This is a genomic window from Nitrobacter sp. CN101, from assembly GCF_055390255.1.
Genome location: NZ_AP038833.1, coordinates 1,515,920 through 1,573,590 on the forward strand (window position 1 = coordinate 1,515,920; position 57,671 = coordinate 1,573,590).

43 protein-coding genes and 5 pseudogenes (2 of these 48 running past the window's edge) are annotated in these 57,671 nt (G+C 57.0%); 25 read left to right on the plus strand and 23 right to left on the minus strand.

The window, feature by feature from the left end; translation table 11 throughout:
• The 3 genes and pseudogenes from ACZ5IL_RS07475 to istB all read right to left on the minus strand — a co-directional run.
• Positions 1–558: the beginning of a 6-phosphofructokinase gene (locus ACZ5IL_RS07475; RefSeq protein WP_464596087.1), read on the minus strand. 630 nt of this gene lie to the left of the window's left edge; only the first 558 of its 1,188 coding nucleotides appear in the window; the start codon lies at positions 556–558; its stop codon lies beyond the left edge, outside the window.
• 186 nt (positions 559–744) lie between these two features.
• Entirely contained in the window at positions 745–1,173 is a 429-nt protein-coding gene (locus tag ACZ5IL_RS07480) for a TVP38/TMEM64 family protein (RefSeq protein WP_464596088.1), read from the minus strand.
• A gap of 1,355 nt (positions 1,174–2,528) precedes the next feature.
• A pseudogene (gene istB, locus ACZ5IL_RS07485) lies at positions 2,529–3,125 on the minus strand (IS21-like element helper ATPase IstB); the annotation flags it as partial.
• Between the two features lie 585 nt (positions 3,126–3,710).
• Here istB and pseB point away from each other — a divergent pair.
• Together pseB and pseC are read left to right on the plus strand one after the other, a co-directional pair.
• The gene (gene pseB / locus ACZ5IL_RS07490) at positions 3,711–4,712 is read left to right on the plus strand and encodes a UDP-N-acetylglucosamine 4,6-dehydratase (inverting) (RefSeq protein ID WP_464596089.1); all 1,002 of its coding nucleotides are present in this window, start codon (positions 3,711–3,713) and stop codon (positions 4,710–4,712) included.
• Positions 4,709–5,866: a UDP-4-amino-4,6-dideoxy-N-acetyl-beta-L-altrosamine transaminase gene (gene pseC / locus ACZ5IL_RS07495; RefSeq protein WP_464596090.1), complete on the plus strand. Its 1,158-nt coding sequence runs from the start codon at positions 4,709–4,711 to the stop codon at positions 5,864–5,866. The genes pseB and pseC overlap by 4 nt, the downstream gene beginning before the upstream one ends.
• A gap of 744 nt (positions 5,867–6,610) precedes the next feature.
• Here pseC and minE read toward each other — a convergent pair.
• The 6 genes from minE to ACZ5IL_RS07525 all read right to left on the minus strand — a co-directional run bounded on the left by minE (position 6,611) and on the right by ACZ5IL_RS07525 (position 12,973).
• Positions 6,611–6,892 carry a cell division topological specificity factor MinE gene (gene minE, locus ACZ5IL_RS07500; protein WP_464596091.1) on the minus strand — a complete coding sequence of 94 codons (282 nt, stop codon included), beginning with the start codon at positions 6,890–6,892 and terminating at the stop codon, positions 6,611–6,613.
• Positions 6,889–7,707, minus strand: coding sequence for a septum site-determining protein MinD (gene minD, locus ACZ5IL_RS07505; RefSeq protein ID WP_464596092.1), 819 nt, complete (start codon positions 7,705–7,707; stop codon positions 6,889–6,891). Before minD ends, minE begins: the two co-directional genes overlap by 4 nt.
• 18 nt (positions 7,708–7,725) lie before the next feature.
• Positions 7,726–8,430: a septum site-determining protein MinC gene (gene minC, locus ACZ5IL_RS07510; protein ID WP_464596093.1), complete on the minus strand. Its 705-nt coding sequence runs from the start codon at positions 8,428–8,430 to the stop codon at positions 7,726–7,728.
• Between the two features lie 337 nt (positions 8,431–8,767).
• Entirely contained in the window at positions 8,768–9,682 is a 915-nt protein-coding gene (locus ACZ5IL_RS07515; RefSeq protein WP_464596094.1) for a formylglycine-generating enzyme family protein, read from the minus strand.
• Positions 9,683–9,787: 105 nt separating this feature from the next.
• Entirely contained in the window at positions 9,788–10,945 is a 1,158-nt protein-coding gene (locus ACZ5IL_RS07520; RefSeq protein WP_464596861.1) for an MFS transporter, read from the minus strand.
• Between the two features lie 780 nt (positions 10,946–11,725).
• Entirely contained in the window at positions 11,726–12,973 is a 1,248-nt protein-coding gene (locus ACZ5IL_RS07525) for an O-antigen ligase family protein (RefSeq protein WP_464596096.1), read from the minus strand.
• Between the two features lie 514 nt (positions 12,974–13,487).
• Between ACZ5IL_RS07525 and ACZ5IL_RS07530 the strand changes: the two are divergent.
• From ACZ5IL_RS07530 to ACZ5IL_RS07595, 14 genes and pseudogenes are all read left to right on the plus strand, one after another.
• Positions 13,488–14,353, plus strand: a pseudogene (locus ACZ5IL_RS07530) (IS3 family transposase); the annotation flags it as partial.
• 497 nt (positions 14,354–14,850) lie between these two features.
• Positions 14,851–15,729, plus strand: a complete 879-nt coding sequence (locus ACZ5IL_RS07535) for a hypothetical protein (RefSeq protein ID WP_464596097.1) — start codon at positions 14,851–14,853, stop codon at positions 15,727–15,729.
• Between the two features lie 383 nt (positions 15,730–16,112).
• A complete protein-coding gene (asnB, locus tag ACZ5IL_RS07540; RefSeq protein WP_464596862.1) occupies positions 16,113–17,930 on the plus strand; it encodes an asparagine synthase (glutamine-hydrolyzing) in 1,818 nt (605 codons plus the stop codon).
• Between the two features lies 1 nt (position 17,931).
• Positions 17,932–18,693 (plus strand): class I SAM-dependent methyltransferase, encoded by a 762-nt coding sequence (locus ACZ5IL_RS07545; RefSeq protein WP_464596098.1) that lies wholly within the window; start codon positions 17,932–17,934, stop codon positions 18,691–18,693.
• Positions 18,690–19,514, plus strand: a complete 825-nt coding sequence (locus ACZ5IL_RS07550; RefSeq protein WP_464596100.1) for a class I SAM-dependent methyltransferase — start codon at positions 18,690–18,692, stop codon at positions 19,512–19,514. Before ACZ5IL_RS07545 ends, ACZ5IL_RS07550 begins: the two co-directional genes overlap by 4 nt.
• Positions 19,511–20,284, plus strand: coding sequence for a class I SAM-dependent methyltransferase (locus ACZ5IL_RS07555; RefSeq protein WP_464596102.1), 774 nt, complete (start codon positions 19,511–19,513; stop codon positions 20,282–20,284). The genes ACZ5IL_RS07550 and ACZ5IL_RS07555 overlap by 4 nt, the downstream gene beginning before the upstream one ends.
• 28 nt (positions 20,285–20,312) lie before the next feature.
• The gene (locus ACZ5IL_RS07560; protein ID WP_464596103.1) at positions 20,313–20,753 is read left to right on the plus strand and encodes a GtrA family protein; all 441 of its coding nucleotides are present in this window, start codon (positions 20,313–20,315) and stop codon (positions 20,751–20,753) included.
• A gap of 334 nt (positions 20,754–21,087) precedes the next feature.
• Positions 21,088–21,894: a class I SAM-dependent methyltransferase gene (locus tag ACZ5IL_RS07565; protein ID WP_464596104.1), complete on the plus strand. Its 807-nt coding sequence runs from the start codon at positions 21,088–21,090 to the stop codon at positions 21,892–21,894.
• A 669-nt stretch (positions 21,895–22,563) separates the two neighbouring features.
• Positions 22,564–23,772, plus strand: coding sequence for a glycosyltransferase (locus ACZ5IL_RS07570; RefSeq protein WP_464596105.1), 1,209 nt, complete (start codon positions 22,564–22,566; stop codon positions 23,770–23,772).
• Between the two features lie 33 nt (positions 23,773–23,805).
• Complete coding sequence (gene asnB / locus ACZ5IL_RS07575; RefSeq protein ID WP_464596106.1) at positions 23,806–25,851, plus strand: asparagine synthase (glutamine-hydrolyzing); 2,046 nt, start codon at positions 23,806–23,808, stop codon at positions 25,849–25,851.
• Positions 25,838–27,865, plus strand: coding sequence for a heparinase II/III domain-containing protein (locus tag ACZ5IL_RS07580; protein ID WP_464596107.1), 2,028 nt, complete (start codon positions 25,838–25,840; stop codon positions 27,863–27,865). Before asnB (ACZ5IL_RS07575) ends, ACZ5IL_RS07580 begins: the two co-directional genes overlap by 14 nt.
• On the plus strand, positions 27,853–29,070 hold the full coding sequence (locus ACZ5IL_RS07585; protein ID WP_464596108.1) for an oligosaccharide flippase family protein: 1,218 nt from the start codon (positions 27,853–27,855) through the stop codon (positions 29,068–29,070). Before ACZ5IL_RS07580 ends, ACZ5IL_RS07585 begins: the two co-directional genes overlap by 13 nt.
• A gap of 138 nt (positions 29,071–29,208) precedes the next feature.
• Positions 29,209–30,039, plus strand: coding sequence for a class I SAM-dependent methyltransferase (locus tag ACZ5IL_RS07590; RefSeq protein WP_464596109.1), 831 nt, complete (start codon positions 29,209–29,211; stop codon positions 30,037–30,039).
• Between the two features lie 112 nt (positions 30,040–30,151).
• A complete protein-coding gene (locus ACZ5IL_RS07595) occupies positions 30,152–30,964 on the plus strand; it encodes an NAD-dependent epimerase/dehydratase family protein (RefSeq protein WP_464596110.1) in 813 nt (270 codons plus the stop codon).
• A gap of 30 nt (positions 30,965–30,994) precedes the next feature.
• On the opposite strand, the gene ACZ5IL_RS07600 is transcribed toward ACZ5IL_RS07595, so the two are convergent.
• Positions 30,995–32,359 (minus strand): hypothetical protein, encoded by a 1,365-nt coding sequence (locus ACZ5IL_RS07600; RefSeq protein WP_464596112.1) that lies wholly within the window; start codon positions 32,357–32,359, stop codon positions 30,995–30,997.
• Positions 32,360–32,379: 20 nt separating this feature from the next.
• The gene (locus ACZ5IL_RS07605) at positions 32,380–33,195 is read right to left on the minus strand and encodes a class I SAM-dependent methyltransferase (protein WP_464596113.1); all 816 of its coding nucleotides are present in this window, start codon (positions 33,193–33,195) and stop codon (positions 32,380–32,382) included.
• Between the two features lie 455 nt (positions 33,196–33,650).
• On the opposite strand from ACZ5IL_RS07605, the gene ACZ5IL_RS07610 reads away from it, so the two are divergent.
• Together ACZ5IL_RS07610 and ACZ5IL_RS07615 are read left to right on the plus strand one after the other, a co-directional pair.
• Complete coding sequence (locus tag ACZ5IL_RS07610; RefSeq protein WP_464596114.1) at positions 33,651–35,123, plus strand: heparinase II/III family protein; 1,473 nt, start codon at positions 33,651–33,653, stop codon at positions 35,121–35,123.
• A 67-nt stretch (positions 35,124–35,190) separates the two neighbouring features.
• On the plus strand, positions 35,191–36,354 hold the full coding sequence (locus tag ACZ5IL_RS07615) for a glycosyltransferase family 4 protein (RefSeq protein WP_464596115.1): 1,164 nt from the start codon (positions 35,191–35,193) through the stop codon (positions 36,352–36,354).
• A gap of 323 nt (positions 36,355–36,677) precedes the next feature.
• On the opposite strand, the gene ACZ5IL_RS07620 is transcribed toward ACZ5IL_RS07615, so the two are convergent.
• Both ACZ5IL_RS07620 and ACZ5IL_RS07625 read right to left on the minus strand, forming a co-directional pair.
• Positions 36,678–37,688, minus strand: a complete 1,011-nt coding sequence (locus tag ACZ5IL_RS07620; protein ID WP_464596116.1) for a glycosyltransferase family 2 protein — start codon at positions 37,686–37,688, stop codon at positions 36,678–36,680.
• Positions 37,689–37,833: 145 nt separating this feature from the next.
• Positions 37,834–39,531: a glycosyltransferase family protein gene (locus ACZ5IL_RS07625; RefSeq protein ID WP_464596117.1), complete on the minus strand. Its 1,698-nt coding sequence runs from the start codon at positions 39,529–39,531 to the stop codon at positions 37,834–37,836.
• 1,264 nt (positions 39,532–40,795) lie between these two features.
• Between ACZ5IL_RS07625 and wecB the strand changes: the two genes are divergently transcribed.
• Genes wecB through ACZ5IL_RS07640 form a run of 3 tightly spaced genes read left to right on the plus strand, consistent with a single transcriptional unit; the run spans position 40,796 to position 45,302 of the window.
• The gene (wecB, locus tag ACZ5IL_RS07630) at positions 40,796–41,917 is read left to right on the plus strand and encodes a non-hydrolyzing UDP-N-acetylglucosamine 2-epimerase (protein WP_464596118.1); all 1,122 of its coding nucleotides are present in this window, start codon (positions 40,796–40,798) and stop codon (positions 41,915–41,917) included.
• Complete coding sequence (wecC, locus tag ACZ5IL_RS07635) at positions 41,914–43,179, plus strand: UDP-N-acetyl-D-mannosamine dehydrogenase (protein WP_464596119.1); 1,266 nt, start codon at positions 41,914–41,916, stop codon at positions 43,177–43,179. Before wecB ends, wecC begins: the two co-directional genes overlap by 4 nt.
• Positions 43,176–45,302 (plus strand): bi-domain-containing oxidoreductase, encoded by a 2,127-nt coding sequence (locus ACZ5IL_RS07640; protein ID WP_464596120.1) that lies wholly within the window; start codon positions 43,176–43,178, stop codon positions 45,300–45,302. The genes wecC and ACZ5IL_RS07640 overlap by 4 nt, the downstream gene beginning before the upstream one ends.
• Before the next feature lie 54 nt (positions 45,303–45,356).
• Here ACZ5IL_RS07640 and ACZ5IL_RS07645 read toward each other — a convergent pair whose 3' ends face one another.
• From ACZ5IL_RS07645 to ACZ5IL_RS07670, 6 genes and pseudogenes are all read right to left on the minus strand, one after another.
• Positions 45,357–45,623, minus strand: coding sequence for a hypothetical protein (locus ACZ5IL_RS07645; RefSeq protein WP_464596121.1), 267 nt, complete (start codon positions 45,621–45,623; stop codon positions 45,357–45,359).
• A 553-nt stretch (positions 45,624–46,176) separates the two neighbouring features.
• The gene (locus ACZ5IL_RS07650; RefSeq protein WP_464596122.1) at positions 46,177–46,347 is read right to left on the minus strand and encodes a transposase domain-containing protein; all 171 of its coding nucleotides are present in this window, start codon (positions 46,345–46,347) and stop codon (positions 46,177–46,179) included.
• Positions 46,310–46,782 (minus strand): annotated as a pseudogene (locus ACZ5IL_RS07655) (transposase domain-containing protein); the annotation flags it as partial. The gene ACZ5IL_RS07650 and the pseudogene ACZ5IL_RS07655, both read right to left, overlap by 38 nt.
• Before the next feature lie 70 nt (positions 46,783–46,852).
• On the minus strand, positions 46,853–47,209 hold the full coding sequence (tnpB, locus tag ACZ5IL_RS07660; RefSeq protein ID WP_464596123.1) for an IS66 family insertion sequence element accessory protein TnpB: 357 nt from the start codon (positions 47,207–47,209) through the stop codon (positions 46,853–46,855).
• A 10-nt stretch (positions 47,210–47,219) separates the two neighbouring features.
• Positions 47,220–47,390, minus strand: coding sequence for a hypothetical protein (locus tag ACZ5IL_RS07665; RefSeq protein WP_464596124.1), 171 nt, complete (start codon positions 47,388–47,390; stop codon positions 47,220–47,222).
• A 141-nt stretch (positions 47,391–47,531) separates the two neighbouring features.
• Positions 47,532–49,475 carry an acyltransferase family protein gene (locus ACZ5IL_RS07670; RefSeq protein ID WP_464596125.1) on the minus strand — a complete coding sequence of 648 codons (1,944 nt, stop codon included), beginning with the start codon at positions 49,473–49,475 and terminating at the stop codon, positions 47,532–47,534.
• 287 nt (positions 49,476–49,762) lie between these two features.
• Here ACZ5IL_RS07670 and ACZ5IL_RS07675 point away from each other — a divergent pair.
• Positions 49,763–50,931 (plus strand): IS3 family transposase gene (locus ACZ5IL_RS07675; protein ID WP_464592339.1). Its coding sequence is split into 2 segments (ribosomal slippage): positions 49,763–50,027 and positions 50,027–50,931, totalling 1,170 coding nucleotides; the frame shifts between segments, so codons are not numbered across the junction.
• A 75-nt stretch (positions 50,932–51,006) separates the two neighbouring features.
• Here ACZ5IL_RS07675 and ACZ5IL_RS07680 read toward each other — a convergent pair.
• Both ACZ5IL_RS07680 and ACZ5IL_RS07685 read right to left on the minus strand, forming a co-directional pair.
• Complete coding sequence (locus tag ACZ5IL_RS07680) at positions 51,007–52,806, minus strand: hypothetical protein (protein ID WP_464596126.1); 1,800 nt, start codon at positions 52,804–52,806, stop codon at positions 51,007–51,009.
• 311 nt (positions 52,807–53,117) lie between these two features.
• Complete coding sequence (locus ACZ5IL_RS07685) at positions 53,118–53,867, minus strand: uroporphyrinogen-III synthase (protein WP_464596127.1); 750 nt, start codon at positions 53,865–53,867, stop codon at positions 53,118–53,120.
• A gap of 107 nt (positions 53,868–53,974) precedes the next feature.
• Here ACZ5IL_RS07685 and ACZ5IL_RS07690 point away from each other — a divergent pair.
• Positions 53,975–54,655, plus strand: a pseudogene (locus ACZ5IL_RS07690) (polysaccharide biosynthesis protein); the annotation flags it as partial.
• A 13-nt stretch (positions 54,656–54,668) separates the two neighbouring features.
• Here the strand turns inward: ACZ5IL_RS07690 and ACZ5IL_RS07695 are convergent.
• Positions 54,669–55,614, minus strand: a protein-coding gene (locus tag ACZ5IL_RS07695) for an IS630 family transposase (RefSeq protein ID WP_464596128.1) whose coding sequence is annotated in 2 segments (ribosomal slippage) — positions 54,669–55,275 and positions 55,274–55,614 — 948 coding nt in all. Because the reading frame shifts where the segments join, the coding sequence is not laid out codon by codon here.
• 209 nt (positions 55,615–55,823) lie between these two features.
• Here ACZ5IL_RS07695 and ACZ5IL_RS07700 point away from each other — a divergent pair.
• Positions 55,824–56,018, plus strand: a complete 195-nt coding sequence (locus tag ACZ5IL_RS07700; RefSeq protein ID WP_464596129.1) for a hypothetical protein — start codon at positions 55,824–55,826, stop codon at positions 56,016–56,018.
• Here the strand turns inward: ACZ5IL_RS07700 and ACZ5IL_RS07705 are convergent.
• Positions 55,996–56,940: an MraY family glycosyltransferase gene (locus tag ACZ5IL_RS07705; RefSeq protein ID WP_464596863.1), complete on the minus strand. Its 945-nt coding sequence runs from the start codon at positions 56,938–56,940 to the stop codon at positions 55,996–55,998. The genes ACZ5IL_RS07700 and ACZ5IL_RS07705 overlap by 23 nt on opposite strands.
• A gap of 363 nt (positions 56,941–57,303) precedes the next feature.
• Between ACZ5IL_RS07705 and ACZ5IL_RS07710 the strand changes: the two are divergent.
• A pseudogene (locus tag ACZ5IL_RS07710) lies at positions 57,304–57,671 on the plus strand (mannose-1-phosphate guanylyltransferase/mannose-6-phosphate isomerase); it runs 935 nt beyond the window's last position.

Consider the following 57,671-nt stretch of genomic DNA (forward strand, 5'->3'; position numbering starts at 1 on the left):
GTCGCTCGCTCGCGTGATCGCCGTGGAGAAGCCAATGCAGTACTCGGTGTTGCGAACGTCGTTGTCAATGGTCTTTGGGATGGCGATGATCTTGACGCCGACTTCGTCGAGCTTGGCCGCATAACTGAGCGTGTCGTCTCCGCCAATGGCAATGAGGTGCTCTATGCCAAGTCCTGACAAGTTTGCGAGCACCTGGCCGGTCAGGTCCCAGGTCTTAGTTTCGCTGTCGCCGTTGGTATTTGTGGTAACTGGTACGTCCGCGCTAACCAGATGGTCGGGTAGCTTTTTCATTTTGGACGGATTGGTGCGGCTCGAGTGCAGCACAGTGCCGCCGTGGCGGTCGATGGTGCGTGTGTTGTCGCGGTTCAGCGGGATTAGGTAGCGAGACCTGCTGGTCGGGTCCTCCAGGTTCAGATGAGTCAGGGCCTCCCAACCACGGCGGAGACCCACGACCTCCATATCGTCCTCACTGCCGCGATAGGCGACGGTCTTGATGATTGTGTTTAAACCGGGGACGTCGCCGCCTCCTGTGAGAATGCCAATGCGCTTTCTCGCCAAGACCACCTCCTATGGTACCTGTCGCTGATCAACGGGCTTTGTCACTCTCTGCCAACCGCGTCTCGCTGAGGAAAGTTCCGCAGTAACCGCGATCGCGCGGGAGATCCGCGGGCATCGCTTGCCCTGATGCATTTGCGGCTCACCACGGCCATGTGTTTGTGCTTGAGCGGCAACTGAATAGCGTCTTTAAGCCAGCGGAGTTCGCCGCGACAGCAAGCCTCTGACCCGCCAGGCTATCAGGGCAACAGTTGCGATGATCAGCGCCATCGCGGTTAGCGATACGCCCAGATTTTCGTCGAGAAGCGAGGCTCGGCCAGTCGCACCCAAAAGGGTATACAGAAACACTTGCGGCGCGGTGAAAATGAACGTGGAGATCGAGTAACTTGAGAGATCAATCCTCGTCAGCCCGAACAGGTAGTTTTGGATGGCGCCCGGAATTGGCACACCCAGACGCATCAGCGCGACAATCCGCCAGCCTTCCTCGTCTACTGCTTGTGCAATGACGCCGAAATTCGGCTTCCGCTCAAGTATTTTTCGAAACCGATTCGATGCGACATAGCGAGAGGTCAGGAAAGCGAGGATGGAGCCGACGGTTCCGCTTAGTAGGATGATCACGGCGGCCTTCCACCCAAAGGCTGCGCCAGCCGCGCAAATGAGCGGTGTACGCGGAAGAATGATGAAGGACATCGCCAAAAAAACGAAGCAGATCGCAATTACCGAAACCGGCGTGAGACTGCCAAAATTTTGAAACCAAGTGCTGAAAGCGGCTAAGAGGGGCGAATTCATTCGTTCAAGAACTGCATGCTCAGGATTAGAAGGCCGGCGATTGCCGGTAAGGGGCCGCGGATCTGTTGGCGTTCATGCTAACGCGATCCGACAGCTATAAACCGTCTAAGGATGCGGGACTATATATCTCTCGCCAGTTTCCGCTTCCTCAATTCTGGCGCTTTTTGCCCTTGGCGATCGGTGGCGGAGTGTCGCCATGCACAACCCTGCAGAAGTTGATCCGCAAAATACCGGAACGACCAATGGACGCGGAATACATTCTGCAGCCCGATGACAAATTAACGGAATAACCCCGCTGCGGCGGATTTTTTTACTGGAAGGTCGAAACCCCGTGCCACAGCAGCGGTATCAGATTTTCTCAGCGACGACCGTCAAACGCGTTCGGTTGGATACCCGCCGCCTCCTCGCAAGCCACCTCCAGCTCGGAATAGGGCAGCATCACGGCGCCCAGCGCCCCTCAGCGGTTAATGCGCCGGGCCAAACTAGCGGAAAAAGAGCCCTCTGGCGTTGGATCACACATGCTCTGGCTTCATGCGGTAGCCGGGATGAATAACTGTTCTTGTTGGCGCTCGGGTGGTGACGAGTGTGAACGCAGTTATTGGCCGGATTTCCGAACGTGAAATCGTTGATGCACTTTTTCGCTCCGACCAGAACGTCCTACGTGATGCCTGCAGCATCTCGCGTTGACGGCTCGGACATCGTCTCATACGCGTGCCCGGGTTTCCTGACGGTGAAATCGCTTGGGCGGTATGCTCGGTTGCGCCCGAAGAGAAAGCCAGGCTGAGTCGGGTTAGTTTACGTTGGTTGAGCGTCCAGCCTCTGTTTGAGTTCATCGATCACTTCTTGATCGTCGGTCTGGACGCGAAGATATCCGTTCCAGGTTACTGGACCGTATTTAGTGTGTTCGCTCGCGATCTGATTTTTCAACGATAGGAACAACTCCCTATGGCGAGGAGGAATGAGAAGGCATCATGGCAATCGTCTCGCCGTTGAGGAGCCGCGCCGCGTGAACTGGCTTGAGGAGATTGATGCTGTCAATGACCGTGGAATCGGGACCCTGTATTTTCACGCAAGAGAAACCCCTGTTTAGGGGGTGGTGAGGGTACGCCGGTTAGCGGCCGATCAGGCAAAGCTGGTCAGGGTAGCACAGCCTGATCGGGCGCGCCCTGATTAGCTTTTCGGCTTTAGCTTTGAGAGCGGCTCTTGAAGCGCCAGAATTCGTTTCCGGTCTCGACGATCTCACAATGATGGGTGAGCCGGTCGAGCAGTGCGGTGGTCATCTTAGCATCGCCGAAGACGGTGGGCCATTCGCCGAATGCCAGGTTGGTGGTGATGATCACGCTGGTGCGCTCGTAGAGCTTCGAGACCAGATGGAAGAGCAACTGCCCGCCGGCCTGAGCGAGGGGGAGATAACCGAGTTCGTCAAGCACGACGAAGTCGAGCCGCGTCAGATGGTCGGCAATGCGGCCTTGCCGGCCGGCGCGGGTCTCGGTCTCGAGCCTGTTGACCAGATCGACGACATTGTAGAAGCGGCCGCGAGCGCCGTTTCGGATCAGCGCCCGGGCAATGGCGATAGCCAGATGGGATTTGCCGGTGCCGCCGACCAGGACGACATTGCGCTGATCGGCAACGAAGGCTCCGCCAGCGAGATCGCGGATCAAGCTATCGTTGACCGGCGTGCCGGTGAAGTCGAAGTCGTTGATGTCCTTGGCCAGCGGCAGCTTGGCGACGGTGAGCTGGTATTTGATGGAGCGGGCCTGTTTCTCCGATGTCTCTGTCTGCCACCGGCCGGAACTCCGGGATCGCTTCCTGTCAACGCATCATCTAGAATAGCGGATGATTTGCGGAGCTTAGAAACCATGCCGCCGGCCGCGCCCACACCCATTACGTAATTCCAGCCTTCGACGTAGTCGGAGAGGTGTGAATTGAAGAGGGAGCCCAAGATGTTCTGGCTGCCTCGATGATTCCCGGCTAGGAGATCCAACGCCTTTCCGCTCTTCTTGCTGATTCCTCCGGTCATGCTCGTCACCTCGATACCCATATCGATCGCAGGCCGGCGCCTGCGCGAGCGACGATGGCGCTGGCCTTCCCCTATGCAGCATTGCGTCGCGCGGACGAGGTCGGTGCATCGATGTTGTTCGGAATTGTGAGTATCGTGCTTGCTACTGGGCGCACGCGCCGATTGCCTCTCATGGAGCGCCAGCTTTGCCGTCGTAGCGGGCGATGATCTTTAGTACTGGGCACAGTTGTGTTCCAATTTTTGGCTAACCACGACCACTCGCCACTTCGTTGATTTTGTCTGACGGTCCTGTCATTAACATTGCGCGGGCTTCGGTTGCGCGATTTCCAGGTAAAGTGAGGGGCCAGTGTTCAACGGCAAATCCGTATTTGTTTCCGGCGGCACGGGCTCTTTCGGACGCAAATTCGCGAACATATTACTCGAGCGCTACGACTTGGCGCGCCTCGTTTTCTATTCACGCGATGAGCTCAAGCAATTCGAGATGCAGCAGGAAATAAACGCGCCCTGCATTCGCTGGCTGATCGGCGATGTACGTGATGGCGCGCGTTTGATCGAAGCGACGCGTGGTATTGACTATCTCGTTCATGCTGCCGCTATGAAGCAGGTGACAGCATCTGAATATAATCCAATGGAGTGTATCCGCACCAACATTCATGGCGCGGAGAACATTGTGGCAGCCGCGCTTGCCAACGACGTTGAGCAGGTGGTCGCGCTTTCAAGCGACAAAGCGGCTAATCCGATCAACCTGTATGGCGCTACCAAGCTTGCATCGGATAAACTGTTCATTGCTGCCAACAATATGGCAGGCAAACGACGTACCGCCTTTTCGGTCGTGCGCTACGGTAACGTTGCCGGCTCGCGCGGATCGGTCGTCCCATTTTTCGAAAAACTGATAGCGCAAGGCGCGACGTCATTGCCGATTACCGACGCCGCCATGACTCGTTTCTGGATCTCGTTGCGGGAAAGCGTCGACTTCGTTCTGAAGTGCTTCCAACGTATGCATGGCGGCGAGATCTTTGTACCGAAGTTGCCGTCGATCCGGATCGTCGACCTTGCAACGGCAATGGCGCCGCACCTGCCACAGAACCTGATTGGTATCCGGCCGGGCGAAAAGCTGCACGAGATATTGTGCCCCGCGGATAATAGCCATTTGACGCTTGAGTTCAGGGATCATTATGTCATGCGGCCGTCGATCAAGTTCCACGATCGCGGCTATGATTATTTGGAGAACCGTCTCGGTGAGACTGGTGCTTTTGTAGCGCGGGGTTTCGAGTACAACTCCGGTACAAACCCCGTCCGTTACTCTGTGGAACAAATCCGGGAATTCTATGAACGGACCAAGACATGATTCCCTATGGTCGTCAGGACATCTCTAGCGTCGATGTCGAGGCGGTCGTCGAAGTCCTTCGGTCAGACTTCCTAACCCAAGGGCCGATGGTCCCTAGGTTCGAGGAGACGTTGGCGCGGGCAGTCGACGCGCCCGAAGCGGTAGCCTTTTCATCAGCAACTGCGGCGCTGCACGTCGCTTGTCTTGCGCTCGGGCTCGGGCCATCGGATCGACTCTGGACGGTGCCGAACACCTTTGTGGCCTCCGCCAACTGCGGTCTCTACTGCGGAGCGATCGTCGATTTCGTCGATATCAATGCTAGGACCCGAAACATGGACGTCGAGGCACTGGCCGCCAAGCTCGAAGCGGCCGAACGCAACGGCACCTTGCCGAAGGTTGTCGTTCCAGTGGACTTCGCCGGTACGTCCGCAGATCTTGCCTCCATCCGCCGGTTGGCGGACCGATACGGCTTCCGTATCCTTGAAGATGCGAGCCATGCTGTTGGCGGATACTACCAGAATAGGCCCGTCGGTTCGAGCGAACTCGCTGACGTTACCGTTTTTTCCTTCCATCCCGTCAAGATTGTGACAACAGGAGAAGGCGGTGCGGCGACCACGCGTTCTGCCGAGATCGCCCATCGCATGCGCCTGCTGCGCAACCATGGCATTTCGCGCGATCCCGCTGATATGACCGCCGTTCCCGAAGGCCCTTGGTACTACGAGCAGGTGATGCTCGGCTTCAACTACCGTATGAGCGACATTCAGGCGGCGCTCGGCGTGAGGCAATTTGATCGTCTCGCCGAATTCGTTGCTCGGCGGCACACGATCGCGGCGCGTTATCACGAAGGGCTTGCCGGTCTTCCCGTGATTCGCCAGTTCGTGCCGGAGGGCACTCTCTCGGCGTTGCATCTATATGTCATTGAACTGGATGAAACCGTAAGGCGTACTCGCGCCGAAGTTTTTGCAGCGATGCGCTCTTCAGGTATCGGCGTCAACGTCCATTACATCCCGGTCCATCTACAACCATGGTACCGGGCCTTGGGATTCTCCCGTGGCGATTTTCCGACTGCCGAAAAATACTACGATTTCGCACTAACGTTGCCTATTCATCCAAACTTGAGCGCTGAACAGCAAGATTACGTTATGGAGCGGTTATCCCACGCGCTCGGAACTTGAGGATCTAAAAAATTTGGACCGCGAAAACGGAGAGCTGGGAGTTTAGCGAAAGCATGCGCCTGTTTGCTTGCTGGTGGTTCCGTCGTTAGGCGGCCTAAATTAAAGGAGAACCGCGCCCAAATGCGGCCGGGCGAGACTGGCGCTGCCACCCAAATCAAGGTGTAGGCGGCTAAGGATGAAAGCGTCACTCGTGTGATGAAGCACCATCGCGTGTGCCAATTGCCGGTGCTATTTGGCAGCTAGCCAGTATCGTCAGCATCGGCGATGTGGTCAAGTATCGACTGAAGGAACTGGAGCTTGAGAGGAATGTCCTCCGTGATGCCTACAGCATCTCGCGTTGACGGCTCGGGCATCGTCTCATACGCGTGCCCGGGTTTCGTGATGGTGAAATCGCTTGGGCGGTATGCTCGCTCGCGCCCGAAGAGAAAGCCAGGCTGAGTCGGGTTAAGTTTACGTTGGTTGAGCGTCCAGCTTCTGTCTGAGTTCATCGATCAATTCTTGATCATCGGTCTGGACGCGAAGATATCCGTTCCAAGTTATTGGACCGTATTTAGTGTGTTCGCTCGCGATCTGTTTTTTCAACGACGGGAATAACTCCCTATGGCGAGGCGGAATGAGAAGGTTCATGTCGTATCTCCACGTATGAGAATGGTTCCTGATGTAGACTGCTGAGATTGTTCTGCCCACTTCACGGGGCTGCGCAAACGGACGCCTCCAAGGGATTCCTTCGAGGACTGAACCTGGTCAGCTGGCGACCGCGATCCGCTTGTCGAAGCCATTCGGAAGTTCAATGTCAACCTCGAGGGTAGACACGGTTTCCCCTCTGTCCATTCGGACAACCACCTTTTCGGGGTTCAGCGCGACGTGTCGCGAGACTACGGCGAGAATCTCATCTCGCAAAACCCCAAGTAAATCGGGCTGCCTGCGTAACCCACGCTCGTGCGCCAAGAGAATTTGTAACCTTTCCCGAGCAACCGGCGCCGAACCGGTGCGGCGGCGAATGAACTGCAGAAGGTTTAGGCTCATGCTGCCCTCCGTCCAAGTAGCCGGTCCATAAAGCGTCTGCGTTGCTCAGTCGGTACCATCATAGCGATCGTCTCGCCGTTGAGGCGCCGCGCTGCATCTGTGTAGGCCCGCGCGGGCATACTCGCAGCGTCATTCAACGTGACCGGAGAGCCGACGTTCGACGCTCGCAGGACATCTTGGCTTTCAGGAATAATCCCAAGAAGCGGAATCGCGAGGATCTCAAGAATGTCGTCGATGCTGAGCATTTCGCCGCGTGCCGCTCGCCCCATGTCATAGCGGGTGATCAAGACGTGCTTCTTCATCTGTTCGCCCGCCTCCGCTTTGACCGTCTTGGAATCAAGCATGCCGATGATGCGGTCGGCATCGCGAACAGACGAGACTTCAGGGTTGGTAACGACAATGGCTTCATCTGCGTAGCGCATCGCCAGCGTTGCACCACGTTCGATGCCGGCGGGACTGTCGCAAATCACCCAATCGAACTTCGTTCGCAAATCGGCGATAATGTTGCGAACGCCGTCGTCCGTCAGGGCATCCTTATCCCTTGTCTGCGACGCAGGAAGCAACCAGAGGCTTTCGAGTCGCTTGTCGCGGATGAGGGCTTGCGAGAGCTTTGCAACACCCTGCGCCACATTGACGAGGTCGAAGACAACACGGCGCTCCGCTCCCATGATAAGATCCAGGTTACGGAGACCGACGTCGAAATCGACGACGACGACTTTCTCTCCCTCTCGCGCAAGCGCTGCACCAAGCGCGGCCGTGGACGTTGTTTTGCCAACGCCCCCCTTGCCTGATGTCACGACCAAGACTTTGGCCATCATGGCCTCCTTTGTATGTTAATTGAGCGGCGTTATTCTTATGATGTCGCCGTCCAGCCACGCCTGCGCGGGCCGACGACGCATCGTTTCACCGATATCTTCTGCTGTCTGGTAGTAGCCGTCGATGGCAACAAGTTCTGCCTCGATCTTCTGGCAATAGATTCGCGCGGCCGAATTTCCGTTAATGCCGGCCATCGCCCGTCCTCGGAGCGTCCCGTAAATGTGGATGGAGCCTCCGGCGACGATCTCCGCGCCGGAGCCAACAGAGCCCAGCACAGTGATGTCGCCTTCGGTAAACACGATGCGCTGCCCTGATCGAACAGGACACTGGAGCAGCAGCGACGGGGTCGGCGGCGGTGGCGGCTGGTCATCCACTTTCTTGGGCTCGACCTGCTGCTCGACCACACAACCACGTCCGCCGCTCAATACGGGCGGCAAGCCTGCATCCAACCCTGTGGGCTCCACGCCTTCGAGACCAAGAACGCGGATGCCGCGGCTTTCAAGGTTTGAAACCAAGTGCGCGATACCGTGCGAGCTCAGATCGACTGCGGAAAGATCGAGTACTATCGGACGTCCGGCGAAGAAGCCGGATGAACGGGTTAGGGTCGCGTCGATCTCCCCAAGCCAGTCCACGATCGGCATGAACGGCGAGAAGACAAACGCGATGTAAGACCGGCCACGGAACCGCATCACCTGGCGTTGTGGCTCGACTTTTGAGTCCATGAATGACGGCTTTCCGTGCGTGAATGGTTTACCATTGTTTAATTTTTAGATTGAGCACCGTTGGTTAATGACCAGTTAACGAGCCCTGTTTTGGTGGCACAATGTTAAGGAACTCGTATTGGGGCCAAAACATTTTTGCTTGATGCGCTGGAACGGGGATTCCGTTGCGCAGGACCTACCGCGACTTCGAAGTCCATGGTGCGCTCACAGGTGCGGCCGCTTCTGCAGTAGACAAGGTCAAGGAAATGGCTGGGCGAGGCCGCCAAGAGCGTTGGCTACGGCAAAGTTACAGTTCGGTCTCGTAACCAGAAACTGACAGCCGCAGCGAGAAAGAAATTTAAGGTGCAAGCGTCCGAGCGACCCGAAAACCAAGATACCTGAGCCGATAGTCGGAGGTGAACCAATAACGGCTCGCCGAGCGGAGGAAGGCAGGAGCGAGGAGAAAGGATCCGCCGCGCACGACACGATGATAACAATCGCCGCCCCCAAGCCAAGCCGAGCCATCCGTCGGCGAACCGTTGTATGTGTCGTGGTAGCAATCCTCCGTCCACTCCCGGACATTGCCTACCATGTCGTAGAGACCGAACCCGTTAGGCGCAAACGATCCTACCGGCGCGGTTTGCTTGGCATCCCATTGACTGCCACAGGAGTGACAGTTGGCGTTGTTCGTGCCCACGGTGTCGCCCCAAGGATAGACCGTCTGTGTCCCAGCGCGCATCGCATACTCGTATTCGGACCCAGAGAGCAGCCGATACGAGTTGCGGGTCTTCTTCGATAACCACGTGATGTAAGCTTGGGCATCGTCCCAGGAAACGTTGATCACCGGGCGGCGGCCACGGCCCCAGCCTTCATCGGAGGGCTTGTAGCCGCTGCAGCCGCCCTCGGCGACGCAGGCATCCCATTCGCCGAAGGTCACCTCAAATTGGCCAACCGCAAACGGTCGAGCAATCGTGACCAGATGTTGAGGGCCTTCCTCGGCGGAATGCCCCGGCTCGCTTGTCGGCGACCCCATCTCGAAGCTTCCGGCCGGCACCACCACCATCTCCGGGCAATTCGCACAATCCTTAAACACGTCCTTCGCCTTCAACGGCTGCTCCTGCGTCGACGGTTGCGCTACCTCCTGAGCGGACGCCGGCGTCATCTGGACGATGATTGCGGCGCTAAGCGCGCATAGCCTCACCAACGATGTCAGACCTGGCGCAGCGCGCCACCAAGAGCCGATGAGTTCCTGGCGCTCAGCGATGAAAAACATGACATACATCCGTCAGCGATGGCAGGAGGCGGAGTGAAGACAGAGAAAAGGTCATGAGCTCCGGAATGTCCTCATTAAGCGTCATTCCCGGCGAGCTTCGGTCGTTCACGCGCCGCTTACTGTTTGAATCTTCTGAGCCGCACTCGGTTGTTTCAAGGACGGTTTTGTGTCCCTGAAGCCAACCCTCGAAAACACGATGTAGAATGCGGCGACGTTCATTAATGCCCAGATCGCAAAGCCCAGGGTGTATTCGCCCAAAAGTTGCTTGCTAGTGGCCAGGATCATCGTCATGGCGAAGCCACAGGCGGCGCCGGCGGCCTTGGCGAGCCCGCTGACCGCACCGACATGCACAAAGTACATTGGGATCAGCTTGATGACGGCCGCGGCGGCGGCACCGGACAGCAGCGCAAGCCCATACATGGCAAACAGCTGGATCGGCAGCGAGATCTGTAAGGCCATGAGCACGGCCAGAACGACCATAATACCGAACAACCAGCTCAAGATTCGAAACGGATCCGACCGGTCGGCCAGCCAACCACCCAGAGGCCGGGTAGCCGCGACACAGACCACCAATGGCGGAGTATAAACCATGGACGCCCGGATGGCATCCACATGCCATTGGTCAAGCAAATAGACCGACATGGCCGACGCGAAGAAGGTAAGGGTGCCAAACGAGACCCAGTAAAGGTACGTCACCAGCCACACCACCGCGCCTGAACGGTACACGGCGAAGATTTCACGCAGCGACGTTTTCTTGAGCTTCCTGTTCGGCGGATCGGACGTAAAGAACCAATAGACCAAGGCCATCAAGAATGTAGCACTAGCGAAGATTGGGAATATCAGGCGCCAGCCATCGGGGCCGGTCAGAACACGGGTAATCAGAAAAGTAACGGTCACCATGCCGACGGTAATGCCGACATTGCCCATACCAAAGAGACCAAGGGCTGTCCCCTGCTTCGATTTTGGGTACCAAGATGAAACATGAGCGTTGCCGACGACGAAGCTCGCGCCTCCCAGTCCGAGCAGCGTGCCCACAATCAGAAAGGTGTAATAGCCCTGGGCAAAGTACCCGAAAAGAAGAGGAAGGGTGAGAGTCAGAAGCAGAAGCGTGAAAACGCTCCGACCGCCGAACTTGTCACTCAAGATCCCGAGCGGAATGCTGACCGCCGCCGCGAAAAAAGGCTCCATCGCTGTCAGGACAAGCACCTGGGTTGCGCTGAAATCGTACCACTTGATTAAAAAAGGGGCGAGCGCGGCAAACATTCCCCAAACCGCGAAACCCAGCGCAAATGCCAGGGACGAAATCCACAAAACCCTGGAGTTGCCTGAGGGCTGGAGCGTCACATCAGCCGCGATAACCGGATTTTTCACGACATCTCCCAACAAAGAGAACGCGCTTGCGCGAGCATCAAGTTCCGGTTCCGGCCACGCATTGTGACGGTCAAGCAACGCTTCCCGACGAGTCACAGACGGCTTTTAGTCTTTCTAAGTAAACTAGTTTACAGAGTATCTCTTAGCGACCTTCGCGTCTATTTATTTCCGAAGGGCAACGATCAACCTTCACGCCTAGTCCATCACACCAACGTTTCCGCACAGTCGGCGAGTCTCGTCGGTGAGGTGGAGCCTAATCCGATTTCAGTCTGCTGTGCAGACCAAAGCGGATCCGCCGTCCGCTGGGTCCACGCCCTCAATCAATCACAGGGCCCAAACCGGTCATTTGTGGTCGGGAAGGCGATATGTAGGTTCTGGAAATAGGAGCATTAAAAAAAGGGCCGCTAAGCGTCGCCGCGCACCTGGTGGGGGATGGCTTCGATTTTGATGATGCCGTGGCGCTTCGGCCCGCCAAATTTGTCGCAGCGCCCTTGGGCCAGCCCGGACGTGCATCAAATTGGGGTCGGTAGAGGAGAAAAGGGCCCTGCGATGATGTTTGGCAATTATTCCGGCGCGTGCGCCGCCGGTTTCGCGACGGTCCGGGTGCGTTCCCGCTTCATTCCCACGTGACCATAAGCCGGTCGGGATCTCGGACCGGCTCGTGACGCCACATCACGTGATCGAGGCGGCATTTGGCGAAGGCTTGCGAAACTTCGAAATTATGCCGGCGGCAACACCGACGCCCATCACATAAATCCAGCCTTCGACATAATCGGAAATGTGCGAGTTGAAGAGCGAATCAAAGACGTTCTGACTCACCACGATCATCCCGAGCCAGGAAATCCAATGCATTTCTGTAAACATCATAAAATGCACGATCCACATCGCCCACAACAGGATGACCCCGACCACACCCCACTCCATCGCGAAATAGAGCGTCTGGTTGTGCGGATTGGCGACGATCTGTTCGTCGGTCACTGTTTTGCCTATGGCGTCACGCTCGAACAAGCCACGTATGGATCCAGTGCCATGGCCGGCCAGCGGGGCACTCTGGATGAATTCGAGCCCCTTGGACCAGTATTCGAGACGAAGTCCCACGGATGTCGTCTGACTGTTGCTCACCGTGTATTGCTGGTGAATGCTGTGGATCCGCGTGCGCAGGTTGGGCGCAAGGAACCAGGTGAGCACCGCGACAACGGCGATCACCAGATACAGAGCGAGCGCGCGGCGCCATCCTATGTACCGCAGCGTCGATATCAGCAGCAGAACCGGAAGCGAGACAAGGGAGGTCCGGGACGAGGCAACAAACGCCATATTGAGCAGGAATGCGAAAGCGAGCGCGATGAAGCCGGCGGCTGCAGACGGTCGTTTTTTCTGCCACATGACGATCGCGAGCGCAGCCGTGCCGAAGACGCAAAGCACGAACTCCACGCCCTGCGTGATCCAGTTCTTGACGGGAACGCCGGGGATTTTGTCCGAAGCCAGAATGATCTGCGGTTCGAACCAGCTAAACCACGACAGGGCAAGCAGAACGGTGCATGACGCCAGGAACGCGAGAAAGACAGTGAGTCCTTTCCCGGAGCGCTCGAACTGATGCATCAGGAGTGGAATGGCGAGCAGCTTGACCATCGATCCGACGGTATGTAGCCGGGCACCCCACGGGGCGTCGGCCCAAAGCATCCCGAAGGCCGCGAGGCAAAACAATGCGACGGGCAGCCAGCATGCGGGGAGGCGGAGCTGGTCCTGGAGATGCTCGACGGCGATCCCGGTCGCGAGGGCGATGAACCAGAGCACCGTGAACACGCCGAAGATCGTGGTGGACCACGGCAGCGAGATAGCCATTAGGATGGCGAGGTGATGCGCCATGCGGGATCTGTGCGAGGCGCTGACCCAGTCACCCATCGCTTGTTGAATGCGCATCGCCCTTATCATCGTTAGTCTGCATCCTGGCTGATCTGGATCATAGGTTTATCATAATGAAAGCGACGGAATAAGCTGTACGCGGCCCGGGACACCAAGTTGGTTATTCACGACTAGGGTCGGGCCCGTGCTTTGCGCGATTTGGTCGGGGCTTTTGTGATAAGGTCGTCCTAGTCGAAGCGGCGGATGCTGCCATAGATGAGGCCGCCGGCGCCTGCATCGGTCCCCAGTGGCGAACTGCCGCACGGCAGTCAGTCCCGAGCGGACGCGGGTCATGTCCAGGACCGTGAAGCGGGAGAGTGCCTGCGAGGCACGCGGGAAGGGCTTCAGAAACTCCGGCGGGACGAGGGTACGGAGGAGGGCAGGTCTTGTAGGAATGTACGGACTTACGAAACGTTCTTTCTCTTTGGCCAGATGACCAGGAATGCACAAATTCAGGCGCGACGCGGACTGGACTTGCCCGGGACAAAGTGGAGGGACTTTTTGGTAGCGCTGGACGCGACAGGAGGCCCCGATGGGAAAACGCGATCGCTGGACATTTACCGAAGAGTTCAAGCAGGAAGCAATGCGGCTGACGGAAACCAGCGGACGCACGATCGGCCAGGTAGCAAGTGATTTGGGGATCGGATTATCCTGCTTGACGCGGTGGAAGCGGAAATACCGAGAAGCCGATCTGCTGGCCGGCCCGCACGAGGATACGGCCCGGGAGCTGGCGCGCCTTCGCAAGGAGAATGAACTTCTTCGTCAGGAACGTGAGATCCTCAAACGGGCCGCAACTTTTTTCGCCAAGGAGGGAAGTCGATGAGGTTCCGCCTCATCGATCAGGCGAAGAAGGAATTCCCCGTGCATCGCCTGTGCAATGTTCTTGGCGTCAGCGAGAGCGGGTATTTTGCCTGGAAGGGCCGTCCTGCCAGCCGCCGGCAAAATGAGGATATGGTCCTGCTGGCGCATATCCGTGCCCAGTTCTCGACGTCCAATGAGACCTATGGCGCACCGCGGATGCATGTCGAACTCAAGGAAGAGGGGCTTGCTGTCGGACGGCATCGTGTGGCTCTGATGCGCGGTAATGGCCTGAAAGCCCTGCAGCGCCGCTACAAGAAGACGACCGACAGCAATCATGGTGGTCCGGTCGCCGTCAATCTCCTCGACCAGGACTTCGGTTGCGACGACCCCGATCAGAAGTGGGGCGCCGACATCAGTTACATCTGGACTGCCGAGGGCTGGCTCTATCTGGCGATCGTGCTCGACCTTTACTCCCGGCGCATTATCGGCTGCGCGACGAGCGATCGGCTGAAGAAGGACCTGGCCCTGAATGCGCTGCGGCGCGCAATTGCCGTGCGACAACCGTCACCTGGTCTGATCCAACACACCGATCGCGGCAGAGGGGGGCTTAATGCAGATCAGGTAGCGTGGGCTCAGCAGATTTATTATGGCGGCATAACGGCAGGGTATCTCGAAATGAGAGACTCTATTCTGTCATGGACGTCGGAGGCTGAGCCGTGGGTCTACCTTCCCGGATATCCGGCATTCCTCGCAGTCCTGTATGAGGTCGGCGTCAAGGATCTAGCTTTCGTCAGGTTTGCTCAGATCGTCATCGATTCACTTGCAATCTTTCCCCTTTATTTCGTGCTCTTTCACATTAGTAGGTCGGCATATCCGGCACTCGTCGGCTGCGTGATCTATGCGGTCGCTCCCTGGTGGAGTTCAGGTTCGACGTACCTGCTTGCCGAGTCGCTCTTGCCAGCGCTGGTCATTTTTCAATCGGCGACCATGGTAGCGATCAGGGATCGTGCCGCGAGCTCCGCCGGCTGGTTCGTGCTGGGACTGTCCTCAGCGATCCTGCCATTCTTTCGATCGGAAATGGTTCTCATGCGGCAATGGCATTCATCACACCGGTAGCGCTGCTTTGGCTGCTCTGGGTGGGCCGATGGGCAGAAGCGTTCCTGATCGTGTGGCCGATGCTCTACGTGCTCGCAAGCCTGGGCATCCTCTATGTAGAGCCGCGATATATTCGATATGCGGGATTGACCTATCTGCTGGCGCTTCCAATCGTTCTGACTAGGGGCATGGATATCTTACTCTCAGTGTCGTCGCGGCGACGTCCTGAGCCGCGCTATCTAAGGCGAATTGTCGGGAGCGTGGGGTTGGGCATTTTGGTGGTCGGCGCTGTCGTGCAATTCTTGTCTATGGAAGCAGTTGCGCAGAGCCAGGCGTTGTCTGATCGTTTGAACACCGCAGAATTGCGGTGGCGAATTTTATCCGATCGATTGCATTGGCGTGCATTGCTTGACATGACTTTCACGCTAGCCATTCCGGCGGTCGATGTGTCCCGCACCTCGTCTGGTTTAGAGGTTAATGCCCGCGCCCCCGACGGTCGTTATTTGCTGACGGCTCCGATAGGAGCTGAAACTAATGGGACAATAGCCATACGCTATCGCGTGACCTTACAAAGGGGCGCCATAGGGTTCGGGGTGTTCTCCGCAGACGGTGGCACCTGGTTATCGTATCGCCCTTTGTCTGGTGCTCCGGGCAATAACCTTGATGGAATGTTCGTTAGCTTTGTCAATCCAGGCAGTTCCTTCGTGGTGGTCGCTCAAGATACAGGAGACGAGTTGCGCGCTACCATCGGCAGGCTCGAGTGGGCCGTGGTTTGTACTGGTTCTTTCAGCTTTTTGGGCACGCTCTTTGGAAGCGAACCCGTCGAGCCGGTCGATTGTCCCGTCTCGGACGTCTGCGCAGCGCCAGTTGCAGTCTAGAGTGCGATTGAACTGATAGGTCACCCTCTGATAATGCTGGGCCAGCCTCGCCACTGAACCGCCTTCTATTCGTGGCAGCAGTATTTATTCCTTTCTTCGAAAGAAACCACAATGATCTCGGCGATGGAAATTAAAGCGAAGGTAACCCCCGTGGGCGCTCGCGCGGCAGACGCCGCTGCCGATCCTTGCCGCGATGACATTCCTTGTTGGAGTGCTCAGCCTGCTGATGGGCATGCTCGCCGAGATGATGGTACGTACTTTTTTGAGTCTAGCGGGCGGCGCTCCTACAGCGTTCGCGGAGACGATCAATATCAAGGATAGTTGAAGTTATGTGCGGAATCGCAGGCTTTGTCGGTCAGGGGGATCGGGCCGATTTGTTCGCGATGACGTTCGCGCTTGAGCATCGCGGACCTGATGCCGAAGGGTTCCATATTGATGATACTTCGGGCGTGTTTCTGGGTCACCGGAGGCTTGCTATCCGCGATATCAATGGCGGCGGCCAGCCGATGTGGAATGCAGTGCGCACGATCTGTGTGGTCTATAACGGGGAGATCTACAATCACGAAGCGCTACGCGCCGAGTTGGAAGCGAAAGGACACGTCTTCATAACCAGCCATTCAGATACCGAGGTGTTAGTCCATGGATATGCTGAATGGGGAACGGGACTGGCAGCGCGCCTGAATGGCATGTTCGCGTTTGCCATCCTCGACACGCGGCGACGGCAGTTTTACCTGGCGCGCGACCGCTTCGGCGAAAAGCCACTTTACTACTCGAAACGGCGGAGGCTGTTCGGCTTTGCCAGCGAGTTGACAGCGCTTACCCGGCATCGCGACATTTCTGCGGCCCCATCGCCGTTGGCGCTACGCAAACTGTTTGCATATGGCTACCTGCCTGCTCCGCACGCGCTTTACGAGGGTACTGCGAAACTACCCGGCGGCCATTTCATGACGGTTGATCTCGAGACTTTAGAAACGAAGATCGATGCCTATTGGCACTTCACGCTGGAGCCTGACGAAGCATTAGCTTATCATGGCGAAGAGGCGTTGGCGGAGCAGCTTCGCGGGCTCCTCATTGCTGCGACAGAACGCCGTCTCGTGAGCGATGTTGCGATTGGTATCTTCCTCAGTGGCGGACTTGATTCGAGCATGGTGCTCGCCGCCGCTGCCCAAAAACGTCCTGCGGGGGAGATAGAAAGTTTCACCATTGGCTTCACCGAACCTTCTTATGATGAATCGGAGTTTGCCCGCGTCGTCGCCAATCACGTCGGTTCGAGGCACCACGAGCGTATTCTCGATCTGGATACGGCGCGCGACTTGATCCCGCCGGTTCTATCTCGTCTCGACGAGCCACACTCAGATGCTTCTATTCTGCCGACCCACATGCTGAGCGCCTTTGCGCGCGAGCAGGTGACGGTGGCGTTAACCGGCGATGGTGGCGACGAACTATTCGCCGGCTATGATCCGTTTGTTGCCCTTAAGCCGGCTGCACTCTATGCAGCGCTGGTACCCGCGCCCGTCCACACGTTGCTGCGTGCGCTGGCCGGGCATATGCCGCGCTCGTCGCGGAATATGAGTCTGGATTTCAAGATTCGCCGGACCCTAATGGGGTTGTCGCAACCGGAATCGGCATGGGCACCAGCCTGGATGGCCCCCATAGATCCAGACGTGATAAGCGAATTATTCGAGGAGCCGGTTAGGCCAGAGGATCTTTTCAGCGAAGCTATGGAACTCTGGGAAACGGGGCCAGCTCAAAATCGTGTCGATCGTTTGCTTCAGTTCTTCACGACGTTCTATCTCCAAGACGACATATTGGCGAAAGTCGATCGTGCTTCAATGATGTGCTCACTGGAAACGCGCTCGGTTTTTCTCGACAACGATGTGGTTGATTTTGCACGACGGCTGCCGTCCAACTTCAAATACCGGGATGGACAGCGAAAATATCTCCTGAAAAAGGCGCTGGCCCCGCTGCTGCCCCGCACAATCATTGAGCGTAAAAAGAAGGGATTTGGCATACCGCTGGCAGACTGGATGCATCAGGTTCCTGCGAATCCACCATTCGATCCTATTCCCGGCATCCGTCCAGCATGGATTAAGCGGGCCTGGCGCGATCATCGCAGCGGCCGGGCCGATCATCGTCTAGCGCTCTGGACTTGGCTGAGTTTACAACACACGTTGCATGCGTCAGCGCGAACCGGGCATTGACATGGATCGATCAGTCTTCGTTACCGAGGCAAAAATCGAAGCAACACATTGGTGGTTTGTGGTGCGCCGCCACCTGTTTGCCACATTGATCGAAAAGACCGGAATTTCCCGCGATGCCACTGTGGTGGATATTGGGACAGGAACCGGCGCCAATCTGCGGCTACTCACGCAGATGGGTTTTGTCGATGTGACGGGTATCGACCCCAGCGAACATGCCGCGCATTGGTGTGCCGAAAAGAATTTAGGTAATGTGCGCACTGGCGATATCCGAGCGCTTCCGCTCACCGATTCATCTGTGGACCTTTTGCTGGCGACCGACGTCATCGAACACGTCAACGAAGATGACCAGGCAGTTGCAGAAATCCGAAGAGTGCTGCGTCCAGGAGGCACAGCGCTGATCACTGTACCGGCGTTTCCCAGCCTGTGGGGATTGCAGGATATTAAATCGCATCATTATCGGCGCTATCGTATGACGCCGTTTCTGAAGTTGCTTGAGCAATCTGGTCTGGTTGTCGAGAACAATTTCTACTTCAACTATCTGTTGTTCGCCCCGATCTATGTGGCGCGACAGATCATTAGGCTGGCGGGAGTTGAACTTAGCAGCGAGAATGAAGTCAACAATCCTGTGCTCAATCGCGTGCTAAGTTTTGTCTTCCGGCTAGATGTGATGACGGCGCCGTTTCTCAAGCCGCCAATTGGCGTATCTATCCTGGCGCTCGTCCGTCGCCCGAGGGATTGGAGCACGACAAAAGGTCACCCATGACAACACGTTTGACCAGCCGCACAATCGATGATTTTGGCGATCAGTGGACGCGCTACACTGCAAATGATGGCTTTTATGGTTCCCCGGAATTGCTCGCCGACATTTTCGGGCCAGTATTGTCGTTGGACGAATTGAAGGACAGGCGAGTAGCGGAGATCGGAAGTGGCACAGGCCGTATTGTGCACATGCTTCTTTCCGCTGGTGCAGAGCATGTGACGGCGCTGGAGCCCTCGCGAGCGATGGGCGTGTTGCGGGATAATACCCAACGCGAGGCAGGTCGCATCACCTATCTGCAATGCCGGGGTGAGGAAATACCTGCGGAGCCTGCGCAGGATATTGTGGTGTCGATCGGCGTGCTGCATCATATTCCCGATCCAGCTCCAGTCGTGGCCGCCGCATACAAAGCCCTCAAGCCTGGAGGTCAATTGCTTGTTTGGCTCTATGGATGGGAGGGAAACGAGGCGTATCTTTGGCTTGTACTTCCGATTCGAGCGATTTCAACGAGACTGCCGCACTGGTTGCTTTCGGCTCTGTGTCATGGTCTCAACGGTGGGCTGACCGTGTACATCGCGCTTGCGCGACTTTTTCGGGTGCCGTTACAGCGTTACATGACCGAAGTTATAGGCCGCTTTTCTCGAGAGAAACGCTATCTCGTTATCTATGATCAGCTTAATCCTGCCTATGCCAAGTATTATAGGGAAGCGGAAGCTCGGGAGCTTCTCGAGAGTGCTGGTTTCGAAGATATCGTCCTTTATCATCGACATGGCTATAGCTGGACGGTTATAGGCCGGCGGCCGACAAGCGGAACGGTAGGGACATGAATCAGCCAAGAAAATCAAATGCGCAGTCAGCGCATTATGACGCTATTCATGATGCTTATGAGGCCCACTACTATGATAGCGCCTCAATGGCATACCGGCATCGATTCCTCTATCAACCCCTGCTCGAAGGACTTCGGCTTGAAAGAGCGTCCGTCGCCGACCTCGCTTGTGGCAGTGGACACAATTCTTTGGCGCTGCGCAGTTATTTTCCGGAAGTCAACACGATCGGCTACGACATTTCGGAGGCTGCTTGTCGGGATTATCAGGTCAACACGGGTGCCGCTGCGCATCAGATTGATCTGACGCAGCCCTATTCCGCGGATCTAAAGCATGATGCGGCCTTGATCGTTGGCGGCCTACATCACTGTGTCATCGACCTGAAGACGACGTTGAAGAACATCGCTCGCATCGTACGCCCGGGAGGCCATTTCATGATGATGGAGCCGAGCGATCATTTCTTTCTCAGTAGTGTCCGGCGATTTTGGTACAGAGCCGATCGCTGGTTTGAATCGGATACCGAGCGTGCCCTTAAGCACGATGAGCTTGTTGCAATGGCCGCTCCATACTTTCTTCCGGAGATATTGCTCTACACCGGTGGCCCCGCATTCTACCTTATCCTCAACAGTCTCATCACGCGGGTTCCGCTACGCATGAAGCCGGTAATGGCTCCAGTGCTGTTTCCGATCGAAGGCCTTTACAACCGGTTGCCTGGTCGCGCTCCCTTCGCGGTATTTCTGGCGCGATGGTGCCGGACAGACGTTGAGCTTTAAAGACGCACTGTAAATTCGGTTGTTTTTGATGCAGGGGCTGGAGCGAAACGGACGCGTCAGACGACTGCTGCGTTTCGTGCTGGTAGGGGTTTTGACTGCAGCGCTATATGCGGTTGTTCTAGTTGTTGCAGTAGAGGTTTGTGGTGTTCCTGCGGCTTTCGGCGCCGGAAGTGCCTACCTTCTTGCTACCGGTTTCAACTATTTCGCACACTACACGTGGACGTATAAAGCCGATCATCATCATCGTTCGACTGGACTCAGATACCTAATTTCTATAGTCATTTTATTTTGCATCAATGTCGTAGCGACAGGCACCCTGCCAAAGACGCTCGGAGTGAGCTATTGCGCAGTTCAAGTCTCACTCATGTTATTGACCGCCATCGCCACATTCATTTCTTTGAGCATGTGGGTTTTTTCAGCGAGATCTCTGCATGACAGAGTCTGTCGGAGGTTGGTTGGCAGAGACTGACGCTAAAGCCGCCGCCTTTTGGCAGAGCAAGATGCCCCCGGTATTCGATAGTTCCTATCTAAGAAATCTGCTAGTGCGATCGGAACGGATTGGTCCTATACCCTGCTTTCAAAGTGTCGTAAATTGCGTTTTGGGCCATTTTCGGGGATGGTGATAGGCATTCGTTTGTGGGGTATGAAATTGAAATTTGAGCTGGATGCCAATGCTCCAAACTTAGGTTATTTCGTAGAACAGTCCTCGCTCCTGGGAGAACGATGTCCGCAGCCCAGACGTTGCTTGTGGTGATGAACTTTCACCCTTCACCAGCCCAATCTGCTTTGCAGGACGATTTGTTGTGACGAAGGTCAGTGCAAGTAACGAAGCCGCGCGAAGCACATGGGAGGTCAGGGCGGTTGGGGAGCAGCGTGCAATTGCGCCAAAGGGAACACTGGAATATTTCGAACAAATCCGGAGCTATCGTTACGGATACGAGACTCCTTGGATACCGAGGCTGTTTGAGTTCAAGCAGTTGGCCGGCAAGTCGGTGTTGGAGGTAGGCGTTGGTCACGGCATCGACGGTGTTGAGATGGCGCGATGCGGGGCAAAATATTATGGTATTGATATTACCCGCAATCACATAGATCTCGCTCGCCGCAACTTTGAACTGCACCAGTTGCGTTGCGAGATATTCGAGGGAGATTTGTTGGAAACCGATGTGCCTTCGCCCTTCGATGTTGTCTACTCGTTTGGAGTGTTGCATCACATCGCTCATGAGAAGGCGTATCTTCAAAAGATACGAACATTGCTTACCAGTGACGGCAAGCTGATGATCGCGGTCTATTCGAAATATAGCTTTTTCAACGTATGGCTCGTCGTAACGCGATGGCTCCGGGGCAGTAAACATTCGTTGGACGATTGGCGAAGTCATGTAGCAGAGAGAAGCGACCTGGGCTCGCCTGTTGTCATCAAAATCCGTTCACGACGAGAAATTGAGGCCCTTCTTCAATCAAGTGGATTTGTTGTCGAACGATATTACAAGCGCGGCTTTGTGCGGAACTACATTCCAGTTTTGGGAAGGCTTCTGGAGCCGGATGGTATAATGCTCAACGCGCTAGGAAGCGTTTTAGGATGGTATCACATCTTCATTTGTAGAGCAGTTTGATCACAAACTCCGCTCCTTACAAGTCGGAGAATTTCGTTTTTTCCGTGATGGTTAGCTTATGACGGCGCTGAGACTTAAGAATAAGCTTGGTCAGGGGGTAGGTTTTCCAAGTTTGATGAGTGCTCGCAAGAAGGCAATGTTTTTGATATGCTCACGACGGACCCTGCCAAGAAGCTTGTCGTGATAAGCTTTCATCCCATCACGAAGGCCTTTTCACAAAAGATCGAGAATACATTAGGATCAATCGATAGTTATTTCGATGCAGCAGATCTAAGGAATTTGCCTCTGGTCGACAGCATTCGGGGTCTCAGAAATATTCAAACTGACAAATTGATTGTTGCCCTGGAAAGCGATGCTGGGCGCGCTCTTTTCGTTCCTTTGTCCATTGCTGCGGTTTTTACGCGTGCGAAGTCCGTAGAAGTGGTGTGGCCTGATCTGCGTGTTGAAGCCATCCCGCGCCTGACAGTACTTCGCAATCTTTGTCGAGTAGGCTACGAAACGTTGATCTCACGACGATCCCTTGCGCGATCGAAGCGAGCGGGTCGGGAAATGTTCAAGGTTGCGATGCCTCGAAGCTTGCCGCCGGCAACGGGATCGCGTGTTCTCTATCTCGACGCGAACATATCTCTGGGAACCCCCGTCGGAGGTTCGATCGGGCATACGGCCGGCGTGATCGATGGATTTTTGCAGCACGAGTTCAAGGTCGATTACGCGAGCCTGAAGTCGATGCCGACGCGAAAGCAAGGCGCACACTGGCTGCAGCTTCGCCCCGAGACCTTGCTGGCCATACCGCCCGAACTGAATTTCTACCGCTATGCTGAGGCGATCGACGCAAAATTGACGCCCTTGCATCGCGCCGGGCCATGGTCGTTCATTTACCAGCGCTTTTCCCTGCACAACTTCGTAGGCTCACATCTGGGCCGCAAATTCGATATTCCGGTCGTGCTGGAATACAACGGCTCGGAAGCATGGGCTGCAAAGAACTGGGGAACCAGGCTTGCGCTTCATGATGCTGCCGTCGCAGCCGAGGATGTCGCGCTCGCGACCGCGGATCTCGTCGTGACGGTTTCGGATCAATTGGGTTGCGAGTTGCAGGATCGCGGAATTCCCGACGACCGGATTCTCGTCTATCCGAATTGCGTCGATCCTGAGGTTTTCGACAGCAAGCGCTTCTCCATCGACGAACTGGCCGGACTGCGCGACCGCCACGGCATTGCTCGCGACGCCACGGTCGCCGGCTTCATCGGCACGTTCGGCCAATGGCATGGTGTCGAATTTCTCGCCGAGTGTATTCGGGATATGGTTCGTGATGAGCCGGGTTGGATCGAGGCCAGAAAGCTGCATTTCCTCTTGGTCGGGGACGGCGTGAAAATGCCTCTGGTGCGGCAACTGCTTGACCATCCTGACGTGGCACGGCATGTGACACTGACCGGACTGGTCGCCCAGTCGGAGGCTGCCAAATACCTCGCGTGCTCGGATTTGCTGATTTCGCCTCATGTCCCGAATGTCGATGGCTCCGAATTCTTCGGTTCGCCGACGAAGCTGTTCGAGTACATGGCCATGGAGAAGCCGATCATAGCCTCCGCTCTCGGGCAGATCGCAGAGGTCATTTCGGGTCGGGGCGCGACCCGATTGGGAACCATGCCCGCCGGGGCCGGCGCGGCCTGCGGCTTCCTGTTCGAACCGGGGAATGCGCCGGAGTTCAAAAAGGTGCTACATCGGGTCGTGGATGATTTGCCGGCCGCCGCCGACACGGCGCAAGCGGCACGGCAAGAGATCCTAAATCGATACACATGGCCGCGTCATGTAGACGCAATCCTGAACAGGATGATGGAAAACCGCCTTCTGGCGCGGCAGCCCAAACGATCGGCTGCTTAGCTCCGGCGCGGCGGGAACGGGAATTTTTTCGACATGTGCGGAATAGTCGGAGTTTTGTCATATGGCGGCAGGGGGTTCGTCGAGCGGCCAATATTGGAACGAATGCGGGATGTGATGGTCCATCGCGGGCCGGACGGCGGCGATCTGTGGATTTCGGAAAGCCGCAAGATCGGCCTCGGCCATCGCCGGCTCTCGATCATCGACCTCGCCAGCGCTGCGACGCAGCCGATGCATAATGAAGACGGCAGCGTCGTCATCACGTTCAACGGCGAGATCTACAACCATGCCCGGCTGCGGCCGGAACTCGTGGCCTCGGGCCATCGGTTTCGCACCGACCATAGCGATACCGAGGTCCTTGTTCATGGCTACGAGGAATGGGGTCTTGAAGGTCTCCTCGCGCGAATCGAGGGTGACTACGCATTCGGCATTTGGGACGAGCGGAAGGGGGTGCTCTCGCTCACGCGCGACAGGATTGGCGTCAAGCCGCTTTATTTCGCCTATATCGGCGGCTGCTTTACGTTCGCCTCGGAAATGAAGTCGCTGGTTCAGCATCCGGCTTTCTCGCCGGATATCGAACCTCATGCGATGTATCATTACCTGTCTTACCTGACGACGCCGGCGCCGCTGACGATGATGCGCGGTATCTACAAGCTGCCTGCGGGCTGCAGCCTGACCGTCGACCGCGCAGGGGAAGCCAAGATGTCGCGCTATTGGGACGCGACGCCGGGACGCGGCATCGATCCCAGCGAGACGAGGGGGCTATCGGACGGCGCACTCGAGGAATTCTACATCAAGGGAATCCGGGACCGGCTCCGGGAAAGCGTCGACAAACGAATGATGTCCGATGTCCCGATGGGCGTTTTTCTGTCCGGTGGCGTCGATTCATCGACCAACGTCGCGCTGATGAGCGAATTTTCCAGCCGGCCGGTGGAGACATTTACGATCGGGTTCAGTGACTATCGGCATTTGAACGAGTTCGATTCCGCGAATGCGATAGCGAAGAAATTCAACACCAACCATCACGAAATATCGATTCAGAAGCAGGACATGATCGACTACCTGCCGAAGATGATTCATTCGCAGGATGAGCCGATCGCAGACTGGGTTTGCATTCCGCTCTATTTCGTGTCGAAGCTCGCTCACGATGCCGGCATGAAAGTCGTGCAGGTCGGCGAGGGGTCCGATGAGCAGTTCTGCGGCTATTCCGGTTATATGGCCTATCTGAATCTGTTCCACAAATACTGGTCGCCGTTCCGGAAATACCTGCCGCGGCCGGCGCAACATCTCGCCGCCGGAACGGCGCGGCTGTTGTCGGGAATGCATCCACGGCTTCCGATCTATGCCGACATCATCGATCGCGCAGCGCGTAGCCGGGAACATTTCTGGTCGGGAGCGATGGTGTTTCCCGATCTGATGAAAAGCCGGCTCGTAACCCCCGGTGGAATTGACGCGATGCGTACCGAGCGCGACAGCCGCGCGGAGGGACTGATCGATCCCGAATACCTCGAGCTTGACAGCTACAACGTCGTCCATAGTTTTCTCGGTCCGCTTGACGATAAGTTTCCGGACTCCGACGCGCTCACCCGCATGATCCACAGCGAATTCAGGCTGCGGTTGCCCGAGCTGTTGCTGATGCGGGTCGACAAGATCGGCATGTCGGAATCGCTCGAAGCGCGCGTGCCGTTCCTCGATCACAAGCTGGTCGAATTCTCCATGGACATTCCCGAGAAATGGAAGACCAAGGGTGGAGAGCCAAAGTATCTCTTGAAGAAAGCTGTCGAGGGCTTGATCCCCGACGATATCATCTATCGAAAGAAGATGGGTTTTGGCGCGCCGATGGGCGACTGGATGCGGAGCGACTTCGGTCAGGCCGTCCGTGCTTCGGTGCTCAGCTCCGGACTGATGCGACGCGGCTTGCTCAACGTGGCTTACATCGAGAAGTTGTTTGACTGGCACTTCAAGGGGCGTATGGATTCGAGCCTGTATCTATGGACGATCTACAATCTGACCGCATGGTACGACCTCTGGGTCGACCGCAAAGAGGTCGACACCTCGCAGTTGTCTGATGCGGCTGCTTGAGGCGGCGCTCCGCGCTCACCGGATTTTCCGTAAGCCGCCCGCCTACGTGGCCGAAAGGCTTTTGCGTGAGGCGGACTGCGAGCTGGATCGCTGGCTCGCACCGATCCGCGCAAGGCGCCTGAATCGGGCTCGCCTGCTTCAGATCGGCCGCGCGGCATCCATCGACGAGCTGTGGAAACGGTTTCGGAGTAGACCCTATCCTGCTCAGACGACGCCGGTCGATGTGACTGTGCTGGATCAGGTTCAGCCCGGCGAAAGCGACCGGATTTTGCAGGCAGCCGAGCGCGCCTGCGGCTGCATCGTCGATCTTTTGGGAACGGGACCTGTTTCGCTTGGGAGTTCGATCGATTGGGCTTACGACTATCGTGCGAAGTTCGGATGGCCGTCCGGCTTTGCGCGCTCGATCGACTACGTCAATCGCGATCGTCCGAGCGATATCAAGGTGCCTTGGGAGATTTCCCGCCTGCAGTGGGTGATCCCGGCTGGTCAGGCCTTTCTTTTCACGGGCGACGAGCGCTACGCATCTTCGGTTCGCGATATTCTTCAGGACTGGATCGACAAGAATCCGCTGGCCTATACGGTCAACTGGTCCTGCACCATGGAAGTCGCGCTTCGCCTCTTCACATGGAGCTGGCTGTTTCATGTCTTCGCCGGCAGTTCGTCCTGGAACGACGAGACGTTTCGAGCTGACTTCCTCGCAAGTTTCTATCTGCACGGCGACTTCACGCGCAGGCATATCGAAAAGGCCGACATCAACGGCAACCACTATACGGCGGATCTCGCCGGCCTCGTCGTGGCGGGGCACTTTTTTGGTGATTTCGGCGATGCGCCGCGCTGGCGCAACACCGGCTGGGCGGGCTTGCAGGAAGAAATCGTCAAGCAGGTTTTTGCCGACGGCGTGGATTTCGAGGCCTCGTGTCCATATCATCGGCTGGTGCTCGAATTGTTTTTGTGGCCGGCGCTCTTTCGGATCGCGGCAGGCGACACGGTGCCCGAGGGTTACGCCGGGCGGCTGCGTGCGATGTCGCGGTTCGTTGCTGCCTATGTGCGTTCCGATGGAACGAGCCCGCATTGGGGCGACGCGGACGACGCGCGTACGTTACCCTTCGGAGGGCAGGCGCTCGGTGATCATCGCTACCTGATCGGGATGGCAGGCGTTGCATTCAACGATAGCGAGTTGATCTCCCGATTTGGCGGATCCCGCTCGGAATTGATGTGGATCTTCGGGCCGCAAAAGGCGTCTTCGCTGCCGGTTACGCCGGGCGCGGTGTTGCCGTCCGCTGCTTTTCCCGACGGCGGCGTCTACGTCATGCGCCACAATGACAGCCACGTCTTCATCGACTGCGGGCCGCTCGGATTGGCGGGTCGCGGCGGTCATGGACACAATGACGCGCTGTCCTTCGAGGCGTGGCTCCGGGGCGCGCCGCTTGTCATCGATCGCGGGTCTTTCGTCTATACGGCATCCTTCGAGGATCGCAATGCGTTCCGCGCCACCGCGTCTCACAATACGCCTTGCATCGATCGCGAGGAAATGAACCGGTTCGATCCTGAGAACCTCTGGTCGATGCAGAACGACGCCCGGGCCGAATGCACGAGTTGGCAAAGCGAGAGCGGGAGAGATGTTTTTGCCGGCATGCATCACGGCTACGAGCGCCTGGGCGTCAACGTCGAGCGCGAGATCGTGCTGGATAAGTGCTCGGATACGCTGACGATCGCAGATCGCATTGCGGGGCAGGGACGGCACGATGTGACCATCCCGCTCCATCTGGCGCCCGGTGTGTCATGCGAGCGGTTCGGCGAGAGGGTCAGGCTGTATTCGGCCGGGCTCGCGTTCGATGTGACCGGTGAGGGTTCGGAGTGGCAACTCACCATTGAGCCAACGACGATTTCGCCAAGCTACGGAGTTGCGGTGCCGTCGCATCGGCTGCTGTGGCGGCATACGGGGGCTTTGCCTGCCGAGCTTACGGTGACGATGACGCCCGCTGTTGAGGCTGATCCGTCATGCGGCCGGTGACATATACATACGCGGAGATGCTGGCGGCGCGAGTCCTTGCGATTATCGGCTCTCTTGGCGTGACGATCCTGACGGCGAGGATGCTCGGCCCGGAAGACCGCGGCCGCTATTATTACTTTATCACGCTTGCCGCCGTCGGGATGCAGTTCGCGTCGCTCGGCATTCATGTGAGCAACACTTATCTGGTGGCGCGGACGCCGAGCCTGCTGCCGCAGATATTGACGAACACCGCGTGGATCGCCGTGATCGGCGGGGTGATCGCGGCCGCTGGTGCAGTGGTTTTCGACCTCGTGTCGAGCGGGTCATCGCTGAACGTCACGTTCGCGTTGATGCTGATCGTTTTAACGGCATCAACCCTGTTGTTTCTGTACCTGACAAACCTGGTCGTCGCGCTCAATCGTCCATCCGCCTACAACGGTCTGATCATCTTCGGCAGTCTGGCTTCGGTCGTTCTGGCAGCGATCGTCGCCTTTGTGTCGCCGAATCTCGGCGCGTTCGTTTTGGCGGCGGTCGGAGCCTCGGTGGCGTCCTCGCTGCTTGCATGGATTGTGCTGGCCAAGGGGATTCGGCTTCCGCGCCTGTTCGACTCCGCGCTTTTCCGGTCCGGCGTCGGCTATGCATTGAAGGCGCACACGTCGATCCTGCTCGGGTTTCTGATGTCCCGCATGAGCATTTTCATTCTTCGGCAATTCGGCGGCTTCGGTGACGTCGGATATTGGTCGATCGCGACCCAGATTACGGACGCCATGTTGATTCTGCCGTCGACGGTGGGGTTGTTGCTGTTTCCATCGCTCGTGCGCGCCGATCGGCTGGATCGTGATCGCGAGTTCAAGACTACGCTCGTTCAACTCAGCGCCTTGATGGCGGTGTTTTGCCTCGTGACAGCCTTGCTCATTCGCCCCGTCCTGTTGCTGGTCTTCGGTGTGGCGTACGAACCCGCTGTCGCTATTGTCTATGCGCTGTTGCCCGGCGTTTTCTGTCTTGCGGTGACTTCGGTTGCTTCGCAATTTCTGTCGGCCGAAGGCTATCCCTTGTCGCAGGTTCTGGCGTGGGTGGTTGGCGCTGCGATACAGGCGGTCCTGTCGATTATATTGTTCGAGAAAATCGGCGTGGTGGGCCTCGCCTGGGTGCAATCTGGAAGCGCCGCCAGCGTATGCGTGTGGCTGTTGATTAGCAGTCTTAAGTATGTTGGGCGAGGACGATGATACGAGGCGTGGGAACTGCGCGTCGAGGGAGGCTATGTTGCTCGCGGCCCTGAGGAATGATATTTTCGCGGACCGTTGAATTGTGATCTTTTTGTGTTTTGGTTCGCGAGAACCGCTTGTGCCGAAGCGAGCCTCAATATGAGCAACGTTGCTGCCTCGTCCAAATCCGATGTCGAGAATTTCTGGAATGCGGCGTCCTGCGGTGAACTCGCTTACGCGCAGGGCGCGGATTTCCGGACCCAGATGAAATCGCAAGCGGATGCGAGGTATCGGCTGGAACCGTACATCTACGATTTTGCACGTTTTCAGGATGGTCACGGAAAGAGCGTCCTTGAGATTGGTGTTGGCATGGGCAGCGATCACCAGCTGTGGGCAGAGCAGCTACCGCTCCGGCTGTGTGGCGTCGACCTGACCGAGCGGGCCATCAAGTTCACCTCGAACCGGTTGGCACTCCACAATGGTCTTAGCTCTGAGCTTCAGAAAGCTGATGCAGAAAATCTTCCGTTTCCTGACGCTTCGTTTGACATTGTTTACAGCTGGGGTGTGCTGCACCATACGCCCGATACACAAAAGGCCTTTGCCGAAGCCGCTCGGGTTCTCCGGCCAGGAGGCGTGGCGCGTATAATGATCTATCACAAATGGTCGCTGACCGGATTCATGCTCTGGCTTCGCTATGGCCTTGTCCGCCGGAAATTTCCATCTATGGCCGAAGTATATTCCGAGCATCTGGAGAGTCCGGGGACAAAAGCTTATACGGTGAAGCGGACACGCGAACTAGTTCGTCGAGCCGGGTTTCTCGGTGCGGATATCCGCATTCAGCTTGGCCCTGGCGACCTCTTGCAAGGAGGCGTGGGTCAACGCCATCAGGGCACGCTCCTGCATATAGCCAAGGCACTCTGGCCTCGAAAGTTATTGCATATTCTGGCTCCATCATTGGGCTTGTATCTCCTGATTGAGGCCCACCGTTAATCTTAAAACCGCTGACCGGTTGCAAAACCGAAATGCCGTGGAAATTGTTGGAGCGACGGTGGAACGATCCTGTCTTGTTGTTGGAAGTTCGAGCCAAATTGGATCTTGGCTTGTGCCGGACTTGCTGGCGAGCGGTTGGACTGCACATCTGATATCGCGTGGAATGGCGCGGCGGGCGGATGATGGGCCTTTCGCAATCTGGCACGAATTCGATTTGACCAAGCTCGATCGGCCGTTTCCGAACGTAGCTGCAAGCGTGTTGTTTCATACGGCCGGTATCGGCGCCATTTTACCTTGGCTGGAACGCACCCGAACGGCCGGGGTCGGTCGGGTCATCGCGTTCAGTTCGACAAGTCTTTTGACCAAGGCTGCATCAGACAGCGCCTATGATCGGGAAATGATCGGGAGGCTCGCTGCGTATGAGCAGAACTTTATTGCGACTTGCGAACGCCTCGGACTTGATTGGACCATTCTGCGGCCGACGATGATTTATGGCGGCAAGTTTGGCGACCGCACAGTGATGGACATTGTACGAGTGATCCGGAAGTTCGGCTTTTTCCCGTTACTTGGCAAAGCACGGGGGTTGCGTCAGCCGGTGCACGCCGCAGATCTGGCCACGGCTTGCATGCAAGTGGCGGACTGCCCAACAACCTTCAATCGAATTTACAATCTTGGTGGCGGGGAACGTCTGCCATACCGCAGCATGGTTGAGCGGATTTTCAAGGCAATGGACCGGACTCCGCGGTTTTTGCCTGTGCCCTTGGTTGGCTTCGAACTGGCTGTTCGCTTGGCTAACCTGCATCCCCGCTATCGTCATTTGACGTCCTCAATGGCGAAACGAATGAATCAGGATATGGTTTTCTCGATTGAGGAAGCGGATGCGGATTTTGGTTTTGCGCCGCGAGAGTTTCTTCCGCGCCTGTAAATGCCGAACGTAACTATGCAGCGCCTGGGTTTAGAGCCTGCTTTCCTTCATACGTTGGCTAATCGGGCGTGATTTTTGGAAGGAAAGTTTGATCGCTGCATAAGCTGCGATCAAAACGCCCCACCATACGATGCCATGGTCATAAATGATGGGTCCTTCGAAGGGGAGTTGTGAAAAGAAGTAGCCCGTCATTCCTCCCATGACTGTGACAGTCGCGGCTACGTTGTTTGCTAAAGCGGGAACCGATATAAACAACCCAAGAATGATCGATGCGAGAATCAATTCGATCAAAGCGCCGCTCCAGCCCTCCAACGCATATCCGTAGACATGAACAGGCTGGGGCGATGTACCTCTGCTTGCAATCTCTTTGCCGAAGCGAGCGTCGCCGAACATCTTATTATAGATGAGGTTTGAGGGTTGACACGGATTGCTTTTTCTTTCGATGCGATCCACCAGCGTTCCGCATATTTGGCCCTCTTTAGTGAATGTCTCGAAGTAGTAGGGGTAAGGCTGCGCCATGCGGTTCACCAAAGTAAACCCAAGGAGAGTAGTGTTTAAGAGAGCTGTTGATGTTGCCGCTCCGAGGAATTTGAACGGCAAGTCTATTTTCATGCCGGTTCGTGCGGGTGAGGGTTCCGGTGGAGGAGGTGGAATGATCCTCAGCAATGCTGTCGTTATCAGAGCATAGGTCGCGAATGTGGCAAGCGATACAATCGTAGCCCCAATGTAAGGGTGCTTTGGTGCGAACGCGAAAGTCGAGAGTGCCAATGCTGCGTAGTAGACCAGCAGTGGCCATTTCATATTGAGCAAAATAAGCAGGCACGTCATAAGCAAAAAATTGGCGATTGCTGCGACGATCCAGAATATTTCCCGGCCGCGGATTGCTCTTACAAAGGTGTAACAGGCGAGAAATATCAGCATCGACTTAAGAGCCATTTGTGGCCAATAGCCGAGCCGCTCCAGCAACTCGAAGCGGGACCTTACCGCGTCAAACACATCGGCTCCGTGTTGCAGCAGCGCCAATGCGTCTACTCGCCAAAACGAATAGATTACGTAGCTGTAGAGCGCTGTCGTAATCACGATGAAATCCAGTCGCGTAAAATCTCTGAATAACGTGACGGTTTGACTGATGGGCTTGCGGACCACGTGTCGAGTCGAAAGTGCCATCAGCGGGGCGACAATAAAGGGCAGGAGTAACAATACGAGGTAACCGAAGCTCCCCGCAGTTTCGAAATCCGAGAGCGTGAAGTCGCGGATTGCGGTGCGGCCAATGACCTCTCCGCCTGGAATCAAATAGATCAGATTGCCGAGCAGCGTCAGACAAAAATAAGCGCTCAGAAAGGCAATGAGCGCCAGATTGTTACGAACGTAATCTCGAAGACGAGTCGCGGTCATGCGGGTTCCGAGCTCTGGGTCTATGAACGAATTGCGCGAACGATCAAATACCAGCCGGCATATTGTCCCAACGTGTTGTAGACGAATTGCGGAACCGCTTTGTAAACAATGCCAAATTTTGAACTTGCGGGGAAATCATCGGGCGTACATTTTCGGCAAACAATTGACTTGATGGAAAAGTGTTCGGATGAGAGGATAGCGGCAATCTCCTTTCTCGAATAGACATTCACGATCGGCTCCGCATCAGCATCGGTTGCCTCGATCCCTGATCTTCGCTGGGCTAATGTTTGTTTCAAAAAGCCGCCTGTCAGAAAATGAATCAATACGACACCCATGTAGAAAACTGACATCCTATTGTAGATAAGAATCATCAACTCCCCGCCGGGTCGCAGGACGCGGTGCACTTCCTGGAATGCTTTCTGAATATCCGGGACGTGATGTAGAACTCCATTTGAGTAAACGACGTCGAAAGTTTTGTCGTCAAAAGGTAAGTTTTCGGCATCTCCGTGCTGCACGTCCGGGGAAAATCCGAACGGCGCGAGATGCTGTTTCGTTCTTACGACGTTCTCAGGCGTAATATCGATGCCGGAATAGACGGCGCCAGCCTGCAAAAACTTCAGTGCGTCGTAACCCGGGCCGAAACCGATCTCGAGCACCCGCCGCTTCCGAGTCTCGTGGAAGGGGATAACGTCCCCAAGCCAAGGTTGCTCGATTGTGTCTCGAAAAGTGCGGGCCTTCTCGAAGAACGCAACAGTTCCCGGAATCTCTTCCCTTGCCGAAGTCCAACCGGTAGGAGACGCGCCCCAGGTCTTCCGGGCTTCGAGTTTGCCGTCCATCTCCGTTTCTCTCCACGTTGCGCGCCAGTTTTCCAGTGTCTTGCGCAAACTAGCCTGCATTGAATGTATCAGTAGTTCGAACTTATGGGCGCATGTATGGCCAATCGCGTCCAACTGGATCGCTCGACCTTGCGAAGGGACCGGACGTAAGCTACGACCACCGTTGGTGGCCGGGGTTCCTATTGCTGGACGTTGGCTTCATGTACCGGGTTACTGCGGACAGCACAAATCACAGACTTCGAAGCGGTGACCGGAAGTGAGATGAAGTGCTGACCTTGCAAAATAGCTTAGGGAGCCCGGGCCGGTTCCTGCGCACGATCAAGCATCTGCGCGCAGGCCAAATTGCCAACCGTTTCACTCGTCGCTTTGCACGGCTTCCTGCGTTAGATGGGCCGCCTCCTGGTTTGCGCCCAGCGATGTCCGTCTGGCGCAACTGCCCCGGACGCCCGTCCAGTATGTTGGCGCCCAACCGGTTCCGGTTTGTCGGGCAGGATGCAGAACTGCTCACCCCAGCAGACTGGAATCACGCAGACCGCGCCAAGCTTTGGCTTTACAATTTGCACTACTTCGACGATTTGCGCGCTGTTGGTGCGGACAGCCGCACGCCCTGGCATCGCGATTTGATCATGCGTTGGCAGGCCGACAATCCGGCTTTGACCGGCAACGGTTGGGAACCCTATCCGCTGTCGCTGCGGATGGTGAACTGGGTCGCCTGGATTCTTGCTGGCCACGAGCCAACCCAGGAAGTGGTGGACAGTCTGGCGGTGCAGGCGCGCGCGCTGCGCGCCACGCTGGAGTTTCATTTGCTGGGCAATCATCTGCTGGCCAACGCCAAGGCGCTGATCTTCGCCGGGTGCTTTTTCGCCGGTGCGGAGGCCAACGGGTGGCTGCGGACAGGGCTGGACCTGCTGGATGCCGAACTACGAGAACAAATCCTCGCGGACGGCGGGCATTTCGAACTCAGCCCGATGTACCACGCCGTCATCCTCGAAGACGTGCTGGATTTGATCCAACTCGGCCTGATCTTTCCGGCTGAACTCGACGCAACACAGCCGACCTGGCGCGACACGGCGGCGCGCATGCTGGCATGGCTGTCAACGATGACTCATCCGGATGGCGAGGTGGCCTTCTTCAATGATGCCGCGTCCGGAATCGCGCGAACTTGCGCCGATCTCGCGGGATATGCAGCCGGATTGGGCGTTTCGGCGGAGGAGGACGCAGGGCCGTTACGGCCGCTGACCGCCAGCGGTTACGTCCGTCTGCAGTCGGGGCCATTTTGCGCCCTCTTCGATACCGCCGAAATCGGACCATCTTACTTGCCCGGTCATGGCCATGCCGATGTTCTGTCTTTCGAGGTCTCGTTGGATGGACGCCGTCTTGTGACCAACGGCGGCACCTCGACTTACGCTCCGGGACAACTTCGCGATGCCGAACGTGCAACGGCGTCACATGCCACGGTCGAAATCGACGGCCACAGTTCATCAGAAGTCTGGGCGAGTTTTCGCGTAGGACGTCGCGCCCATCCTCATGGTGTTGCTTGCGGCGTGAACGATGGGAGCATATGGGCCGAGGCCAGTCATGACGGATATCGGTGGTTGCCGGGACGGCCGATGCATCAGCGTCGTGTGGATATGTCGGCCACTGCGCTCAGGATCACTGATCGCGTGACGGGCGCGGGTTCTCATACGGTGATTGGCCGCTTTCCGTTGCATCCGATGTTGATTTCCGTTTCAGCGGAACAGAACGGCTGGCGCCTTGAGCTGACCGGCGGGCGCGTGGTAAGGGCCACCGTCTCCGGCGCAGGGCAGCACTTCGTCGCTGACGGATACTATGCGCCTGCATTTGGCCATCGTGTTGCAAGACCCGTGCTGACGTGGCGGCACGAAGGGACACTGCCGTTGAATATCGAAATGCGATTTGAGCTCTGACTTGCGGATCCTTCTGCTCACAGACAACTATCCGCCCGAATCCAGCCCGCCCGCCTTGCGTTGCAGTATGCACGCGAAGCGTTGGATAGAGCGCGGCTGCCATGTCAATGTCGTCACCAGTTTTCCGAATTTTCCGGACGGCAAGGTTTTCGGCGGCTATCGGCAATCCCTCTTCAAGCGGGAGACGCTTGATACTGTCGATGTGTTGCGCGTGCCGACGCTGATTTTTGCCAACAGCGGCACGATCCTGCGGATCGTGGATTTTCTTAGCTTCATGATCACAGGCAGCATCGCCTCGTTGTTCGTAGGACGGCCCGACGTGGTTGTGGCGACCTCGCCGCAATTCTTCACGGCCGTCGCCGGATGGTTTGTCAGCCGGATTTACCGGCGGCCATTCGTCTTCGAGATTCGCGACTTATGGCCCGACTCGATTGTCGCGGTCGGTGCAATGAAGGAGGGGCGAATCATCCGGATGGTCCGTCGCGTCGAACAGTTTCTGTATCGCAAGGCGGATCTGATCATCACCGTGACGTCATCGTTTCGTGATATCCTGATTGACCGGGGCATCGACGGCGGGAAAGTCGTCGTCGTGACCAACGGGATCGATACCCGGCAGTTGACGCCGGGGTCGGCATCGGCGGCGCTGCGGCATCGGTTGGAACTTGAGGGCAAGTTCGTGGTCTCTTACATCGGGACTGTCGGCATGGCCCACGGACTCCAAATGATCCTGGATGCCGCGCATGACATCCGCGATCGCCTGCCGGAAGTGCAGTTCGTCATTGTTGGGTCTGGCGCGGAGCTTCAAGAATTGCGCGATCAGGCCAGCCGGCGAAACCTGACCAACGTCACTTTTGTCGGGCGCGTTGCCCATGCCGACGTTATCGAGCATTGGCGCCTGAGCGACGTCACCCTGGTTTTGCTCAAGAACACGCCGCTGTTTCGCACCGTCATCCCCTCCAAGATTTTCGAGGCGATGGCGACCGGAACTCCAATCGTCACCAACGTTCACGGTGAGCTGCAAAACATTCTGGAGCCACTGGGCGCCGCGGAAATCATTCCGCCGGACAATCTGGCGGCCTTGGTCGGGGCGATCGGGCGCCTGGTGGCAAATCCCGATCGACGCCGGCAGCTATCCGCCGCCGCTGTCGCGGGGTCCAAGCGGTTTGATCGCGTGGCCCTTGCTGACGAGGTATTGAATTCCTTGAAGGCTCTGGCGAGCCAGGAAGTGTAGCTGAGATAATCAGCTTGTTTCAACACGCGGCTCGCTATCGCGGCATCTCTTGCGAGAAACAGTAGCAGGTTATGTCAACTACACGCTTAAAGAACCACAAGATTCTCGCATCGATGGATGAAGCTGGTGGCTCATGTCAATGAGTGTTTGAATTCCACCGCGGAGATCACGCACCGCGAGCCGCCGATGCCCCAGAGGCAGGGCAATTTTGGCGTCGACGTGGAACCCTTCGCCGTCTGGACCACAATGGGCGAGCGCGCGCGTCATCGCCTCGAGGTCGGAACGGTCGCCCTGCCGACGAAGCCTGCCATCCCGCACATGGCTCATTCTTCCGCCATGTTGATCGTTTCACGCACGCTGTATGATCGGTGCCCGCGCGATTCGAAATAGGTGCGCACCAGCATTTCGGCGAGCAACCCCATCAATATGCTCAGCACGCCGACCAGAAAGGTCATGGCGGTCAGGATCGGCAGCGGCGTCTGTATCATGGACACGTCGTCGAAGATTTTCAGCCAGATCATCCACAACACGACAGATCCGGAGAACACCAGCGACAGCAGCCCGAACCCGCCGAATACGTAGATCGGTTTGACGAAATGACGGTCGAGGAATTTCACGACAATCAGGTCCAGTATGACCTTCGCAACCCGTTCGAGACCGTATTTGGAACGGCCGAACTTGCGGGCGTGGTGGCGCACCGGCAGTTCGCACACGCGTGCGCCCATCCATGATGCGTAGATGGGAATGAATCGGTGCATCTCGCCATAAAGGCGAACATCCTTGACGACCTCATGACGGTACGCCTTCAACGTGCAACCGTAATCGTGCAGGCGCACGCCGGAGATTCTGGAGATGATTCGATTGGCCACCCGGCTAATGAGATTGCGTCTGATAGCGGCGTCCTGACGATCCTTTCGCCAGCCGGAGACGACGTCGAACCCTTCTTCCATCTTTTCCAGCAAAGCCGGAATGTCGCGCGGGTCGTTCTGCAAATCAGCATCGATGGAAATGATCACCTCGCCTTCGGCGTGGTCAATGCCGGCCATCATCGCCGCGGTCTGACCGTAGTTCCGGCGGAAGCTGACGATCTTCAATTCCGGTCGCACAGCGGCTTCCTTGCGCAGCGCCTCCATGGAACCATCCTTGCTGCCGTCGTTGACGCAGATGACCTCAAATCGCTTGCCGATGGCTTCCAGAATGCCGAACAAATCCCTGCAAAGAATGATGATACTTTCTTCTTCGTTGAAGATCGGGATGATGATCGACAGGAAGGGGCGGCTGGCTGTTTTGTCCAACTCCGCCGGTTTGCGGTAAATATCCATTGCCTGCACCATTCGCTACCATCCGCAACATCGAAAAAATAAATCATGCTCAACGGCGGGCACCGCCCAGTCAGAAACGTAATATACATTCCCAAGGCTTCACTAACCCGCGCATGTGCAGCATTGAAGAATGATCTGGATTGGCCCGAATAGTGCCCTATTCCTGCCGACACGCACCCACAGGCACCGTTTCTTGATTGAAAAGCAAGAGCAGCGGCGCGATCGGCACGCGCGGGCAGGCGAGCTTCCATTCGAGCCTCTTGATAAGAGCGCTCATCTCGCCATCTCCGGGCCCGGCGGTGATCACAAGCTGACTGCCTGATTCAGCCCCAGTTGCAATTTCGCCATTCTGGATGCTGCCCGGCGCGCCCCGCAGGTCCTGGTAGGTCAGCCATCGGCGGCTGTCTCCCGACAGGACTCCGATGGCGAGCGCGCCGCTATCCAGTCTCACGCCATATTTGATGAGGGCAACCGCGCCTTGATTGCCGCCGACCTGCGTTATCAGTAGATAGGTGCCGCTTCTGGCGTTGGCGCGGAGCATAAGGCCCGAAGAGGTCCTGAAGGTTTCGACTTCGGCGATGGCTTTGCCGAATGTTGTGTCGTCAAGATGATGCGCCCACGGCAGCGCTTCGAACGCAGTCCGGTCAGACCGCTGCGAAATGGCATTGAGAGTCACCCATGGCCTCAAACTCGAGAATTCGAACAGAAAGCAAATCGTCAGCGCCGCCATGCCAATAATGCCCAATGCTGACCTGAACGACACCCCGTTGAACGACTTGGATGTCTTCAGGAAGTAGGACGGCAGATTCGCGGCAGCTGCCATAAAGACTGGAAACGCCAGCACATAGGTCAAGCCAGCATATCTGACATAGCGGCGCTCCACATAGAGGATGCCGAGGCTGCAAAGCGCATATCCAACCGGCAGGACAACGAGCATCGCATCCGACCACCGGCGCTTCCAGACAAGCCAGAAGAGTGCGGCAGGGGTGATGCACATCAAGCCTAGATAAAGATATTGAATCAGACCGTGGCTTTGCGCCGAAGGCCACGCGATCATATCTGTGCCAGTCAAGATCAACCTGAATCGGAAGATGATTGTCTCGAACACATGCATGGGATGCGCGAGCCAGGCCGATATATATTCCCTTTTCCAGAATTCTTCCGATTGCATGGAATCGAAAGAAATGCCCTTCGATGCGAGCATGTGGGCCGCGTGCGAGTCGTTGACAAAATATCCGAAATCGTTGGGTATTTGGCCCAACCCTGACCATGCCGCATACCATTTCGCAGGTGGCGTCAGCATGAAATGCCCATGCACCGCATAGTTCCGCGTGGACCACGCCAGCAGCAGCGCTGCGAATGCCGTGATAACCAAGACTGTTGACAACAAGCGCCGGCGCGGAGGAGCCACCAGCAAGGCCCATGCCGCCAGTGGGATGACAAGCAAGACCATTTCCGAACGAAAGTATGGCAGGACAGCCGCAAAAGCCCCCAATGCCACCCAATGCAGTGATTTTTCCGGACGCTCGCGAATTGCTGCCATTGTCGCCAGAAGCGAGATGACGAGCGCCGGGAGGAGCGACTCCGCAAGCAGATATGTCGAGCCCGCCGCCCACCACGGAGCGATGGCGTAGATACCGCACGAAACAAGCGCAAACGACGCGGACTGCGCGATACGACGAGCTACGTAAAACAGCGGAGCGACAGCAAATGAATCCACCGCGGCTTGAATAATCCTGACATGATTCAGGTCATCGATTCTGATGGACTTGAGAAAGGCCAGAAATGCAGGATAACCGGGAAGATAGAAATATAGCTGAGGCTCATATCCGCCGGAGAGAATTCGATCTCTCATAGCAAGGTATTTTTCCGTTATACCTCCAAAGTAATTGTCTCCAGCCCAAGCGAGCGGATCGGGAGACAGCCCGCCTCTGTACGCCAAAAACGACAAACGCAGCGCGAGTGCAGCCAGGAATATCGATATCAAGGCGATTGAAGTGCAGTTGTTTCCAAGAAATTCTAACAATCCGCTTGGTACGAAAGATGATCTTTTAGTATTTTCCGCTTTAGTGCGATTCATCTTGCCATTTCTCAATAATCTGAGAGTTGCTGCAATTGTCGAAAAGAGGTTAGGATGATCGGTGCCAGAAGTAACGCATGCCGTGATGACCTGACGGATATTTTAGACCAGCGTGAAAAGACTACTGTATCGCTGCGCTCCGATCCAGAACTGCAGTTTCGGCGCCCAAGTTTGCGGTGCCGGAGGCGGCAGCTTTTAATGAGTAGGGTGGGATCGTGTTGAAGTGTTTGCGCCATTGCTCGATGACGACAGTGGCTTCTTTCGGGCTTTAGAAGATTTCACCGTTCAGGCTTTCGTCGCGCAGTTTGCCGTTGAAAGGATTCGCTGTAGCCACTCTCCCATGGGCTGCCAGGCGCACGTAGAGCGTCCTTGCGCCTCTCGCGGCGTCAGATCCGCTGGACACGATCACGGCCAACTTGCCTGCATCGGCAAGCAGCGATGTGATCCGATGATATTGTCCGTACTGGGATGCGAGAGAGATAATCCTCGTCAACGCGTCTTTGTCAGATCGCACGATGGTGGCGTATAGCCGCGTCCCGGCGTGCTGGCCGACGATCCGGCAGGTCTGGCGTCCCGAAAGACCATACTTCTCCCGAATGCCGTCTACCGCTTGCTGACACCGCTCAGGTCAGTCGGTCGACATATAGAGTTAAGCCATCGATGTCTGCGGATGGTCAAATTGACGGTATATCAATACCAAGAATAACGGCTCCGGACGCGGACAAGTGCGTCATTATCCCAGCCAGAACTTTGGGGCTGTCGACTTGAAGCCGCCGTTTGGCGGCGTCGCTCAATCGCCTCCGACGCTGGAAACGTCCATCCTGGGGCATTTGTATGCAGGTCAGTGACGCATAGTCCTTATCCTGCCGGTTAAAATGTCTATCAAGTGACGGTCATTTAGCGGGTTTAGCCTAGCATGCGATTGAATATCCGGACGGCAATGGGTACACAACGCTGCGCCGGGCCAACAGAAATTCTCGCCCGGAATTACTCTTTTCGTGCCAGTAGCCACGTCCTTGTGAGGAACACCACGCGTTCTATGAAGAAAGTCATCGCGATATTCGGAACGCGGCCTGAAGCCATCAAGATGGCGCCGGTTGTCACCGAACTGCGAAAGAGCAGTGCTGTGAATCTGCGCGTGTGCGTGACTGCTCAGCACCGCGGCATTCTTGATCAGGTATTGGCGCTGTTTGCGATCTCGCCGGATCACGATCTTGATCTGATGCTACCTAACCAGACGCTTGACCAGTTGACGGCGCGACTGCTGACCGGAGTCGGGCAGGTGCTCGATCAGGAGAAGCCGGATTTGGTCCTAGTGCACGGCGACACGTCGACCACGCTCGCAAGCTCACTTGCTGCGTTCTATCGGAAGCTGCCGGTCGGTCACGTCGAAGCCGGCCTGCGCTCGGGTTCGCTGCTTGCGCCGTGGCCCGAGGAGATGAATCGCCGCGTGGCGACTTTGGCGACACGCTTTCATTTTACGCCAACCGAGCGGTCACGCCAGAATCTGCTGGCCGAAGGTGTGAACGCGTCGGACATTCACTTGACCGGGAATACCGTCATCGATGCATTGATCGAGACGGTCGCGCGCCTCAAGGCTGCGCCGGAAATCCGCGCGGGTTTCGAGCGCCAATTCAGCTATCTCGATTCCGGCCTGCCGCTTGTTCTCGTAACGGGCCATCGGCGCGAGAACTTTGGCTTCGGTTTCGAAAACATATGTCGCGCAATGCTGGATATTGTCACGCTAAACGATGTTCAACTCGTGTACCCGGTGCATCCCAATCCCAATGTCCGCGGTCCGGTCGAGCGCATGCTTGGGACACACCCCAGGATCCATTTGATCGATCCGCTCGATTACGAGCCGTTTGTCTTCCTAATGGAGCGATCGTATATCATCATCACCGATTCCGGCGGCGTGCAGGAAGAAGCGCCGTCGCTGGGCAAACCTGTCCTTGTCATGCGTGACGCAACCGAGCGGCCTGAAGCCGTCGATGCCGGTACCGTCATTCTGGTCGGCACATCCCAGCAGCGTATTGTCGATGAAGCCAATCGGTTGCTGCGCGACGCGGCGCACTATGACCGTATGGCGCGCGCAATGAATCCTTACGGAGATGGTCAGGCCGCGAAGCGGATTCGCGCAGTAATCGAGGAGCAAGCGTGAGCGAGAGCAGGCTGACAACAATTTGCGTGGTGGGACTTGGCTATATCGGATTGCCGACCGCCGTGGTGCTGGCTTCGAGAGGAACGTCGGTCCTGGGCGTCGACGTCAACAAGGATGTCGTGACCAAAATCAATCGCGGCGAGATTCACATTGTTGAGCCGGATCTCGATGCGGTGACTGCGCGCGTCGTGCAGAACGGCTTTTTGCGTGCGGCACCCGCGCCCGAGGCTGCGGACGCATTCGTCATCGCGGTTCCGACGCCCTTTCACGATAACAAGGCTGACCTTGCGTACGTTCATGCGGCGGCGGCTTCGGTGGCGCCGGTTCTCAAATCGGGCGACCTGGTAGTGCTGGAATCGACGTCGCCGCCCGGAACGACCGAGAGCATGGTGGCCCAACTGGCCGCCTTGCGGCCCGATCTGCGCTTTCCCAGGCATGGTGAGGACGGTTGCGACGTCCACGTGGCTTATTGCCCGGAGCGGGTTCTGCCGGGACGCGTTCTGGTCGAACTGGTGGAGAACGATCGCATCATTGGCGGCATCACGCCGGCATGTTCGGCGCGTGCGGAACAGCTTTATCAGATCTTCTGCACAGGCAGCCTGCTCAGGACCGGCGTGCGCACTGCGGAGATGTGCAAGCTCACCGAGAATTCGTTTCGCGACGTCGGGATCGCCTTTGCCAACGAACTGTCTATTATCTGCGAAAAGCTCGACATCAATGTCTGGGAAGTGATCCGACTCGCAAACCACCATCCGCGGGTCAATATCCTGCAGCCGGGGCCGGGAGTCGGCGGACACTGCATCGCCGTCGATCCATGGTTCATCATCCAGGCGGCGCCGAAGGAATCCCTGCTGATCCGCACCGCGCGCGAAGTCAATGACGGCAAGCCGCATTACGTGCTCGAAAAGATCAAGACCGCCGTCGCCGGGGTGCGTTCGGCGGGCGCCGCGCCTAAAGTTGCGCTGCTGGGCCTGGCGTTCAAGCCCGATGTCGACGACTTTCGCGAGAGCCCGTCGCTGCGGATTGCCGAGGTCGTTGCCAGCTGGACCAACTGCGACGTTCTGATCTCCGAGCCGCATGCGGACGAATTGCCGGGAGCACTCGCGGGCCAGAAGCATGTTCGCCTGATTGAGAACGTGCGCGATGCCATTCAGCAAGCTCACATTGTTGTCATGCTCGTCAACCATCGTATCTACAAGGAAATTACCGAAACGGACCTGAATAACAAGGCCGTTATCGATACCCGCGGAGTTTGGTCGTGAAGCAACTTCTGGTCCGGTCCGGCAAGGTTTTTTTGAAGGAAGTGCCGGCGCCGGTCGTCGGCCCGAAGAACCTGCTGGTTCAGGTCGACCGCTCTTGCGTCAGCGTTGGAACCGAGATGGCCGGCATCAAGATGTCCGGCCTGCCGCTCTATCGTCGCGCATTGAAGCAACCGCATCACGTAAAGCGCGTGGTTCAGTTGATGCGCGATCAGGGCATCGCGCGGATCTACAAGCAGGTCAAAGGCAAACTCGATGCCGGGCTCCCGACCGGCTATTCGGCGGCGGGCACGGTGGTTGCTGTCGGAACCGAGGTCGAGGGCTTTGCGGTCGGCGATCGTGTGGCGTGCGCCGGTGCTGGCGTTGCTAATCATGCCGAACTGATTGACGTTCCCGTCAACCTCAGTGTTCCGGTTCCGCAGACGCTGTCGTTCGATCTCGCCGCCACTGTGACGCTCGGCGCCATTGCGATGCAAGGGGTGCGGCGCGCGCAGCCGACGCTTGGCGAGACTGTTGTTGTTGTCGGCCTCGGCATCCTCGGGCAGATCACGACTCAGCTGTTGAGCGCCAACGGATGCCGGGTGATCGGCACCGACGTCGATCCACGCCGGATCGCTGTTGCCATCGAAAATGGGCTCGACGTCGGCATCAATCCGAAAGACGGCAATCTGGTCGAGCGCGTGATCAAGCTCACCGACGGCGCCGGAGCCGACGCTGTGATCATCACGGCTGCCTCCGCGTCCAGCGATATCCTCGCCGAGTCGTTCCAGGCTTGCCGCAAGAAGGCGCGCGTCGTCATCGTTGGTGACGTCGGCCTGAACATGGCGCGTTCGGATATCTATACCAAGGAGCTCGATGTCCTGATCTCATGCTCGTATGGTCCCGGACGTTACGATGCGGTCTACGAGGAGGAGGGTGCCGACTATCCGCTGCCTTATGTTCGCTGGACCGAAAATCGCAACATGCAGGAGTACCTGCGGCTACTGGCCAGCCGGCGGGTGCGTCTCGATAATATGCTGCAGGAAGCGTTCCCGATCAATCAGGCAGAAGAAGCCTATGGGCGCTTGTCCGGCGAGGGCGAGAAGCCGCTCCTGGTGCTCCTGAAGTATCCGTCACGGGAGGGTGCTGCGGATCGTGTGCTGCATGTCGGCACGGCCGCTCCGGTCGACGGCCGCGTCAAGCTGGCCTTGGTCGGTGCAGGCGGGTTTGCGCAAGGGATGCATCTTCCCAACCTCGACAAGCTGAAGGACAGGTTCGATCTTCGCACCGTCGTCAGCCGCACCGGATTGTCTGCGCGCAGCGCCGCCGAACGTTTCGGCGTTGCAAAGGCCGCCACCGACTACCAGACGGTGCTCGACGATCCGCAGATCGATCTGGTGCTGATTGCCACACGCCATGACCTGCACGCGGAGATGACGCTGGCAGCGCTGAAGGCCGGCAAGCACGTTTTTGTCGAGAAGCCTTTGGCAATGGCCGAAGAAGGGCTCGACGCTATCGAAGCGTTCTACGCGGCCAATCCGAATGGCCCGTTGCTAATGACGGGCTTCAACCGTCGCTTCTCTCCGGCCATCGTCGCCGCGCAAGCGGCGATGAAGGATCGCGCCTCGCCGATCATCGTGAACTATCGGATGAATGCCGGTTACATTCCGTCAGACCATTGGGTGCACGGAGTGCATGGTGGTGGCCGCAATATCGGTGAAGCCTGCCACATCTACGATCTGTTCAGTGCGCTGACCGGCAGCCGGCCAGTCGATGTGCATGCCTGCACGATCGCGCCGGCCTCCGATCACTGGCGTCGCGACGACAACTTTGTCGCGACCGTTCGCTATGCCGACGGTTCCGTTTGCACGCTGACCTATACTTCGATGGGCGCCAAAAGCTTCCCCAAGGAGCGGGCCGATATTTTTGTCGACGGCAAGGTGCTGGTGCTTGATGATTACAAGCTGCTCAGCGTGACCGGCGGCAAGGGTGGCTGGAAGGGGCTAACGATGGAGAAGGGGCAGCTCGAAGAACTCAAGGCGCTCGCCGAGGCGTTCCAGAACGGCGGACAGTGGCCGATCTCGTTGGCGGATCAGATCTCGGCGACGCGTGTTAGTTACGCGGTTCAGAGTCAGTTGTCGGAGTAACGGCCGGCGTACGACGACCAGCATGATGATGCCGGTCGACGATCCGCCGAGTCTTCAAGAAATCGCATGATCGGGGTTTTGTTTTGGTCGCGAAATCGCGACCATCACAATCGCAATGGCGCCTACGATCGTGACGACAGCCTTCACGATGATCGAAGCGGTTAAGACAGACGCAATGGCCAGTGCGGCCAGAACAAGTTTTAATCCGAACACCCTGCCGACAACCATGATAACCGAGAATCCGTTGTCGGTGGCACGCTGATAGAAGTGTGAGCGATGCGCCGTCCAGACTTTCTCGCCTGCGAATAGCCGACGAAGCATTGTTACTGTCGCATCGGCGAGATATTAGAGCGGCAGTAAGAGTGCTGCAGCTAACTGGCCCTGATACGCGAGCTTCAGAAGACACCCGACCAACGCCAAAACACCGGCAAGCCTTCCCGACATCGCCAATCGGATCCGCGCGTCTGAGCACCCGAAGCTTGTGGTCCACGTCGCGCCTGAATTTGTGCATTCCTGCCCATCTGGCCAAAGAGAAGGGATGTCTCGTACATTCCTACAACGTTTGCCGAGCGGGCATTAGCGACCCACATATTGTGCTGAACCTGAGCCACGTGTTTTCCGGCGGCCGCTTCTTCAGAAGATGTCCACGGCAGCATAACTGGTACAGCAGGAGGGTTATCTTCAGTCGGCTCTCCGGTATCAATTACCGCTGGGGGCGGGGCGGCTGGCATTGGGAACACCGGCACTACTGCTAAGCTTGGCGGGGTGGGTGGCGCCAATACGGGGACAGCTAGCATAATATCACGTGTGGGCGCTGACGGCTCTCCTGGAATCTTAACCGGATCGACCCCGACAGCCGGCGTAAGCGGTGTTTTCAGGCAACTGCCCTGATATCCAGCGCATCGGGGTAGGCCCAAGGCAGCAGGTCGTCGATCTGGCTGTTGGGATGGCCGTTGACGATCCTGGTGATGACGTCGGCCAGATAGTTATGCGGTTCGATGCTGCAGAGCTTGCACCACCACCTCTTCGCAGACCCGACAGGCATACTTTGGCCGGAGGACGACGAGCACGCAGCTGCGCGGGGATGATGCCGAGCCGCTCGCTGCGGTCTTCGCCAATCCAATGCAGCGCGTTACGACAGCATGGACAGTTGTGGTCCTCGATATCGACTACGCATCTCGATGCGCGGCAGATGTGCCGGAAGCGATCCGCGGTTCATGCGACGCTTGACGGTACGACGTGCTCGTTCGGTCGGAGCGGCGGCTTCACCTTCCGCCTCGCTGCTCGCAGCAGCCTGCTCGACCTCTTCGAGCCCGAGCAGCAGTTGATCTTCCGGCAGCGTCTCGGCGCGTCGACCAAAGCGACGGCGGCGCAACTCCCTGATGATCTGTTCCAACCGTTCGGCGCGTGCCCGTTCCGCCAGCAGCATCGCCTTCAGCGCGCCGGGATCGTCGGGAAGCGCGTCCGCCAGAGCCGTCATGAAAGCATTTATATCACGAGCCCCAATGCGTCGCGAGCGATCCGATGAAGGTGATTCACTGTGTCGCAGATCAACTGGCCTGCGTCGGCACCGTCGTCTCGCGCGCGACGTGGACACGGCGCCAGTCGAGACCTTCCAATAACGCCGAGAGCTGCGCCGCAGTCAGGTGCACGACGCCGTTCGCTACATTGGCCCAGCGGAACGCGCCATCTTCGAGCCGCTTGGCAAACAGGCAGACACCAGTGCCATCCCAGAAGATCAGCTTCACACGGTCCGCCCGCTTGGCGCGAAACACGTAGACAGCGCCGGAGAACGGATCGGTCTTCATCCCGTCTCGCACCAGAGCCGCGAGACCCTCGGCGCCCTTCCGGAGGTCGACCGGCTTGGTCGCCGTCATAACCCGAACTGCGCCGGTCGGACCGATCACGCGCTGGCCTCTAGCGCGCGGATACCGCCGCGACCGTCCTGGCGTCGGCACCGCAGCCGACGCGCACCGTGACGCTGCCAATCTCAACCTCGATGATTCCGGCAACACGATCCGCATCGAGCGGACGGTTGCGACCGCGGTGGCGAAACAAGCCGATCTTCCCTTCAGAGATCATCACCATCGCTGATCAGCGACGTCAGAAAAAGGTGAGGCCACCACAGCGCTTACCAGCCGGCGGAGATGGAGCCAATTCCATGCTTGGAAGCGGAGGGATAGGTGGCCGTGCCAACATCAGCGCGAACGCGACGACAGCAGGAACTGGCTACCGTGCTGGAGGCCGCGGCGGGTTCTCGACAGCGGCAAGTGGTTCTGCAAGTGCCCCCGGAATAGTAATCATCGATTGGGTGCTGTCGTCGTCGCCTGGCTCAATTGATGGACGTATGAGATTGGAGACGTACTTTGCGCCCGCTGTAGTCAGATGACCAGTATCCCATGACAGGAGATTGCTTGGTTCTCCGGGAGCGTAAACCAGGCAGCCTACATCGTTACACAGCAGGTTGTTGACAGAGATGAATTTCGCTCCGTGATGTTCGGCAATTGTTTTGATCTGCTGATCCACTGAACTGATGACATTCTCTACGCTCTTATTGCGCAACGGAATCTGGCCTAATTGTTCTCTAGCTTTCTGAGCGACGACTGGTAGGTCACCTTTCCATCTAGGAGCTGGACCGAGGACAATGACCTGAGTTCCGGTGTGAAAAAATTGGTCAATGGTGTTTCCAAGGGCGGTGCCTAGCTTGCTGCTTTCGTCCCAATCCGGTGAGTAGTTAGCCCAAGCAGCAAAGAGGATGGCATAACGCGGTTTTTGTTCGGCTGCGATCTTCAGGGCGTAATCACGGGTTTGATTGCACAGCGTGCGGCCGCCGATAGGCAAACAGCTTGATCGTGTGATCTGCCAAATAGGTGCGCTTTCGAAAGCGGTTTTGAGACCAGGATAAAGTCTGGCGGCGTGGGAATCGCCCATAATGAGGACGCCGCCGGGCCGGTTTGGGGATGTGCACTCAGTCGGGAAGTTTTGCCGTCCGCGCTCATCAACGAGCCAACACTCATAAAGGCGAGCATCCGGGCCATAATCGTAGTCTAACGCTCTCAGAACTACCGCAACGTTTTCTGGATAGCGCGAGTACACCCCGTTCGCGGCGAATATGGCTAGTGAAGCGGCTGCGACGGACGCCATGCCAGCGAGTAGGGGCTTCGATATGATCTGCGGTTGTCGGCGCTGAATATGCTTCTCAACAAGTTCATAGGTTGCGGCCGCGAGAACAGCGCTAAACGTCAATAATGCTATACGCGGCACGGGCCACCCGGTCTGCCACGTGAATGACAGGATCGGCCAGTGCCAAAGGTAAAGCGGGTAGCTTATGAGACCGACGTAAACGATTGACCTGATTGCAAGCGTATATCGGGCAACTGGGTTGTTCTTTCCAGTCCAGATTATCGCGGCGGCTCCCAGCGTTGGGATAGCGGCAAAATATCCTGGGAATGGAATGCTCGGTTTGAATGTGAGAACCGCGACGCCAATGGCGATAAGTCCAAGGACGAATATTCCAGAGCGGACCTGAGCAGTTTTTGATTCTGTTGGAACGACAGCGATCAAGCCGCCGAGTGACAGTTCCCAAATGCGGGTCAGCGGCGAATAAAAAGCGGCGGTGTGGTCGACGCCTGTAAGATAAACACAGTACGAAAATGACGCCACAATGGCGACGGCAAGAAACGTGAGCAAGGCCCGTCGTTTCCGGGAAACGAGGAAGATCGCGAGCGGCCAAACTACATAGAACTGTTCCTCGATGCCAAGGGACCAAAGATGGAGCAGCGGCTTAAGTTCAGCCGCCTTATCGAAGTATCCAGCCTCGTTCCAAAAAAGAAAATTTGAGACGAAAAATGCGCCCGCAATCGCTTGCTTGGCTAGCTTTGCGTAGCTTGAAGGCGGCAGAAGGAACCAACCAGCAGCGATTGCTACGAAGATAACGATAATCAGTGCTGGAAAAATGCGTCTGACGCGCTTTGCGTAAAAATTGATGAAAGAAAAACGTTCTCCTTCGATGTCGCGAAGGACTGTCTCGGTGATGACAAATCCGCTGATGACAAAGAAAACATCGACGCCAACGAAGCCGCCCGCGAACGCGGAAAACTTTGCGTGGAATAATAGGACACTCAGGACAGCAACGGCGCGAAGCCCGTCAATATCTGCTCTGCGATTTATCAAAATTTCAGCCTCTAGCTGACCTGAACTAGTTACGAGTATTTCTCTAACGGCTGGGGACTGGCTTGTATACGGAACCGTACGACCGCTGTGACGACAAACATTATCGGAATGGTATCAGTGTCAGTCAGAATGACCTGCTCCCCTGTTTGCCCCTCGTTCATAAGGAGAGTGAACCGTTGGAATGAAGTGCTCCCCGAAACTAGGCCAGCGTGTGCTGGAATTTGGTCTGCCCCCTGAAAAGTGGTCCTCCCTGAATTAGGCTATTAGCCGTTAGAGAGGACATTGGAATGCCCCAGAAGAAGCACAAGGCGGAAGAGATCGTCGCGAAGCTGCGCCAGGTCGATGTTTTGCTTTCACAAGGCAGATCGGTTGGCGAAGCGGTTCGTTCGATCGGCGTGACGCAGTTCACGTATTACCGGTGGCGCAAGGAGTTTGGTGGCCTGAAGGGCGATCAGGTAAAGCGCTTGAAAGAGCTTGAGAAAGAGAACGACCGGCTGCGCAAGGCAGTGTCGGACCTGACGCTCGAGAAGCTGATCCTGAAAGAGGCTGCCTCGGGAAACTTCTGAGCCCTTCCCGCCGTCGCCGCTGCGTCGACCATGTCATGGTGAAGTTCTCCGTCTCGGAGCGCTTTGCCTGCAAGGTTCTGGGCCAGCATCGCTCGACCCAGCGCAAGAAGCCGCAAAGCCGACCGGATGAAGAGGCATTGACGACCGACATCATCAGTCTGGCCTTACGCTACGGCCGCTATGGCTATCGCAGGATCACGGCGATGCTGCGGTCCGAGGGTTGGACGGTGAATGCCAAGCGTGTCGAGCGTATCTGGCGGCGGGAGGGGCTGAAGGTTCCTCAGAAACAACCGAAGAGAGGCAGACTCTGGCTGAATGACGGATCGTGCGTCCGGCTTCGGCCCGAGCATCCAAACCATGTTTGGTCCTATGACTTCGTCGAGGGCCGGACCCACAATGGCAGGAAGTTCCGCATGCTCAACATCATCGACGAGTTCACCAGAGAATGTCTGGCGATCCGGATTGATCGCAAGCTCAACTCGACCGACGTCATCGACGTCTTGTCGGACCTGTTCATCCTACGCGGCGTGCCCGGCCACGTTCGTTCTGATAACGGGCCGGAGTTCATCGCCAAGGCAGTGCGAGAGTGGATTGCAGCTGTCGGCGCCAAGACCGCGTTCATCGAGCCCGGAAGCCCTTGGGAGAACGGCTACTGCGAGAGCTTCAACTCGAAGCTTCGCGACGAACTGCTCAACAGTGAGATCTTCTACAGCCTCGCCGAGGCCAAGGTCATCATCGAGGCATGGCGGCGCTACTACAACACCGAGCGACCACACTCATCGCTCGGATATAAACCGCCGGCGCCAGAGGCCATCGCCTGGCCTTCAAAGCCAGCCGGATCGCTTCCGCCAGCAGCGCAAGCAATGGCCGAAAAGCCGATTATGCATTAAGACTGAAACCGGACCACCTCATAGGGGCAGGCCAGAAGGGCGAGTTGCACTGGTGGCGGCATCACGCGATAAGGGTTAGGTAGTATTGCACGCGAGATACGACGGCTCTTGTCGAAAGACAGATGCACTTGAGTTGTCAGCCTTCGCAGATGACAAAAGAACGTCTGTGTATCTTGTGTTTTTTGGGTTGCTTTTAGTGCTGACCAGAAGGTGAGGTTTAGTATCGCGATTGCGGCAGAGATAAATTCTGTAGCGGTCTATCAGCGGTCCTATGCTGCGCAAAAGCTCGGTTGGCCTAACAGCTCTGTTGTCGCTGGCCGGATACCATGAATCCCGAAAACTGAACAAGTAGCTGATATATGATCCTGCCTTTTGCTGAATTTCAGTTTTAACAAGTTTCTCGGCATCGTTAGGGTCGATTCCATTATGATCCCAATTGGCAAAGGCGGCCGGCTCAAGCGGGCTTGGCAATGCAGCGATAGCCTTTGCCTCCATGTTCGGAATTAGATCGATACCCGCTCTGTAAAAGCTTAGGGGTATATCTAGTTTCGCGCCGAACCGTAGCTGAAGCAGTGGCGCCAGGCTCGCATTCTCAAGAGTTATCTCTGACGCAATGACTTCTTTCTGGTCCAGGGCGTTGAGCGCGCGCGTCATTGCGATTGACGCTTCGTTGTGTGGTAGCCACATCTTATACGTAAGATTTTGACCACGGGCGGCGACAAATAAGATGAGCAAGAGGAGGGATGTTGGAGCGACTAATGAGACAGTCGGTGTGTGCCAGTTTTTTGATGAATGAATTACAGCGATAGCAAGTGCCGCACCGAACCAGATGATCTGGTAACTCGCGTTACGCTCCCAATCCCGGGCGCTAATCATAGTGTTTGTCAGGATTTGTTGGTTGCTTAGAACGAAGGGCGTGATGAGGCAGCCGAGGGCGAGTAATGCGACAGGTGTCCAGCACCGCGCTGCAACGAGCCATACAGCAAACGTGACGCCTAGTACGGCGCTTGCCAAAACTGCGGGCGTTATGATCGGAAGGCGCGAATGGTAGCTGAGCGCCTCAGCAACTACTGCTGTTGATTGTGAATTATCCGGCTGCCAGTGTGAACATAGAGTGTAAAGCGCTACTGAGCCACAGATGCCAATGAGTATCGTTATACTGGGAGCCTTCATTCGGTGGGCCGAGTACACGAACAGCGCACCGACAACGATAAGTATTACGGGAAATGTGACGAACGTATATCCGAGCGGCAATAGCGAAATCGTTGCGACCGAAAGACCCAGCGTTCTGGCTGATTGCTCACCTTTCGCGAGCTTTGCCATAAGGCCAAGTACAATGAACATTAAAGTCAGGCTGACTTGTGGTTCCGGCGTTCGATAGATGGAAAAAAAGCTTGTTTCATATGGCGGCACAAGGTTAGGCCCGAGCATGCCTATGATATGCGAGAACCGATTGAACGTAGACGAGGCCCAAATGGCTTGGCTGCCGAGTGAAAATAGGTCTCCGGCGAATACAAGCGTGATGGCAGCGAGAGATCTAACGGGTTTGCTGACTGCGATTTGGCACGCGGCAAAATAAGCGGCTAAGGTGGCTATCGCAGGGAAAAGAAAGTCCGACAAAATCATTGTTGCATTAAGCGACCCTGCGGTTACCAAGTTTACGGTAGATAGAGCCGCGCCCGACAGGAATCGTGTCGAGCGAAGCGCGCCATTCAACCAGCCAAGGATATAGGTATCTTCGTCATACGCGTAGTGGAGGTAACGAAATTCTTCCACTTCGGCTATGAACCTGAAGTGAGGCCATAGGCCCAGAATGCCAATGGCGAGCGCCAGGGCGGTAGCAAAGTAAACGTCTATTTTGATGTCGGATGTCATACGGTCCTCAGTGGCCGCGAACCTATCCATCAAAGCCCAATCGATCTAGCCAAAAATCACACCTCATAGGACCAATCCAATGCCCTACCTCGATTCCGTGGGTGCGAACCTATGACCGAACCAGCCTCAATTCGATACAAAAACCCCGGCGCGATGTGGGAGCGCCGTCAGTGACATTGTTCTGAAAGACGGACGGCCAACCATATCGCGGCGTTTCCTACGTTCGTTCATGGCGCGGCCGCACAATTCGCGCTGTGGAAAGGCGAGGTCCGCCGGGGCCATCCTCGTAGACAGAAAAATGGCGGCGGCTTTTATGCTAATGATGACTTCAGCCCGCTATTGCCAAGCGCCGCTGCCATCGCCGATATCAGCGGCTTCATGAAGAATGCGTCGTTCGCCGGAGTGATGTCGGTCCGCAAGCCGAAAGAGGTCAGATCGTCGGAGACGACCGGCCCGACCGACGCGATCTTCGTGCGGTCGAGCCCGGCGCGCAGCTTTTCCTCGCAGCGGTGGATGCGCGTGACCTCCACAAGCCGGCGAACCTGTCCCGAACTCGTCAGCGCAATGACATCGACCCGGCCGTCGGCCATTTCTCCGATCGCGGTAACGATCTTGGCCGCGGCTGTGCTCGCATCATAGGCGTACGGCAGCACCAGATCGACACTCGCGCCCCGCGCGGTGATTGTTCCAAGCAGCACGCTGTGGTCGCGGTCTAGATAAAGCTGCGGGCCGACGCGATGGCCGTCGAGATCGAGCCGCGCCAGGATTTCGGCGATGCCTTGGGATGTCGGTTTATCGGTGGTGTCGTCGCCTCTAGTCCGATCTCGCGCAGCGCCTTGCCCGGCTTCGGGCCGCGCGCAAACGTGCGGGAATTTGCCGATGGCAGCGATGAACGCCTGATCGAGGCCGATCTGCCGCGCAGCCTTGATGAGGCGCCTCAACCCTTCGCCGCTCGTCAACACCAGATCGTCATGCGGCAGCGCCTGATACAGTCCTCGACGGGGGCGGGATCCGGCGCATCGCGGATGGTGAACATCGGGCACTGCAGACCTCGGCGCCATGCTCACTCAGCAAGCCAGAGAATTGCGCTTCCTCGCGTGCCTCAAGGATCAAGGTACGGAAACCGGCTAGATCTTCGTTTTAGCGGAGCGCTCGACGATCGTTTGCCGTTACTTCTGGTGCGATACGATTGCTCATCATAGAGAATTCCGAGCCGGCGCTTTATGCGGTGATAGAGCGTTTGAAAACGCGGGCGAGCAAAAGCCATTATTGAGGGACCTGTCGCCGATATTCGAGATCGTGCCCGTTTCCAGTCGCGATGGAAGAATTCAGGCCGGACATCGTATTTCATGCCGCGGCGCTTAAACAAGCGCCGATCCTTGAGCGAGACTGGAGCGAAGGGATCAAAACCAACATTTTTGGCTCGATGAACGTGGCAGATTCCGCGGTCGCCACAGGTGCGGAAGCCATGGTGATGATTTCGACAGACAAGGCCATCGAACCAGTGTCAATGCTCGGCCTGACTAAGCGTTTCGCCGAGATTTATTGTCAGGCGCTGGATTGCGACCTTAGGGCTCAGTTTGGTGGCAAGGGGCGGACGCGTTTGATTTCGGTTCGATTCGGAAACGTACTGGCCTCGCATGGTTCATTGGTGCCATAATTCAAGGCACAGATTGAAGCCGGCGGGCCCGTCACAGTAACTCACCCGCATATGGTCCGATATTTTATGTCCATTCGTGAGGTTTGTGACTTGGTCATTACTGCCGCAAGCCATGCCATGACGCCGGTCCGACCAGATGTATCGGTCTACGTGCTCGACATGGGCCAGCCCGTTAAGATCGTCGAACTAGAGCGGATTCGGCTTAATCCGGCTCATAACCAGCAGCGGCGAAGAAGTTGGCGCATTCCTGCGGCGTGAAGGTCGGCAGCAATGCGCCGATGCGGCTCCACATGCCGTCGACCGTTCGCTCGGCCGCCTTTCGCAGAAGTGCCTTGAGCTTGGAGAAGGCGTTCTCGATTGGATTGAAGTCGGGGCTGTAGGGCGGAAGGTACAGGAGCCTGGCTCCTGTCGCTTCGATCGCCGCGCGCACGCCGGCGCCTTTGTGGCTGCCGAGATTGTCCATGATAACGATGTCACTGAGCCGCAGTTCGGGAACCAGGACCTGCTCGATGTAGGCTTGGAACCAGACGCCGTTGATCGGCCCGTCGACGACCATCGGCGCGACCATTCCGGTCTGTCGCGGCGCGCCGATGAAGGTCGTCGTTTTCCAGTGGCCATGAGGAACGCTGGCGCGAAGCCGCTCGCCTTTCGGGGCGCGACCGTAGCGACGCGCCATGTTGGTCGAAGTCCATGCCTCGTCGATGAAGACGAGGCGCTGCGGATCGAGATCGAGCTGGCCGTCGAACCAGTCTTCGCGCCGCTTCAGGATGTCCGGGCGGTCCTGCTCGTTCGCGTGAGCGGATTTTTTTGAACGTCAGTCCGCAGCGGTCGAGGAAGGTCCATAGCGTCGCCCGGCTGGCGCGTACGCTGCGTTCGGCCAGAAGCCACTCCTGTAGCTCGCTGATTGTCAGGTCCGGCGTTTCCGCGATCAGTCCGAGAAGATAACCGCGGTGCGGATCGAGTTTCGAGCGGCGTGGCTGGCCTTGCTTGCGCGCCGAACGGTCGCCGGCCTCGCGGGCCCTGCGAACCCACACGATCGCTGTGGCCTCGCCAATCCCGAAACGGGCTGCAGCCTGTCGTGCAGACGCGCCAGACAGCGCGGCGTCGATTACGCGATCACGCAAATCCTGACTGTAGGCTCGCGCCATGCCTCGCCCCCGTCGCTATCGCGACAAAGGACTCGCATTATTCGCGCGATTTGTGAATCCCGTTCCGAATCTAAAATCAACGAACCCGCTCTAGCTGAACGCATGATCCAACTGTCTGGACTTCGGGTCAATCGCGACATTGAAATTGTCTTCACCGGGATGCGACCGGGCAGCGATTCAACGAAATCCTGTTCACGGCAAAGCCGATGATGGAAATCGAGATTGCGGGAACCATGGCGGTAAAGCCGAGCCACCCGGCGCTGGACGTCATCCGAAAGTGTGTGAAAGTTCTTGATACCGCGATTACGAATAATGATCGCGCCTCGATTAAATCTGTATTGGTTGATGCGTTACCAGAGCTCGGTGGTCGGCACCAAGCGATCAGCGCACCCGCGCAAACCTGAACATTACCCATGCCACTGCGACAGAGCCTGCGACGAGCAGCGATAGTTTTGCCGTGATCGATGGCGTTGCGATCGAGGTTATGGCGAGTCCGACCAAACCGATGTTGAGTGCGAATACCGTGCGGACTACGCTGGTGACCGTCATACCATTGTCAATAGCGCGTTGATAGAAATGCGAACGGTGTGCCGTCCAGATCGTTTCGCCAGCGAAGAGACGGCGCAGCATTGTCACTGTGGCATCTGCTAAATAGTATAGCGGCAGCAAAAGTGCGGCCGTCAAGTGGCCGCGATAGGTAAGCTCCAGCAGGCACCAGCCCAGTAATAAGCCGATCGGTAGACTACCGACGTCTCCCAGAAATACCTTTGCCACTGGGCGATTGAAGGGCGCAAAGCCAAGAACTGCGCCGCAAAGTGTTGTCGCGACGATTGTGGTCGCCTGGGGTAAGTCGCTTACGAGACCCAAAACGATCAAGGTGGTGACTATCGGCACCGTTTCGGCCACCGTCATCAAATCCAGTCCGTCCATGAAGTTGACGAGGTTGACGAACCAAAGCCCCCCAATTATCAGAATGCCGCGTTCAAGCCACAGCGGACAGGCGGGGATGCACTGCAGGTGGCTGGGTATCGTCAGGACGACCACGCCGACGGCGAGGCCCTGCATCGCTATGCGCGGCAAAACCGGAACTGATTTCATGTCGTCGGCGGCTCCCACTGCCGCGAGAAACAATGTCGCGCCGAATATCGCCGCCGGGAATTTCAGCTCGGCTGAGCCGAATAGTGCTATCAAAACACCAGCAACAATGAGGGTGGCGCTGATCACCGCGATACCACCGCCTTGCGGTGTGGGGGTCTTGTGCGAGGATCGGGCATTCGGTAGCGCCAAGGCATATCGCATTAGCAACGGGCGGAGCGCCCATGTCATAGCGAACGACAGGATAGCCGCTAGAGCGATGCCCAGCAGCGGTAAGACCAGGCCCAACGATCACGCTCCAAAACTCAAGGCATATGGCTCAGGTCGTATATCGTTTGACGGCATGACCGTCGAGTCGGGTCGGCCACATCGCTGTGGCAGGGTTGTGGGCAGCCGCAGTTAGTGCGGCTTGTTCCAAAATCATCGACAGATACAAAGATGCGCAACATCGGCTGTTGAAGATTTGCTGTGATCTTCTTATTTTGCGGCGAATAGGCTGCTGGTTCTGCCCAGCAATAAAGACAGGTTTCCCCAAAGCGATGAAATAATTCGGCGCAACTCGCCAGACGGGGCGTGTCGATTTGCAGGAAAAGCATGTCCTATCGGATTATTCCCTGGATCATGTGCGGCGGAGCCGGAACTCGATTGTGGCCGCTTTCGCGAAAGGGTCGTCCGAAGCAGTTTATAAGCCTTTTTCGGCAAGCGTTCAACCTTTCAAGACACCTTGCTTAGGGTATCTGGCCAACGCCTGTTGCTGGCGCCGACGCGATTCCGGTCCTGCCATCGCCGTAGGGGCTGCTTTCGCGATGACACGAAACGCCGATGCCGTGGTACTGGCGCTCGCCACTGATCATGTCGTCGCTGCCTGTGAGGCCTCGCTGAGTGTCGCGAGTTCAGGCCATATCGTGACGTTTGGCGTCAAGCCCGAGCGTCCTGCCACGGAATATGGATACATTTCGTTG

What these genes read in the sequence shown, in the direction of transcription:
- ACZ5IL_RS07515 (WP_464596094.1), bottom strand. Translation starts at nt 9,682, where the DNA reads ATGTTTTTCATCGCTGAGCGCCAGGAACTCATCGGCTCTTGGTGGCGC.
- ACZ5IL_RS07625 (WP_464596117.1), bottom strand. Translation starts at nt 39,531, where the DNA reads ATGAGAGATCGAATTCTCTCCGGCGGATATGAGCCTCAGCTATATTTC.
- ACZ5IL_RS07685 (WP_464596127.1), bottom strand. Translation starts at nt 53,867, where the DNA reads ATGGCGCCGAGGTCTGCAGTGCCCGATGTTCACCATCCGCGATGCGCC.
- ACZ5IL_RS07545 (WP_464596098.1), top strand. Translation starts at nt 17,932, where the DNA reads ATGGATCGATCAGTCTTCGTTACCGAGGCAAAAATCGAAGCAACACAT.
- ACZ5IL_RS07535 (WP_464596097.1), top strand. Translation starts at nt 14,851, where the DNA reads ATGGCATTCATCACACCGGTAGCGCTGCTTTGGCTGCTCTGGGTGGGC.
- ACZ5IL_RS07560 (WP_464596103.1), top strand. Translation starts at nt 20,313, where the DNA reads ATGCAGGGGCTGGAGCGAAACGGACGCGTCAGACGACTGCTGCGTTTC.
- ACZ5IL_RS07615 (WP_464596115.1), top strand. Translation starts at nt 35,191, where the DNA reads ATGCACGCGAAGCGTTGGATAGAGCGCGGCTGCCATGTCAATGTCGTC.
- ACZ5IL_RS07610 (WP_464596114.1), top strand. Translation starts at nt 33,651, where the DNA reads ATGTTGGCGCCCAACCGGTTCCGGTTTGTCGGGCAGGATGCAGAACTG.
- ACZ5IL_RS07700 (WP_464596129.1), top strand. Translation starts at nt 55,824, where the DNA reads ATGGAAATCGAGATTGCGGGAACCATGGCGGTAAAGCCGAGCCACCCG.
- ACZ5IL_RS07600 (WP_464596112.1), bottom strand. Translation starts at nt 32,359, where the DNA reads ATGACCGCGACTCGTCTTCGAGATTACGTTCGTAACAATCTGGCGCTC.
- ACZ5IL_RS07605 (WP_464596113.1), bottom strand. Translation starts at nt 33,195, where the DNA reads ATGGACGGCAAACTCGAAGCCCGGAAGACCTGGGGCGCGTCTCCTACC.
- wecB (WP_464596118.1), top strand. Translation starts at nt 40,796, where the DNA reads ATGAAGAAAGTCATCGCGATATTCGGAACGCGGCCTGAAGCCATCAAG.
- ACZ5IL_RS07665 (WP_464596124.1), bottom strand. Translation starts at nt 47,390, where the DNA reads ATGGTGATGATCTCTGAAGGGAAGATCGGCTTGTTTCGCCACCGCGGT.
- minC (WP_464596093.1), bottom strand. Translation starts at nt 8,430, where the DNA reads ATGGACTCAAAAGTCGAGCCACAACGCCAGGTGATGCGGTTCCGTGGC.
- ACZ5IL_RS07590 (WP_464596109.1), top strand. Translation starts at nt 29,209, where the DNA reads ATGAGCAACGTTGCTGCCTCGTCCAAATCCGATGTCGAGAATTTCTGG.
- ACZ5IL_RS07680 (WP_464596126.1), bottom strand. Translation starts at nt 52,806, where the DNA reads ATGACATCCGACATCAAAATAGACGTTTACTTTGCTACCGCCCTGGCG.
- asnB (WP_464596862.1), top strand. Translation starts at nt 16,113, where the DNA reads ATGACGTTCGCGCTTGAGCATCGCGGACCTGATGCCGAAGGGTTCCAT.
- ACZ5IL_RS07580 (WP_464596107.1), top strand. Translation starts at nt 25,838, where the DNA reads ATGCGGCTGCTTGAGGCGGCGCTCCGCGCTCACCGGATTTTCCGTAAG.
- ACZ5IL_RS07525 (WP_464596096.1), bottom strand. Translation starts at nt 12,973, where the DNA reads ATGCGCATTCAACAAGCGATGGGTGACTGGGTCAGCGCCTCGCACAGA.
- ACZ5IL_RS07550 (WP_464596100.1), top strand. Translation starts at nt 18,690, where the DNA reads ATGACAACACGTTTGACCAGCCGCACAATCGATGATTTTGGCGATCAG.
- ACZ5IL_RS07620 (WP_464596116.1), bottom strand. Translation starts at nt 37,688, where the DNA reads ATGGTGCAGGCAATGGATATTTACCGCAAACCGGCGGAGTTGGACAAA.
- ACZ5IL_RS07645 (WP_464596121.1), bottom strand. Translation starts at nt 45,623, where the DNA reads ATGCTTCGTCGGCTATTCGCAGGCGAGAAAGTCTGGACGGCGCATCGC.
- ACZ5IL_RS07555 (WP_464596102.1), top strand. Translation starts at nt 19,511, where the DNA reads ATGAATCAGCCAAGAAAATCAAATGCGCAGTCAGCGCATTATGACGCT.
- minD (WP_464596092.1), bottom strand. Translation starts at nt 7,707, where the DNA reads ATGGCCAAAGTCTTGGTCGTGACATCAGGCAAGGGGGGCGTTGGCAAA.
- ACZ5IL_RS07650 (WP_464596122.1), bottom strand. Translation starts at nt 46,347, where the DNA reads ATGCCTGTCGGGTCTGCGAAGAGGTGGTGGTGCAAGCTCTGCAGCATC.
- ACZ5IL_RS07705 (WP_464596863.1), bottom strand. Translation starts at nt 56,940, where the DNA reads ATGACATGGGCGCTCCGCCCGTTGCTAATGCGATATGCCTTGGCGCTA.
- pseC (WP_464596090.1), top strand. Translation starts at nt 4,709, where the DNA reads ATGATTCCCTATGGTCGTCAGGACATCTCTAGCGTCGATGTCGAGGCG.
- asnB (WP_464596106.1), top strand. Translation starts at nt 23,806, where the DNA reads ATGTGCGGAATAGTCGGAGTTTTGTCATATGGCGGCAGGGGGTTCGTC.
- ACZ5IL_RS07520 (WP_464596861.1), bottom strand. Translation starts at nt 10,945, where the DNA reads ATGTTTGCCGCGCTCGCCCCTTTTTTAATCAAGTGGTACGATTTCAGC.
- minE (WP_464596091.1), bottom strand. Translation starts at nt 6,892, where the DNA reads ATGAGCCTAAACCTTCTGCAGTTCATTCGCCGCCGCACCGGTTCGGCG.
- ACZ5IL_RS07585 (WP_464596108.1), top strand. Translation starts at nt 27,853, where the DNA reads ATGCGGCCGGTGACATATACATACGCGGAGATGCTGGCGGCGCGAGTC.